This is a genomic window from Amycolatopsis sp. NPDC004747 (assembly GCF_053601335.1).
In genome coordinates this window covers 1-55,140 of record NZ_JBSGBQ010000002.1, presented here as the reverse complement: position 1 = coordinate 55,140, position 55,140 = coordinate 1, and the positions used below count along the sequence as shown (strand labels likewise).

The window sequence follows — 55,140 nt, the reverse complement described above, 5'->3', positions numbered from 1 at the left end:
CGGTTCGCCCCCCAGGCGGCCAGCGAGCCGGTCGCGAAGGTGCTTGCCAGCGCTGTGGCCAACGCCGAGAACAACCTTCAGCTGGACCCGGAGACGCTCTGGGTCAAGAACGCGTACGCCGACGAGGGCCCGACCCTCAAGCGCATCCGCCCGCGGGCCCAGGGCCGCGCGTACCGGATCCGCAAGCGGACCAGCCACATCACCGTCGAGGTGGAGTCGCGTCCCGCCGTCGCGCAGAAGGCTCAGAGCAAGAAGAAGGCAGGTGGCCGGTAGTGGGCCAGAAGATCAACCCGCACGGTTTCCGCCTGGGTATCACCACGGACTGGAAGTCGCGCTGGTACGCCGACAAGCAGTACGCCGAGTACGTGGCCGAGGACGTCAAGATCCGCAAGCTCCTCGCCACCGGCATGGAGCGCGCGGGCATCTCCAAGGTCGAGATCGAGCGCACCCGTGACCGCGTCCGCGTCGACATCCACACCGCCCGGCCGGGCATCGTCATCGGCCGCCGCGGCGCGGAGGCCGACCGGATCCGCGGCGCGCTGGAGAAGCTGACCAAGAAGCAGGTCCAGCTGAACATCCTCGAGGTCAAGAACCCCGAGGCCGACGCCCAGCTGGTCGCCCAGGCGGTCGCGGAGCAGCTCTCCAACCGCGTGGCGTTCCGCCGCGCGATGCGGAAGGCGATCCAGACCTCCATGCGCTCGCCGCAGGTCAAGGGCATCCGCGTGCAGTGCGGCGGTCGTCTCGGCGGTGCCGAGATGTCCCGCTCCGAGCACTACCGCGATGGCCGCGTCCCGCTGCACACGCTGCGCGCCGACATCGACTACGGCTTCTTCGAGGCCAAGACGACGTTCGGTCGCATCGGCGTCAAGGTGTGGATCTACAAGGGTGAGCTCGTCGGTGGCCTGAAGGCCCGCGAGGCCCGTGACGCCGCCGAGCGCGCGCCGCGTCGCGACCGTGACCGCAGCGACCGGCCGTCCCGTCCGCGTCGTTCCGGCGCCTCGGGCACGACCGCCACCTCGACCGAAGCCGGTCGGGCCGCCGCTGCCGCCACGACCGAGGCCCCGGCGGCTCCGGCCACCGAGACCGCAGAAAAGACGGAGGGCTGAGACGTGCTCATCCCGCGCAGGGTCAAGCACCGGAAGCAGCACTCCCCGAAGCGCCACGGCGCCGCCAAGGGTGGCACGAAGGTCAGCTTCGGCGAGTACGGCATCCAGGCGCTTGAGCACAGCTACGTGACGAACCGGCAGATCGAGTCCGCTCGTATCGCCATGACCCGTCACATCAAGCGTGGTGGCAAGGTGTGGACGACCATCTACCCGGACCGCCCGCTGACCAAGAAGCCGGCCGAGACCCGGATGGGTTCCGGTAAGGGTTCGCCCGAGTGGTGGATCGCCAACGTGAAGCCGGGTCGCGTGATGTTCGAGATCTCGTTCCCGAACGAGGAGACGGCTCGCGAGGCGCTGCGCCGCGCGATCCACAAGCTGCCCATGAAGTGCCGCATCGTGACCCGTGAAGGTGGTGAGTTCTGATGGCTAACGCAGGTGCCGCTCAGGCATCGGAGCTGCGTGAGCTCACCGCGGAAGAGCTCGTCCTGCGTCTGAAGGAATACAAGGAGGAGCTGTTCAACCTCCGCTTCCAGATGGCGACCGGGCAGCTCGACAACAACCGCCGTCTGCGCACCGTCCGCACGGACATCGCGCGGATCTACACGGTCATGCGCGAGCGCGAACTCGGCCTGTCCGTTGCCCCCGACGCCGAGAGTGAAGGTGCCGCATGAGCGAGCCCACCACCGAGACGCCGGCCCGGAACGACCGCAAGGTCCGCGAGGGCTACGTCGTCTCGGACAAGATGAACAAGACGATCGTGGTCGAGCTCGAGGACCGCAAGAAGCACCCCCGTTACTCGAAGGTCGTCCGCACCACCTCCAAGGTGAAGGTGCACGACGAGAACAACGAGGCGGGCGTGGGCGACCGGGTCACCCTGATGGAGACCCGCCCGCTGTCGGCATCGAAGCGGTGGCGCCTGGTGCAGATCGTGGAGAAGGCCAAGTAAGCAGGGCTCTTTAAGAGTTCTTAGTTCCGCAAGGCTCGCTCGTCCGGGCGAGAACCGGCGCGACATACAGGAGTAGACGTGATCCAGCAGGAGTCGCGGCTTCGGGTAGCCGACAACACGGGTGCGAAGGAAATCCTCTGCATCCGCGTTCTCGGTGGCTCCGGGCGGCGCTACGCCGGCATCGGCGACATCATCGTCGCCACCGTGAAGGACGCCATCCCGGCCGCCGGGGTGAAGAAGGGCGACGTCGTCAAGGCCGTCATCGTCCGCACGGTCAAGGAGCGCCGTCGTCCGGACGGTTCCTACATCCGGTTCGACGAGAACGCCGCCGTGCTCATCAAGAACGACAACGAGCCCCGCGGCACCCGCATCTTCGGCCCGGTGGGCCGCGAGCTGCGCGACCGAAAGTTCATGAAGATCATTTCGCTCGCGCCGGAGGTGCTGTGATGAAGGTGAAGAAGGGCGACACGGTCGTCGTCATCGCCGGCAAGGACAAGGGCGCCAAGGGCAAGGTCATCCAGGCTTACCCGGAGCGCGAGCGCGTGCTGGTCGAGGGCGTGAACCGGATCAAGAAGCACACGCGGATCAGCCAGACCCAGCGCGGCGCGCAGTCCGGCGGCATCGTCACGCAGGAGGCGCCCATCCACGTCTCGAACGTGATGGTCGTCGACTCGGACGGCAAGCCGGCCCGGGTGGGTTACCGCATCGGCGAGGACGGCAAGAAGGTCCGGATCTCGCGCCGGAACGGTAAGGACATCTGATGACCACCGCAGAGAAGACCTCGCCGCGCCTCAAGGTGCGCTACCGCGAGGAAATCAAGGGCCAGCTGCAGGCTGAGTTCTCCTTCGCCAACGTCCACCAGATCCCGGGCGTGACGAAGGTCGTCGTGAACATGGGCGTCGGCGACGCCGCCCGCGACAGCAAGCTGATCGAGGGCGCGGTCAAGGACCTCGCGCTGATCACCGGCCAGAAGCCGGAGGTCCGGAAGGCCCGCAAGTCCATCGCGCAGTTCAAGCTGCGTGAGGGCCAGCCGATCGGTGCGCGCGTCACGCTGCGCGGCGACCGGATGTGGGAGTTCCTCGACCGGCTGCTGACCATCGCGCTGCCGCGTATCCGCGACTTCCGCGGGCTTTCGCCGAAGCAGTTCGACGGCCACGGCAACTACACGTTCGGTCTCAACGAGCAGTCGATGTTCCACGAGATCGACCCCGACTCCATCGACCGCCCGCGCGGCATGGACGTCACCGTCGTCACGACCGCCACGAACGACGACGAGGGCCGGGCGCTGCTGCGCAAGCTCGGCTTCCCGTTCAAGGAGAACTGAGCCGATGGCCAAGAAAGCACTGGTCCACAAGGCCGCGAAGAAGCCGAAGTTCGCCGTGCGCGCCTACACCCGCTGCCAGCGGTGCGGCCGCCCGCACGCCGTGTTCCGCAAGTTCGGGCTCTGCCGGATCTGCCTTCGCGAGATGGCGCACGCGGGCGAGCTGCCCGGCGTCCGCAAGTCCAGCTGGTAAGAGCTTCTTTTTAACTCCAGATTCGCCACAGGCCCCGCTCCTTCTGGGAGCGGGGAACCAGGCGAGAAAGGTTGACAGGTCACCATGACGATGACCGACCCCATCGCAGACTTCTTGACGCGTCTGCGCAACGCGAACTCGGCGTACCACGACGAGGTCAAGCTCCCGCACTCGAAGCTCAAGGCGAACATCGCCGAGATCCTCAAGCGCGAGGGCTACATCGCGGGTTACCACGACGAGCCGGGCGAGAAGCACAAGAACCTCGTCGTCGAGCTCAAGTACGGCCCCAACCGTGAGCGGAGCATCGCCGGCCTCCGGCGCGTCTCCAAGCCCGGTCTGCGGGTCTACGCGAAGTCCACCGAACTGCCGTCGGTCCTCGGCGGCCTGGGCATCGCGATCATTTCGACGTCCGGTGGCCTGCAGACGGACCGGCAGGCCAAGCGCAACAGCGTGGGCGGCGAAGTCCTCGCCTACGTCTGGTAAGGGAAGGGGTAAAGGCATGTCACGCATCGGAAAGCTGCCGGTCGCCGTCCCTTCCGGGGTCGAGGTGACCATCGACGGTCAGCAGATCAAGGTCAAGGGGCCCAAGGGCACCCTCGAGCACACCATCGCCGAGCCGATCACCGTCGAGCGCGACGAGGACGGCACGCTGCTGGTGAAGCGCCCGGACGACGAGCGCAACTCCAAGGCGCTCCACGGGCTCACCCGCACGCTGGTGAACAACCTCGTCGTCGGCGTCACCGCCGGCTACGAGAAGAAGATGGAAATCCACGGCGTGGGTTACCGCGTGCAGGCCAAGGGCGCGGACCTCGAGTTCGCCCTCGGCTACTCGCACCCGGTCAAGATCGAGGCCCCGGAGGGCATCACCTTCAAGGTGGAGACCCCGACCCGGTTCTCGGTCTCGGGCATCGACAAGCAGAAGGTCGGCCAGATCTCGGCCGTCATCCGCAAGCTGCGGCGCCCGGACCCGTACAAGGGCAAGGGCCTGCGCTACGAGGGTGAGAAGATCCGCCGCAAGGTCGGAAAGACGGGTAAGTGATCATGAGCGACACGACTACGAAGCGCAAGCCGGTGGGCAAGGACATCTCGACCCGCCGCCGCGTCGCGAAGGCCCGTCGGCACTTCCGGCTCCGCAAGAAGGTCTCGGGCACCGAGCAGCGCCCGCGCCTGGTCGTCAAGCGGTCCTCGCGGCACATCGCCGTGCAGGTGATCGACGACCTCGCCGGCCACACGCTGGTGTCGGCGTCCACCCTCGAGGCGGACGTCCGGTCGGTCGACGGCGACAAGAAGGCCAAGGCCGCCAAGGTCGGGGCCCTCGTCGCCGAGCGCGCCAAGAACGCCGGGATCTCGGCCGTGGTGTTCGACCGTGGCGGCAACGCCTACCACGGCCGCATCGCCGCGCTCGCCGACGCCGCCCGTGAGGCGGGGTTGGAGTTCTGACGATGCAGCAGTTCGTGAATGGAAGGAAAGCCTGATGCCGGGACGTACACGGCAATTCGGCGGCGGCCAGGGTGGACCCGGCGGGCAGGGCGGCAACGACCGCGGTGACCGTCGCGACCGCCGGGACCGGCGCGACAGCGGCCGTGGCGGGGCGGCCCAGGACAAGACCCCGCACCTCGAGAAGGTCGTGACGATCAACCGCGTCGCCAAGGTCGTCAAGGGTGGTCGTCGCTTCAGCTTCACCGCCCTGGTGGTCGTCGGCGACGGCGACGGTCAGGTCGGCGTCGGCTACGGCAAGGCCAAGGAAGTTCCCGCGGCCATCGCCAAGGGCGTCGAGGAAGCGAAGAAGAACTTCTTCCGCGTTCCGCGCGTCGGCGGCACCATTCCCCACCCGATCCAGGGTGAGGAAGCCGCCGGTGTGGTCCTGCTCCGCCCGGCGTCGGCCGGTACCGGTGTCATCGCCGGTGGCCCGGTCCGCGCGGTGCTGGAGTGCGCGGGTGTCCACGACGTGCTGTCGAAGTCGCTCGGCTCCGACAACGCGATCAACATCGTGCACGCGACCGTGGCGGCCCTGAAGGGTCTGCAGCGTCCCGAAGAGGTGGCGGCCCGCCGTGGCCTGCCGCTCGAGGACGTCGCTCCGGCCCGGATGCTGCGCCAGCGTGCCGGCCAGGGGGTCTGATCTCATGGCTCAGCTCAAGGTCACCCAGGTCAAGAGCAAGATCGGCACGAAGCACGCTCACCGCGAGTCGCTGCGCACCCTCGGGCTGCGCAAGATCCGCCAGAGCGTCGTGCGTGAAGACACCCCCCAGGTGCGCGGCCTGATCCACACCGTCCGCCACCTGGTGGAGGTCGAGGAGGTCAAGGCATGACGGCCATCAAGATCCACCACCTGCGTCCGGCTCCGGGCGCCAAGCGCGACAAGATCCGCGTGGGCCGTGGTGAGGGTTCGAAGGGCAAGACGGCCGGTCGCGGTACGAAGGGCACCAAGGCCCGGAAGAACGTGCCGGCCCGGTTCGAGGGTGGGCAGATGCCCATCCAGATGCGGCTCCCGAAGCTCCGCGGCTTCAAGAACCGCTTCCGCACCGAGTACCAGCCGGTGAACGTGGGCGACATCGCCCGCGTCTTCCCGGACGGCGGCACCATCGGGGCCGACGAGCTGGTCAAGGGCGGTCTGGTCCGCAAGGGCAAGCTGGTGAAGGTCCTCGGCAACGGCGACGTGAACGGCGTCAAGCTGAACGTCACCGCCGACGCGTTCTCCGGCTCCGCCAAGGAGAAGCTCGAAGCGGCCGGTGGCTCCGCCACCACCAACTGAGTTCGATCCCGTTCGAAGGCCCGTCTGGCTCCGCCAGGCGGGCCTTTGGCGTTTCCGCGGTCCGGGTGCAGGATCGGCGGGGTGACAACCCGTGCTCGCCACTACCTGGTTCCGGCGCTCACCACGCTCGTGGCCGTGCTGACGGTCGCCGGCTCGTTCCTGCCGCTGTTCCGCCGCGAGGAGCCGTTCGGTTCCGGAACGTCCGAGACCGTCAGCTCGGTCACGGGGGCCTGGCGGTACACGTTCCGGTTCCCCGGCCAGGAGGAGCTCAGCACGCCGACGGCGCCGGTCGGCATCCCGCTGCTCCTGGCCGGCGCGCTCCTGCTGCTCGCGGCCGTCCTCGGTGTTTCGAGGCCCGGCCCGACGGCGAGCCGGACGGCGCTCGTCGCGACGGTCTTCCAGCTCGGCACGGTCTGCACGGTCGGGATGCTGGGCGCGAACGCCCTGGCCGGTTCGACCCGCGCGCAGGTCACGCTCGGGACCGGGATGTGGCTGCTGATCGCCGGAGCGCTGGTGGCCGCGGTGGCGGCGGTGCAGAGCTTCCGCGCCCCGGGCTCCCCGTCCGGCCCGGCTTGGGCGGACCCCGACGCGGCGTACGCGGACACGGAGACCCCACCATCGGGCGTCGTGATCACGGTGCTCCCACCCGACGGCGACTGAGGGGAGGGTTCCTTGCCGGGACGGGAATCCGGACGGAGGATCACAGGGTGGACAGACCGTCGCAGGAGCCCGCAGCACAGCCCGACGGCGCCGAGTCGCCGCTGAGCTTCCCGGTCGAAGCACCCCGGCCCGCCGGCCCGGAGCCGGGAGCGGGCGCGCCCCAGGCAGAGCCGCTGCAGTTCCCGGCAGAGCCGGCTCCGCCGGTCGGATTCCAGCCCGGTGCACCGCAGGCCGCACCGTTGCAGTTCCCCGCCGAGGCTCCGCGGCCGGAGGCGACCCCGCTCGGCGAAGCGCCCCCGCCCCCAGGCCCGCTGCCCACCGAACTGCCGTACCCCGTCGCGCACATCCCAGGCGCCGCGACCACCACCGAGCCGCCACCCCCGCCGGCCGTGCCGCCCGCTCAAGCGCCGGCTCCACCCCCTTCTCTCCTGCGGTTCGCCCCACCCGCTCTCGCCCTCGTCGCCGCCCTCATGACCGCGCTGGGCGCCTTCCTGCCGCTCTTCCGGATCCGGGAACACCTCGGCCAGCGGTTCCTGGACACCCAGATGCTCATCACCGAGACCGCGTGGGGCCACAGCTTCGAGCTCCCGGACCAGGAAGTCACCGACCAGCCCGGCGCTCCGGTCGGCATCCCGCTCCTCTTCGCCGTCGTCCTGCTGGTCGCCGCCGCGCTCGTCGCCTTAACGCGCCCGGACCACCGGCTCGGCCGGTGGCTGCTTGGCGCGGGGGCGTTCTTCGCCGCCGGGGTGGTCGCCACCGTCGGCACGAGCGGGATCGGGTGGTCGGTCACCTCCCGCGGGGACGACCTGACCGTCGACACCGGGCCCGGCATGTGGCTGCTGATCGGCGGCACGGTCGCGGCCGGGGCCGCCGCCGTTCTCGCCTGCCTGCCGCGGCGGCAGCCGAGCTGGGCCGATCCGGCGCTGGCCTACGCCGACACCCCGACCCCGCCCTCCGGCGTCGCCATCACCGTCCTCCCGCCTGGCGAACCGGACGACCAACAGGCCTGACCCCCGCTACCGTGGAGGCGTGTGGGTCTTCTTCGGGGCTTCGGTGCTCATCGCGCTTACGCCAGGCGCGAACAACCTGCTCGGCCTCCACCACGGCATGACGCACGGTGTTCGCCACGGCCTCGCCGGGCTCGGTGGCCGGCTGGCCGCCTTCACCCTGTTGATCGCCGCCGTCGCGGCCGGGCTCGGGCAGCTGCTGGCCGCCTCCGAGACCGCGCTGACGATCATCAAGTGGGCCGGCGCCGCCTACCTGCTCTACCTCGGCGTCCGCCTGATCCGGTCCACTTTCCGGGGCGAGCACACCCCGGCCGAGCTGCCGAAAGCGCCCACGACGGCCTGGCGCGTCACCCGCAAGGAGTTCGGCGTCGCGATCACCAACCCCAAGGCGATCCTGATCTTCACCGCCTTCGTCCCGCAGTTCATCGACCCAGGTCAGGGCGCATTTCCGGGCCAGATCGCGCTGCTGGGCGCGGTATACCTGCTGGCCGAATTCCTGGCCGGCTCGGTCTACGTCGGCGTCGGCGCCGCGGTCAAGACGATCAAGCTGTCGCGGCGGGCCCGGCGGCGGGTCGACCGGGGGACCGGCGTGGTGCTCGTCGGCCTGGCCGGCGTGCTCGCGGCGTCCAACGCCTGATCCACATCTGTCAAGGAATACGGCCAAGACGGCGATGTGGATCAACCCGCCGGAGCAACCTTGGTACGGAAAACGCACACGGACTGCGGACACGCCCTGTGAAGCTGTTAGAGTCGGCGACACGCTTCGGGACGAGTGTGCCCCGAAGCGTTCCTGGCTTGCGTGCCAGTAGTGCTGTGTGTTCCTGCCGGCCCCGTGCCGGCCAAGCCGATCGTCGGTTAGGACAGCCGACGACGCCGAGGAGGTCCCCCGCGTGCTCAGCGCCTTCCGCTCGGCTCTCGCGACGCCGGATCTACGCAAGAAGATCCTGTTCACGCTAGCCATCGTCGCGGTTTACCGAATCGGTGCGACCATTCCGGCGCCCGGCATCTCGTACGGTGCCGTACAGGCTTGTAGCTCACAGGCGCAGCAGGAGGGCGTCTACCAGCTGCTGAACCTGTTCAGCGGTGGTGCGCTGCTGCAGCTGTCGCTCTTCTCGACCGGCATCATGCCGTACATCACGGCGAGCATCATCATCCAGCTGCTCACCGTGGTCATCCCGCGGTTCGAGGAGCTGAAGAAGGAAGGGCAGTCCGGCCAGGGCAAGCTGACCCAGTACACCCGGTACCTGACGGTCGCGCTGGCGATCCTGCAGGCCACCGGCGTGGTCGCGCTCGCGGACCGCAAGCAGCTCTTCCCCGACTGCCAGTCGCCGATCATCCCGGACAACAGCGTCTACTCGCTGGCGATCATCGTCATCACCATGACCGCGGGCACCGCCGTCATGATGTGGCTGGGCGAGCTGATCACCGAGCGCGGCGTCGGCAACGGCATGTCCGTCCTGATCTTCCTGAACATCGCCGCGCGCATCCCGGTCGAGGGCGGCAACATCCTCAGCAACGCCGGTGGCCTCGGCCTGGCGATCGTGTGCGTCTTCGGCCTGGTGATCATCGCCAGCGTCATCTTCGTCGAGCAGGGGCAGCGCCGGATCCCGGTGCAGTACGCCAAGCGCATGATCGGCCGCCGGATGTACGGCGGCACGTCGACCTACCTGCCGATCAAGGTCAACCAGGCCGGTGTCATCCCGGTCATCTTCGCGTCGTCCCTGCTGTACCTGCCGGACCTGATCAGCCGCCTCGTCGGCGACCAGAACAGCAACTCCGGCTGGCAGGTGTTCATCAAGAACTACATCGTGAACCAGTCCAGCTGGGTGCACATCGCGCTGTACTTCGGCCTGATCATCTTCTTCACGTACTTCTACATCACGATCACGTTCAACGTGGACGAGCGTGCGGAAGAGATGAAGAAGTTCGGTGGCTTCATCCCGGGCATCCGCCCCGGCCGCCCGACCGCCGAGTACCTCAGCTTCGTCCTCGGCCGGATCACCCTGCCGGGCTCGCTGTACCTGGGCATCATCGCGATCCTCCCGAACTTCTTCCTGTCGGTGACCGGTAGCGGGAACAACCAGAACTTCCCGTTCGGTGGCACGGCTGTGCTGATCATGGTCGGTGTCGGCCTCGACACCGTGAAGCAGATCGAAAGCCAGCTGATGCAGCGCAACTACGAAGGGTTCTTGAAGTGACGCGCCTGGTTCTCGTCGGCCCGCCCGGTGCGGGCAAGGGCACGCAGGCGGTGGCCCTGTCCGAGCAGCTGCGCATCCCGCACATCTCGACCGGTGACCTCTTCCGCGCGCACGTCGGCCAGGAGACCCCGCTCGGCCAGGAGGCGAAGCGCTACCTGGACTCGGGCGAGCTCGTGCCCGACTCGGTGACCAACGAAATGGTCCGCGAGCGGCTCGCCGAGCCGGACGCCAAGGTCGGCTTCCTGCTCGACGGCTTCCCGCGCAACACGAAGCAGGCCGAGGTCCTCGGCGAGATCCTGGGCGACGCGGACGTCGCGCTCGACGCGGTGATCCAGCTCCAGGTCCCGGAGGACGTCGTCGTCGCGCGGCTCATGTCGCGCGGCCGTGCGGACGACACCGAAGAGGTCATCCGCCGCCGTCAGCAGATCTACGTGTCGGACACCGCGCCGCTGCTGGAGTACTACGCCGACATCCTGGTGACCGTCGACGGTGTCGGCAGCGTCGAGGAGATCTCCGGCCGGGTGCTGAAAGCGCTGCGCGACCGCACGTGAACCTCGGAGGATTGCGTGTTCTGCAAGTGCTCCGCCGTGGGCGCATGATCGAAGTCAAGACCCCGGACGAGCTGCAGGCGATGCGGGCCGCCGGCCTGGTCGTCGCCCGCACGCTCGCGGCGGTCCGCGCCGCGGCGAAACCGGGCGTCAGCACCGCCGAGCTCGACGAGCTGGCCGAGCAGACGATCCGGGACGCCGGCGCGGTGCCGTCGTTCAAGGGCTACCACGGCTTCCCGGCGTCGATCTGCGCCTCGGTCAACGAGCAGATCGTCCACGGCATCCCGGCGAAGACCCAGGTGCTGGCCGACGGCGACATCATCTCCGTCGACTGCGGCGCCATCCTCGACGGCTGGCACGGCGACTCCGCCGTCACGCTGGCCATCGGCCAGGTCTCCGACGCCGACCTCGCGCTGTCCGCGGCGACCGAGGCGGCGATGTGGGCCGGGATCGAGGCGGTCAACGCCGGCGGCCGGCTCACCGACATCTCCTACGCCGTCCAGTCGGCCGCCGAGCGCGCGGGCCGCGACGACGGCGTCGAGTACGGGATGATCGTCGAGTACGGCGGCCACGGCATCGGCCGCCAGATGCACATGGACCCGTTCCTGCCGAACGTCGGCAAGCCCGGCAAGGGCCCCCGGCTGAAGCCCGGCATGGCGCTGGCGATCGAGCCGATGCTCACCGGCGGCGGCGGCGAGACCCGCGAGCTGGACGACGGCTGGACGGTCGTCACGGCCGACGGCTCCCGCGCGGCCCACTGGGAGCACACGGTGGCGATCACCGAAGACGGCCCCTGGGTGCTGACGGCCCCGGAAGACTCCTGAGCTGGGGATTCACCCACAAGCGGTGATCGCCATCACGTCCACCTGCACACGCCTTTAGCATGGTCACCCCCGGTTTGGGGGTCGCGACACGACATGCGTACACTGTCAAGTCGGCGCACTTATCGCGCCCGGATCCTGCGCGCTCGTGAATTCACGGTCTTGGGAGCCGGGCACCAGTGTGCCACGCAACACCCCAACCCGGCACTAGTGCTCGAGTTGATCATGGTGTGGCGACAGACGCTGTTGACAAGGCAGAGTTCGACAGGAAAAGCGGAGGACATGGCGAAGAAAGACGGGGCCATCGAGGTCGAAGGCCGCGTAGTCGAGCCGCTCCCCAACGCGATGTTCCGCGTCGAGTTGGAGAACGGCCACAAGGTCCTGGCTCACATCAGCGGCAAGATGCGGCAGCACTACATCCGCATCCTGCCGGAGGACAGGGTTGTCGTGGAGCTTTCGCCCTACGACCTCTCTCGTGGTCGCATCGTCTACCGCTACAAGTGATCACGAAGAGCGGCTAACAGGAGAGCAGAAGACGTGAAGGTTCAGCCGAGCGTCAAGAAGATCTGCGACAAGTGCAAGGTGATCCGCCGCCACGGCCGGATCATGGTGATCTGCGAGAACCTGCGGCACAAGCAGCGGCAGGGCTGATCGCCAAGCACTCGAGCAGAGTGGATTGACGGCTACACAACCTCCCCGCACCTGCCGGCTCACGTGAGTGAACCGGTTCACCCCCGGGCTTCAGGCCGGGGCTGGGACACCCGAGGCGCAAGCCGAGGGCACGACAGGCGAGTCGGTCCCGGAACCGGACGGGGAGCAGACCTGAAGAAGAAACTATGAAGGAGCATCAGCGCCAATGGCACGACTCGCTGGCGTAGACCTCCCCCGCGAGAAGCGGTTGGAGATCGCGCTTACCTACATCTACGGCATCGGCCGTACCCGCTCGAAGCAGCTCATCAAGGCTGCCGAGCTCAACGCGGACACCCGCGTCAAGGACCTCAGCGATGACGACCTCGCGAAGCTGCGTACGTACATCGAAGAGAACTTCAAGGTCGAGGGTGACCTTCGCCGTGAGGTGAACGCCGACATCCGTCGGAAGATCGAGATCGGGTGCTACGAGGGCCTTCGCTGGCGCCGCGGACTTCCCGTCCGTGGTCAGCGCACCAAGACGAACGCCCGCACCCGCAAGGGTCCGAAGAAGACGGTCGCCGGCAAGAAGAAGGCTGGCAAGAAGTGAGCGTCCAGGGCAAGAAGGTCGTGCAGATGGGTGGCGTTCAGCGCCGCGGCTCGGCTTGTGTCTCGCCCAAGGCGCTCTACGCCCGCCCGATGGCGCTCCGCAACCTGTACACCGACGCCGGTTCGATCATCCGGCGCGGCCAGGCCGAAGCGGTCGCCGCTCACCAAGAGAACGCGCGCTAACAGGAGAACCCTCAGAACATGCCACCGAAGTCTCGTACTGCGGCCGGGGCCAAGAAGGTCCGCCGCAAGGAAAAGAAGAATGTCGCGCACGGTCACGCGCACATCAAGAGCACCTTCAACAACACCATCGTCTCGATCACGGACCCGACCGGTGCCGTGATCGCGTGGGCGTCGAGTGGGCACGTGGGCTTCAAGGGCTCGCGCAAGTCCACCCCGTTCGCCGCGCAGATGGCCGCCGAAAACGCTGCCCGCAAGGCCGCCGAGCACGGCATGAAGAAGGTCGACGTCTTCGTGAAGGGCCCGGGTTCGGGCCGCGAGACGGCGATCCGCTCGCTGCAGGCGGCCGGCCTCGAGGTCGGCACCATTCAGGACGTGACCCCGCAGCCTCACAACGGCTGCCGCCCGCCCAAGCGGCGCCGGGTCTGAGGAACGGGGAGGAGTAAGAAGAAATGGCTCGTTACACCGGCCCCGCGACGCGTATTTCGCGTCGCCTCAAGGTTGACCTCATCGGCGGCGACCAGGCTTTCGAGCGTCGCCCCTACCCGCCGGGCCAGCACGGCCGCGGGCGCATCAAGGAGTCCGAGTACCTCCTGCAGTCGCAGGAGAAGCAGAAGGCTCGCTACACCTACGGCGTGCTCGAGCGTCAGTTCGTCCGGTACTACAAGGAAGCCGTCCGGCGTCCCGGCAAGACCGGTGAGAACCTGCTGCAGATCCTCGAGTCCCGCCTGGACAACGTGATCTACCGCGCCGGCATCGCCCGCACGCGCCGCCAGGCGCGCCAGCTGGTGAGCCACGGCCACTTCCTGGTCAACGGCCAGAAGGTGAACGTCCCGTCGTTCCAGGTCACCAAGTGGGACATCATCGACGTGCGGCCGAAGTCCATGGGCATGCTGCCGTTCGTGGCGGCGAAGGAGTCCTTCGGCGAGCGCCCGATCCCGGCGTGGCTGCAGGTCGTCCAGTCCAACCTCCGCGTGCTGGTCCACCAGCTCCCGGAGCGTGCGCAGATCGACGTTCCGGTTCAGGAACAGCTGATCGTCGAGCTCTACTCGAAGTAGTCCGGCTTCGTCGGACGCAGGGCGGCGGCGCAACAGGTGCGCCGCCGCCGCGCCATCCCTTCGACGTCATATGGCGGGCGTCGTCTGGAAAGGAACTAGGAAGAAATGCTGATTTCCCAGCGGCCGGCTCTCGGCGAAGAGACGGTCAACGAGACCCGCTCCCGGTTCACCATCGAACCGCTGGAGCCCGGCTTCGGCTACACGCTCGGCAACTCGCTGCGTCGTACGCTGCTGTCGTCCATCCCGGGCGCGGCCGTGACGAGCATCCGCATCGACGGCGTGCTGCACGAGTTCACCACCGTTCCCGGGGTGAAGGAAGACGTCACCGACATCATCCTGAACCTCAAGGAGCTCGTGGTGTCCTCGGAAGAGGACGAGCCGGTCACCATGTACCTGCGCAAGCAGGGCCCGGGTGAGGTCACGGCGGCCGACATCGTGCCGCCGGCGGGTGTCACCGTGCACAACCCGGATCTGCACATCGCGTCGCTGAACGGCAAGGGCAAGCTCGAGATCGAGCTCGTCGTCGAGCGCGGCCGCGGTTACGTTCCGGCCCTGCAGAACAAGCAGGCGGGCGCGGAGATCGGCCGGATCCCGGTCGACTCGATCTACTCGCCGGTGCTCAAGGTGACCTACAAGGTCGAGGCCACCCGTGTCGAGCAGCGCACCGACTTCGACAAGCTGATCCTGGACGTCGAGACCAAGCCGTCGATCACGCCGCGCGACGCGGTCGCGTCGGCCGGCAAGACGCTGGTGGAGCTGTTCGGTCTCGCCCGCGAGCTGAACGTCGACGCCGAGGGCATCGAGATCGGCCCGTCGCCGCAGGAGGCGGACACCATCGCCGCCTACGCGATGCCGATCGAGGACCTGGACCTCACCGTCCGGTCGTACAACTGCCTCAAGCGCGAGGGCATCCACACGGTGGGCGAGCTCGTCTCGCGCAGCGAGGCGGACCTGCTCGACATCCGCAACTTCGGCGCCAAGTCGATCGACGAGGTCAAGCTCAAGCTCGTCGGTCTCGGCCTCGCGCTGAAGGACAGCCCGCCCGGGTTCGACCCGACCGCGGCGGCCGCCAGCTACGACGGTGAAGGCTGGTCGGAGGGTGTCGGTGGCATCGCCGACGGGATTTCGGACGGCCACGACGATGGCCAGGACTACGCAGAGACCGAGCAGCTCTGAGGCCGTGTGCCTGGACGCTGTGAGCTGAACTAGGAGAACCAATGCCCACCCCTACCAAGGGAGCCCGGCTCGGCGGGTCGTCCGCGCACGAGCGGCTGATCCTGGCCAACTTGGCCACGCAGCTGTTCGAGCACGGCAAGATCACGACCACCGAGGCGAAGGCCCGCCGGGTCCGCCCGCTGGCCGAGAAGCTGATCACGAAGGCGAAGCGGGGCGACCTGCACAACCGTCGTCAGGTGCAGAAGGTCGTCCGTGACAAGGACGTCGTGCACAAGCTGTTCGCGGAGATCGGTCCGCACTTCGCGGAGCGCGCGGGTGGCTACACCCGGATCACCAAGACGATGCCGCGCAAGGGCGACAACGCCGCCATGGCCGTCATCGAGCTGGTGGCCGAGAAGACGGTGACCTCGGAAGCCGAGCGCGCTCGCAAGACGAAGTTCGCCAAGGACGAGAAGGCCGCCGCTCCGGTCGCCGAGGAGACCACCACCGAGGCGCCCGCCGCTTCGGAGGAGGCTCCGGCTGCCGAGGAGGCCAAGGCCGAGGAGACCACCGAGGCCCCGGCCTCGGAGGAGACCGACGCCGACGCCAAGAAGGACTGACGTCCTGACGGCCGATTCGACACCGGACGAGCCCGCCACTCCCCTCGGGGAGGGCGGGCTCGTTCGTCTGCGCCTGGACGTGTCCTACGACGGCACGGACTTCTCGGGCTGGGCCCGCCAGCCGGGCCGCCGCACGGTCCAGGGGCTCCTGGAGGAGGCCCTGCAGAAGCAGCCGCCCGGCGCCGCGGTGCCGAAGTCCGTCGTCGTGGCGGGCCGCACGGACGCCGGGGTGCACGCGACCGGCCAGGTGGTGCACGTCGACGTCGTGCCGCTTTCCGGGCCCTCAGGCCGCGTTCCGGTGTCTCCCGAGGGCATCCCGGACCTGACCCGCATGGTGGGCCGCTGGAACCGCCTGCTGCCCGCTGACGTCCGGGTGCTGGGCGCCCGGATCGCGCCCGAGGGCTTCGACGCGCGGTTCTCCGCGATCCGGCGGCACTACCGCTACCGGGTCTCGGACGCGCCCTGGGGCGTGGACCCGCTGCGCCGCCACGACACCCTGGCCTGGAACCGTCCACTGTCGACGGACGCGATGAACACGGCGGCGGCCGAGCTGCTCGGCCTGCACGACTTCGCGGCGTACTGCAAGCAGCGCGACACGGGCACGACGATCCGCGAGCTGCAGCGCCTGGAGTGGGCCCGGGTGGACGACCACCTGCTGGAGGTCCGCGTCTCGGCGGACGCGTTCTGCCACTCGATGGTCCGCAGCCTGGTCGGCGTGCTGCTGCTGGTCGGCGACGGCCGCCGCACGGACGCGTGGCCGGGGAAGGTGCTGGAGAGCGGCATCCGCGACAGCGCGGTCGCCCCGGCCCACGGCCTCACGCTGCTGGGCGTCGACTACCCGCCGGACGCCGAGCTGGCCGCCCGCGCCGAGCAGACCAGGAACGTCCGCACCACTCCCTGACGACCGAAGCGGGTGGCTCCCCGAGGGGAACCACCCGCTTCAGCGTGTCCGGAGAGGACCTCAGTCGCCGCGGCGGACCGGGCCGAGGAGCTGCTGCTCCTTGCCTTGCGTCACCAGCCGCAACGGCCGCCAGAGGTTGCGGCCCAGCGCCACCACCTGGTCGTCCTTCAACGTCGTCAGCTGGCGCATCATCTGCGGCGGCAGGCGCCAGATGCGGGCCGCCAGCTCGGCCTGGCCGGCCGGGAGGCGCTGCATCAGCACCAGGTCCGCGGCGTTGGCCGTCGCGCCCGCCTGCGGGTGCAGGTACGGCAGCACGTAGACCGTCGTCTGCCACGGCGAGCGGGGCGGGAACAGGTCCTGCGGGGTCGGGCCGCCGTCGGTCACCACCAGCAGCGGCGCGTCCTCCGACGGCCGCGGCAGCTCGACCGGCGACAGCCGGCGGATCTGCACCAGCGGCGACGGCCGCCCGTCGCGGCTGCCCGCCGCCCGGGAGAGCACCTGCCACTCGGTCGGGCGCCCGGTCGCGACGACGACCCAGGCGCCGACCGCCATCGCGCGCATGGCCACCTGCCGGGCCAGGTACAACCCGCCCACCAGGACGATCCGGGTGGGGGTCGACCGCAGCGCCGAGATGGTCAGCGGCTCGCCCTTGAGGCCCGAGCCCAGCACGATGCCGCCGCGGTCGCCCGAGGGGCTGATCGCGTCGAGCAGCGCGGGGTCCACCGTGAACTCCGGTGCCACGCCACTGTTCTGCCCCGCGTCACGAACTCGCGAACTCATGCTGTGCCTCCGATCGGCAACGTCGCGGCGAACGCGGAGACCTGCAGCCCGCGCAGCGGCGTCAGGTCCACCCCGAGCCGCTCGGACAGCCCCTGCAGCCGCTGGTCGGCGGCGTCGAGCTCACGCGGGTTCCGCGCGCTCAGCCGGACCACCCCGCGCAGCCCGATCTTGCCCTCGTCGGACGCCGGGGAAATCGACATCGCGAGCGTCGCCGACAGCGCGCGGACGCTCGTCAGCGCGTTCAGGCTGCTGGTCACCTTGCCCTTCGGCCAGCCGGTGATGGCGTAGCTCGCGTGCCCGATGCCGGCCGCGGTCACACCGGACCACCGTTCCTGCAACGTCACCTTGGTCGGCGACCCGGCCACCGACGTCAGCTCCGCGGCGGAAATGCCCGCCCGCAGCAGCTCGTCGGGGTCGAGCGGCCGGGTCGGCACGCCCTGGGACTCCAGCGCGTTGCGGACCCGCGACAGCGCCCCGATCAGCGCGCGGTGGGCGCCGACGACGCCGCCGCCGCGTTCCCGGATCGCCGCCGGGCAGCGCTTCGGGTCGAGGCGGATCGCCACCCACGTCGTCCGCCGGGCGGCCGCGGGCAGCGGGCCAAGCACCTCCATGTAGGAGCTCAGCGCCGGCGAGTCCGACGGCAGCGCCGCGCTGCCCGGGTAGCAGTGCCAGATCATCTGGATCGAGTCGAGGACCACGCCGCGGTCTTCGAGGCAGGGCGCCAGCGCCGACAGCGGGAGGCTCGGCGCGCCGTCGGCCTGGGTGATCAACGCCGGCGCCGGCTCGACGAGCAGCACCGCCGTCCAGGTGCCGTCGTTCCAGGCGAGCCCGACCTGCTGGCGTTCGTGGTCGACGCCGTGCGCGACGACGAGGTCCGGCACGGCGATCCGGAGCAGGTTGACGCGGGCGTCGTCGGGGCCGGTGACCGAGGTCTCCTCGGCGGCCAGCTCCTCGACGGTGCTCGGCGGCAGCGGGTTCGCCACCCGGTCGTGCGAGCGGAAGGTGTAGCGCAGCGTCAGACCGACCCACTGGGTGAACCAGCGGCCGCGCCAGCGCAGCAGCGCGACGATGAGGGCGAAGCCGACGATGCCGATCCCGACGTACTTGAGCGACATGTCGATCGCGAGCAGGACCAGGCCGATCGCCAGGCCGACTTCGAGCACCACGAGGTTGGCCACGGGCAGCGGGCCGAGGGTGACGCCGGCGGACCGGCGCCGTGCCGGCGGGGCCACCCGGGCCGGGCCGGGCGGGGGAGTCTGGGGACCGCTGTCCTCGGGGCCGGGGGAACCGCCGGAGCCGCCACCGGGACCACCTGGGCCACCGGGTCCGCCGCCACCGGGACCGCCAGGGCCACCGGGTCCGCCGCCACCAGGACCACCGGGACCACCCGGGCCACCGGGACGTCCGCCGGGGCCACCGGGACCGGGGCCAGGACCGCCGGGACCGCGCGGGGGCATGCCGGGGCCGCCGGGACCACCGGGACCGCCACCGGGTCCACCGGGCACCCCACCGGGTCCGCCAGGGCCACCCGGAACGCCACCGGGGCCGCCGGGACCACCGGGTCTGCCCGGCCGCGGCGGCGGGCCCGGCGGACGGCCACCGGGCGGCGGGGGCCCGGGCGGGCCAGGCGGACGTGGAGGAGTGGTGACGGACATCCGCGCTTTCTCTTCCCCTCGTGCTTGCTGCGTACCCCGGAAAGCCGGGTCCCGGGGTGCCCGACCCTAGCTTGAGTTGGTAGAAACCCCACACCAGACGGTCCCCGTACGGCTATCCTGCGGAACCGTACCGCGACGGGGAGAGCTGTAGGTCGAGAATGCCATCAACACCCACGACTAAGTCTCAGGTCCAGGCGTATCAGTTCGTCCTACGGCGGATGCAGTCGGCGCTGGTCCGGCGGGATGCCGTGATGCTGCACGATCCGATGCGCACCCACACGCGCGCCACGATCGTCGGGGTGGTGCTGGGTGCGCTCGGCATGATCGTCTTCGTGGTCTGGGGCCTGCTCAGCCCGGCGCCGTCGGTGCCCGAGGCGGGGAACATCGTGATCGGCGAGCAGTCCGGCACGGTCTACGTCGTGGCGGCGGGCAACCCGAAGAAGCTGATCCCGACGTTCAACCTCGCGTCGGCGCGGCTCCTGCTGCTGGCCCAGCAGAAGACGCCCGGCGCGGGCGCCGCCGGCGCTCCCGCCGCGCCCGCCCCCGCCGCGGCGAGCCCGGCGAGTGTGAAGAATCCCACCGTCGTTTCCGACGAGCAGCTCAAGGACATTCCGCGCGACAAACTGACCGGAATTCCGGACGGTCCGCAGCTGATCCCGACCGATTCCCAGCGGATTACCCCCAATTGGGCCGTCTGCGACCAGGTTCAGCTGGACACGTCGCTGCCGAACCCGGACACCGGCCGGACCAACACCTACGTTTTCGGCGGCGTCGCGCCGAGCAGCCTGGGCACCGAACTGCGGGAGAACGAGGCGTTGCTGGCGAAGGCCGACAACGGGAAGACCTACCTCGTCTACCGGCTGCCGAGCTCCCGGAACCGGCCGAACGCGAACACCGTGCGCGCCGAGATCGACGTCGACAACCCGAACGACGCCGTCCGGGTGGCGCTGCAGCTGCCGCCGTCGCCGCGGAAGATCACGCAGGGCCTGCTCAACGCGATCCCCGAGGTCGCGAAGCTGACCCCGCCGAAGATCCAGAACGGCCAGGCCCCGGCGGACTTCGACGGCCTGACCACCGGCGATGTCTTCGCCACGCAGCAGGCCGGCGAGACGACGCTGAACTACTGGGCGATCACCCGCGGCGGCATCCAGCGGGTGTCCAACGCCGTCGCCGACATCATCCGCGTCGCGAAGAACGGCAGCTCCGGCAAGATCCAGACGCTGGGCCTCGACAAGCTCGCCGGGGTGCACACCCTGCAGCCCACCGACCCCGACTACATCCCGGTCGACGACTTCCCGCGCTCGGTGCCGACGGTCCTCGACGCGACGAAGAACTCGTCGGTCGCCTGCCTGGGCTGGTCGCTCGTGGGGTCCGGCCCCGACCAGGACGCGCACACCTCGGTCTTCGTCGACACGCAGCTGCCCGGCCAGAAGAGCACCGGCGAGAAGTTCACGCCGATGGCGGTGACCACGCCGGGCCCGAACCGGGTGCCGCTCAACGGTTTCTACCTCAAGCCCGGGTTCGCCGCGGTGGTCCAGTCCGCCACCGGCAAGGCCAGCTTCGGCAAGGGCCAGATCCAGCTGATCTCCGACCGGGGCGTCCGCTACAGCGTCCCGGACGCGCAGACCGCGGACGCGATCGGCATGAACAACCGGCAGCCCGCGCCCGAGTCGATCATCGGGCTGCTGCCGACCGGGGCGTCGCTGAACACCCAGGACGTGCTGCGGCAGTTCGACTCGGTGCCGATCGACCCGAACGCCGGCTCGTACCCGACCGTGAAACCGGGGAGCTGAGGGAACCGACGGCCCGCGGCGGGCGTCCCACGCTCGAAGGTCTTTCTCGTGAGCGGAGGTGCCGTGGCCGGCTTGAAGATGGACGGCGTCGTCGTCGCCGGGTACGCCGAGACGGCCGAGGCCGCGGCGGCCGAGCTGGACGCCGCGGCGGCCGAGGTCGGCGGGGACGCCACCGCGGAGTCCTACGGGACGCTGGGGGCCCGGCTGGGCGTCGGCGAGTCGTACGGCCGCGCGTCGGGGGCGTTGCGGCGGCAGCTGGCCGACGGCGCCGAGGCGCTGCGCTCGGCCGCGGAGGCGCTGCGGCAGGTGACGGTCCGCCACGGCGGGCAGGACGAGGAAGCCGCGGAGCTGATCAAGCGGGCCGGGAGGCTCGACGGATGACGACTTCGGTGCCGGTGCCGGCGGGCGAGGACATCACGGCGGCGGCCGAGCCGTACCTGGGGTACCTCACGGACCTTTCGCAGCAGCTGGGCGTGATCGACCCCGTCGAGACGTACTTTCGGCCGCTGGTCGGCCGCTGGGCCGAACTCGGTGCGGAGGCGGACGGCCTGCGCCGGGCGGCCTCGGTGGCGGCCGACGTCTCGGCGCGCCTGGACGACCAGCTCGGCCGGCTCGACGCGGGCTGGGAGGGCAAGGACGCGGACTCCTTCGTCGCCTACATCCGCACGATCAGCGCGGCGGGCGGCGACCTCCGCGAGGCCCTCGACGCACTGGCGGGCGCGCTGGACGAGCTGGTGACGACCCTGCGCCACGTCGTCGTCGACCTCGTCGAGGTGCTGGTGGACGCGGCGGAGCTGACGTCGGAGACGATGCTGCTCCCGTCCGGTGGCACCAAGCGGGCGCGGGCCCAGCTGCAGGAGACGCAGGACTCGGCGAAGGCGCTGCACGAGACCGCGCAGGACGTGCTGGAAGCGTTCGCCCGGCTGTGCAACGGCGTCGACGACCCCGACGCGGCGTCCCGCACCATCGAAATCCGGCACCGCTACCCGCCGGAGCGCTTCAAGCTGCACGACGACGCCCTGAACGAGGCGGGCGAGCAGGCCGACGGCCCGGCTTCGGCGGCGCCCGCGGCCGACGACGAGGTCATGACCCCGTCCGCGGCCGACGGCCCGGCGGAGGGCAAGCACACGGGCGCCGGCACCCCCGACCCCGCCCAGCCCGCCGACGCGGCCGCCCCGCAACCGGCCCCGCCCGCCCAGGACCACCAGAGTGCGTCCGGCGGAGTCCCGATGATGCCGATGATGGGCTTCGGGGCGTTCGGCGGAGGCGGTGGTGGCGGCCGCCGCCAGTCGAAGACCCGCCCGACGACGAAGCCGTCGGAATTGCTGGGCGAGCCCGGCCTGGTCGCCCCGCCGGTCATCGGCGAGGACGAAACCCCGCCGCAGAAGAAACCCCCCGCGAAGTGACGGAAGGGTCAGCTCACGTGATTTGGGGGTCAACTCGCGTGATTGCAGGGTCGACACGGCGGATGTGCCGTGTCGACCCTCTGATCACGTGAGCTGACCCTTCAATCACGGGTGATGACCTTCCCGTCACGCGTGATGCCCGTCAGCGGCGGGGGTTCGGCTCGGCCGGGCGGTTGCGGCGGATGGTGTGCATCACGAACAGCGTGATCAGCAGGGCGAGCACGCCGCCCGCGGTGCCGGCCAGTGCCACGATCACCGGCGTCGAGCTGTGGTTGTTGGCCGGGGGGAGCTGGGCCAGCTGCGGGCCCGGGGCCGGGGCCTGGTTCCCGACCTCCGAGGGCAGCACCTGCGTCAGCGCCGCCACCGGGTCGATCACGCCGTAGCCGACGAAGTTGTCGCGGCCGCCCGGGGCCGCCGGGTGCTGGGCCGTCTCCTTGATCCGGTTGACGATGCCCTTCGCGTCGAGCTCCGGGTACTTCGCCTTGACCAGCGCCGCCAGGCCGGCCACGTACGGCGCCGCGAAGCTGGTGCCCTGGATCTCGCTGGCCTTGTCGCCGTTCTCGAACGTCAGGTTCGCCAGGCTGCCGGATCCCTCGGCCGGGTCGAGCGAGACGATCTTCGTGCCCGGCGCCGCGACGCCGACCCACGGGCCGTGCACGCTGAACGGCGCCACGCCGCCGGTCTCGTCGATCGCGCCGACCGACAGCACGTCGTCGGCGAACCACGGCGGGGTCACGATCGTCTTCGGCTTGCGCGCGTCCGGCTGGTCGTTCTGCGGGCAGGTGTCCGTCGCGTTGCCGGCCGCGGCGACGATCACGATGCCGGCCTGCGCCGCGAAGCGCACGGCCGCCTGGACCTGCTGCTCGCCTTCGGTGATCGACCCGGTGGCCGGGCGGCAGTTGTCGACCGACATGTTGATGACGTCGGCCTCGCGGCGTTCGGCGATGCCGTGGATGATCTCGGCCAGCGTCCTCAGCGTGCCCGCGGTGCCGGCCTTCTCCAGCTGACGCCCGCCGTTGGACTGCCCGGGGGAGGTCCCGTCGCCTTCGGCACCGCCACCGCCGCCGCCCGGCGGCAGTTCGGTGCTGGACCCGGACGGCGGGTTCGTGCTCGACGACGACGGCGGGGCGCTCGAGCCGGCCGTCGCGTTCTGCTTCGCGGGCTCGTAGTTCTCGCTGAGCTGGCGGTACGAGACGATCGTGGCGTCCGGCGCGACGCCGACGAACCCGACTTCGGGGTTGTCCGGCTTCGCCCCGATGATCCCGGCGACCTCGGTGCCGTGGCCGTCGCAGTCCTCGAGCCCCGGCGGCTGCCCCTTGGTCGGTGTGGCCACGTAGTCGCCACCGGACTTGAGCCGGTCCTGGAACCACGGGTGCCGCGCCACGCCGGTGTCGATCACCGCGACCCGGACGCCCCCGCCGACACTGCCCTTGGCCGCCTTGACGATTTCCTGCGCCTTGGAGATCTGCAGGTACTCCTGGCCCCACGGGCGGTTCTTGAGCTGGATGTCCTGGCCGAGGGTGCTGCGCTGCACGCAGCCCTTCGTCTGCGTGTACGTCTTGTCGGGCTGGCGCTGGTCGGGGACCAGCTTGTCCATGTCGACCGGCGGCGGCGTCGCGAAGTAGCCGTCGGCCGGCGCGGCCTGCGCCCACGCGGGCACCGCGAGCGTCAGCGGCGACAGGAGGCCGATCGTGCCGGCCAGCAGGGCGGTCGTGGTCCGCCGGGTGGCGCCGGGACGTCGTGCTGCTGCCATCGGAGATTCACCCGATCCGGTCACTTGAAGTTCAGGTGCCGCAGGGTGGTGTAGAGGTCCATCACACCGAGGGCGAGGGGCAGCACGGAGGCGATGCAGATCGCTTCGATGATCTCCACCGTGCGCCGCAGCGGCGGCGAGAACCGCTGGTTCGGGAAGATCACGCCGACGACGAGCGCGCCCGCGGCCAGCAGGACCAGCGCGCCGAAGACGTAGAGCAGGCGGTTCTGGGCGCTCGACGTGATCAGCCAGCCGGCGGCGATCCCGGTCGCCGAGACCAGGCCGGTGGTGAGCAGGGCGATCGCCTGGCTGCCGTTGGCGTACGCGCGGGCGCGCAGCAGCAGGACCAGCGTGGCGACGACGCCGAGGATGATCCCGAACGCCCCGGGCGCGCTCGCGGCGATGATCGCCGAGACGGCGACCGTGGCCCCGCAGCCGACCATCAGGCCGGTCATGTAGTTGTGCGCGATCGCCGTGCGGCGCTCGATCGCCCGGTAGTCGGGGAAGCCGGAGTCTTCCTTCAGCTCTTCGGCGTTGCTCGGGACGTGCGGCAGCGGCAGCTTCGCGAGCCAGATCGTGGCGCGCGGCAGGATCGAGATGCAGGCGAGGGCGACCGCGACGGTGCCGGCCGCGATCCCGGCCGCCGGGTGCGCGACGAGCGTGCCGAACAGGAAGGCCAGCGCGCCGAAGGTGCCCGCGGTGGCCGCGGCGATGAACGTGGTGATGCCGGCGCCGATCACCATGATGCAGACCGAGGCGACGATGATCACCAGCACCGCGCCGAGCAGCAGGTTCGCCCGCAGGGACAGCCCGGGCACGATGTAGAAGCCGCTGACGAAGGCCAGCGGCAGGCCGCCCGCCGCGGCGATCAGCACGCCGGTCGGCTCGGCCTGGTAGCCCTTGGCGAGCGTGGCGCCGATCGCGACGCAGGCGATCGCGCCGATCCCGCCGGCGATGGCCGCGCCCAGCGCGCTGCCGCCGTAGAACGAACCGCTCATGAACAACGCGACGGCGGCGGCGAACAGCGCCAGCCCGCCCGCGACGTGCCCGAACCGGTTCGCGGTCTCCTTCGTCCACGGCCGGAAGCTGTCCGGCGAAGACTCGGCGATGGCGTCGACGACGTCGTCGTAGAGCGGCGGCGGCGGGTTCTCGTTGCGCTTGCGCAGCTGGAGGAGCTCGCCGTCGACGACGCCGAGCGAGGCCAGCGTCCGGCTCGGGTCGAGCGGGGCGTCGCCGAGTTTCGCCAGCGCCCAGCCGCCGTGGCGGGCGCCGCCGTCGGGCGAGGTCTCCTTGGCCATGTCCAGCAGCATCGGCAGCAGATCGGCCACCGCGACGTCGGCGGGCAGCGCCACGTCGATCCGGGTGGACGGCGCGACGACCGTCACCCTGCTGAAAACTGTCGTGCCCGTAGCCACTGCACTGCCCCCGCTCGGTCGATACTGCTCCCGGGGGAACTTATACCGAACCCGGGCGCGGGCATCATCGAACGTCCGAAATTCACCGGCTGCCGCAGCTCAGGGCGGCCAACGCGACATTACTGTCGGTGCCGGGCCGTACACTCGCCTCACGACGATCGGGCAGCGTTCCCCGGCGGTTCCGGCATCCGGCGGAATTCCACGGGGGCGTTCGATAGGTTGGTCGCGCACCAACGCGGTGGCCGCCATCGTCGAGTTTGAATGAGGGGTCCTTCGATGAGCACGCTGCAGTTCAAGAAGTCGCCGCGGCTGGCGGCACCGCGGCCGCCGGGCGGCGAGGTGCACCTCGAGCCGCCGCCCGAGGTGCCCCGGGTCATCCCCGGGAACATCGTGATGAAGGCGCTTCCGGTCGTCATGATCGTCGCGTCGCTCGGGATGATGGTCTTCATGTTCCAGGCCAGCAACCGGAACCCGATGATGATGGCCATGGGCGGCATGATGGTCGTCGGGACGCTCGGGATGATGGCCGGCGGCGGTGGCAAGGGCGGCGGCGCCAAGCGGGCCGAGATGGACGAGGACCGCAAGGACTACCTGCGCTACCTGGGCCAGATGCGCGACCGCGCCCGCGAGGCGATGGTCGACCAGCGGGCCGCGCTGGAGTGGGTGCACCCCGACCCGCAGTCGCTGTGGTCGCTGGCCGCCAGCCGCCGGATGTGGGAACGCCGCCAGAACGACCAGGACTTCCTGCACCTGCGCGTCGGGCGCAGCTCGCACCGGCTCGCCACGCGGCTGGTCCCGCCCCAGACCGGACCCGTCGACGAGCTGGAGCCGATCGCCACCCTCGCGCTGCGCCGGTTCGTGCGCGCGCACTCGATCGTGCCGGACCTGCCGACCCAGATCACGCTGCGCGGGTTCGCCGCCGTCAGCATGCAGGGCGACCGCGCGCTGACCCGCGGCCTCACCCGCGCGATGCTCGCGCAGCTGGTTTCCTTCCACAGCCCCGACGACGTGCTGATCGCGGTCGCCACCGCGGGCCGGGCGAAGGAGGAGTGGGAGTGGGCGAAGTGGCTGCCGCACGTGCAGCACCCCACGCTGTCGGACGGCATCGGCCAGCTCCGCATGATGGCCGGTTCGCTGGCCCAGATCGAAGACTGGCTCGACGAAGAGCTGCGTGACCGCCAGCGCTTCTCCCGCAACGCCACGCCGGCGCCGGACCAGCCGCACGTCGTGATCATCATCGACGACGCCGAGGTGACGCGCGAAGAGCAGATCGTGCTCGAGGAAGGCCTGGTCGGCGTCACGCTGATCGACCTGTCCGACTCGCTCGGCAACCTCGCCGCCCGCCGCGGCCTCCGGCTGGTCGTCGAGGCCGACAGGCTGGGCGCGCGCAGCGCCGGCGGTGTCGAGTGGTTCGGCCGCCCGGACACCCTCAGCCTGGTCGAGACCGAGTCGCTGGCCCGGCTGATCTCGCCGTACCGCGTCGGCGGTGCCGCGGGCCAGGACGTCGGCGACGAAGAGCCGCTGCTGTCCAACCCGTCGCTGCTGGAGCTGCTCGGCATCCCGGGTGACCCGATGACGTTCGATGTCCAGCAGGCGTGGCGGCCGCGCCCGATCCGCGACCGCTACCGGGTGCCGTTCGGTGTGGGTGAGTACGGGCAGCCGGTCGAGCTGGACATCAAGGAAGCCGCCGCCGAGGGCATGGGGCCGCACGGCCTGTGCATCGGTGCGACCGGTTCCGGTAAGTCGGAGTTCCTGCGCACGCTGGTGCTGGGCCTGCTGGCCACGCACTCCTCGTCGACGCTGAACTTCGTGCTGGTCGACTTCAAGGGTGGTGCGACGTTCCTCGGGCTGGACAAGGCCCCGCACGTGTCGGCGGTCATCACCAACCTCGCGGACGAGGTCACGCTGGTCGACCGCATGAAGGACGCGCTGGCCGGCGAGATGAACCGGCGGCAGGAGGCGCTGAAGAACGGCGGCAACTTCAAGAACGTGTGGGAGTACGAGAAGGCGCGCGAAAACGGCGCGGACCTCGACCCGCTGCCGGCGTTGTTCATCGTCTGTGACGAGTTTTCCGAGCTGTTGAGCGCGAAGCCGGACTTCATCGACCTGTTCGTCGCCATCGGCCGGCTGGGCCGGTCGCTGCAGATGCACATGCTGCTGGCCTCGCAGCGCCTGGAAGAGGGCAAGCTGCGCGGCCTGGACTCGCACCTGTCGTACCGGATCGGTCTCAAGACGTTCTCGGCGGCGGAGTCCCGCGCCGCGATCGGCGTGCCGGACGCGTTCGAGCTGCCGTCGGTCCCCGGTGGTGGCTACCTGAAGTACGACACCTCGACGCTGGTGCGGTTCAAGGCGTCCTACGTCTCGGGCCCGTACCGGCCGGCCGGGCTCAAGGCGGCGGGCCCGGCGGCGACCGTGGTGCGGGCGGACAAGCGGCCGCAGCTGTTCGTGCCGGACTTCGTGGAGCTGCCGAAGGAGCCGGAGCCGCAGCTGATCGAGGCGCCGGTGGCGCAGGCGCCGCAGTCGGAGGAGGCGGTCGAGCCCAGTGAGCTCGACGTCATCGTCTCGCGCCTGGTCGGGCAGGGCCCGCCGGCGCACGAGGTGTGGCTGCCGCCGCTGAAGGACCCGAACTCGCTCGACACGCTGCTGCCCAACCTGAACCCGACCGACGACCGCGGCCTTTCGCCGGTGGGCTACTTCGGCAACGGGCGGCTGCAGGTGCCGCTGGGCATCATCGACCGGCCGTACGAGCAGCGCCGCGACCCGCTGTGGGCGGACTTCTCCGGCGCGGCCGGGCACGGGGTGATCGTCGGCGGCCCGCAGACCGGCAAGTCGACCATGCTGCGGACGCTGATCATGTCGATGGCGCTGACCCACACCCCGGAGGAGGCGCAGTTCTACTGCCTCGACCTCGGTGGTGGCACCCTGGCCGGGCTCGCGGACCTGCCGCACGTGGGCGGGGTCGCGGTCGCCCGGCGCGAGCCGGACAAGGCGCGGCGGATCGTGGCCGAGCTGACCACCCTGCTCACCGAGCGGGAAGGCCGGTTCGGGGCGATGGGCATCGACTCGATGACCGAGTTCCGCAACCGCAAGCGCCGCGGCGAGATCCGCCCCGATCAGGACCCGTTCGGCGACGCGTTCCTGGTGGTGGACAACTGGCGGGCCCTGCGCGACGACTTCGAAGAGCTCGAGACCACGATCACCCGGCTCGCCACGCAGGGTCTGTCCTACGGCGTGCACGTGATCATCTCCGCCAACCGGTGGGCCGACATCCGCCCGGCGATCAAGGACATGCTGGGCACCCGGTTCGAGCTGCGCCTCGGTGACCCGACCGAGTCGGACATCGACCGGCGCATCGCGGTGAACATCCCGGCCGGGCGGCCGGGCCGGGGCCTGACCCGGGAGAAGCTGCACATGCTGGGCGGTCTCCCGCGGATCGACGGCTCCAGCGACGCGGAGACGATCGCCGCCGGGGTGGCGGACGCGGTGGCGAAGATCAAGGGCGCCTGGCGCGGCCGGGTCGCCCCGCAGGTCCGCCTGCTGCCGGAGATGATCACCTACGAGGACGTGCTGCAGCTCGACACCGCGCGGGACTCCAAGCTCATCCCGATCGGCGTCAACGAAGAGGACCTGCAGCCGATCTACCTGGACTTCAACGCCGAACCGCACTTCTACGCCTTCGCCGACGGCGAATCCGGGAAGACGAACCTGCTGCGGCAGATCGCCCGGGGCATCTCCGAGCGCTACACCGCCAAGGAAGCGCTCATCCTGCTGGTCGACTACCGGCGCACGATGCTCGGCTTCATCCAGGGCGATTCGCTGCTGGGGTACGCGGTGTCCTCCGCGCAGCTGGAGAGCATGGTCGGCGACGTCTTCAACTCGATGACCCGCCGCCTGCCGGGCCCGGACGTCACGCAGGAGCAGCTGAAGACGCGGTCCTGGTGGAAGGGGCCGGAGCTGTTCATCCTGGTCGACGACTACGACCTGGTCGCCACCTCGACGAACAACCCGCTGCGGAAGATCTCCGACTTCCTGCCCCAGGCCAAGGACGTCGGCCTGCACCTGGTGGTCGTGCGCCGCACCGGTGGCGCGAGCAAGGCGATGTACGACCCGATCATCGGCAAGCTCAAGGAAATCGCCGCGCCGGGCATGGTGATGAACGGCTCCCGCGACGAAGGTGCGCTGGTCGGCAACATCAAGCCGTCCGCGATGCCGCCGGGCCGGGGCAACCTGCTCACCCGCAAGTTCGGCAAGCAGCTGATCCAGGTCTCGTGGATCCAGCCCGACTGAGCACCGTGGCGGGGCGCGCCGGGGTGGGGGGTAGGTTCCTCCCCGAGGGCGCGTCCCGCGGGCGGGGCGCGGGGGATCGCGACGAAGACTGCGTCGTTCTTGGGAGCTGCTGGTGACGGTCCGGGTTGCGGTGGACTTCGGGACATCGAGCACCTGCGTCGTCGCCTCGGTGAACGGGCGCGAGCCGCAGGTCGTGGTGATCGACGGCCAGCCGCTGATGTCCTCGGCGGTGTACGCGGCGGCGGACGGCACGCTGTTCGTCGGCCAGGAGGCCGAGCGGCAGGCGGCGGTCGACCCGTCGCGGTACGAGCCGAACCCGAAGCGGCGGATCGACGAGGGCGAGCTGCTGCTCGGCGAGAACGTCCTGCGGGTGACCGACGTCGTGCACGCCGTGCTGGGGCGCGCGGTCTCCGAAGCGCGCCGCCTGGCCGGTGACGCCGAGGTCGACCTGCTCGTGCTGACCCACCCCGCGGACTGGGGCGCGATCCGCACCCGGCTGCTGCGGCAGGCCGCGGGCGGGCTGGCGCGCGAGGTCGCGCTGGTGCCGGAGCCGGTCGCGGCGGCGGTGTACCACGCGGCGACGTTCGCGCCGCAGGAAGTGACGAACGACCGCACGGTGGAGTTCAGCGGCCGCCCCGGCGACGCGCTGGCCGTGCTGGACCTCGGCGGCGGCACGGTCGACGTCAGCGTGGTGCGGCGGCTGCCGCCGGACACCGCGCGCGACCGCGCCGGCCGTCCGCAGCGCGGCGGCTTCCAGGTGCTCGCCACCCGCGGCGACCCCGGCTTCGGCGGCGCGGACATCGACCAGGCGCTGCTGGAGCACGTCGGTTCGCTGGTCTCCGCGCCCGATCCGGGCGCGTGGCGCGAGCTCGTCGAAGGCCGCGAACTGGCCGACCGGCGCCGGCGCCGCGTACTGCGCCAGGACGTGCGAGGCGCGAAGGAGACGTTGTCGCGGCACGCCTACACCGACGTGCCGATGCCGCCGCCGTTCGCCGACGCGCACGTCACCCGTGAGGACCTCGAACGGCTGATCGCGGCCCCGCTGGGCCGGGCCGTCGAGCTGACGGTCGCCGCGATCGGCGACGCCGGCCTGCGGCCGAAGCAGCTCACGGCGATCTTCCTGGTCGGCGGGTCGAGCCGGATCCCGATGATCTCGCGGCTGGTGCACGAACGCACCGGCGTCGTGCCGACGAGCCTCGACCAGCCCGAGACGGTCGTCGCGCGCGGTGCGCTGCGGGCGGTGCTGGTGGACCCGGACCGCACCGGCGCGCTGCCGGGGGAGGCAATGGCGCGGCTGGCCGCGGCACCGGGTGCCCTCGGCCCGGCGGCGCAGCGCACGGAGGTCGTCCGCCCCGGCGACGTCGCCCCGCGCCCGGCGCCGCCGCGCACCGCGCCCGGCGGGTTCCCGAACCGCCCGGCGCCCCCGCCGTCGCCACCGGCAGGCCAGCCGGTGGCCCGGCCGTGGACGCCGCCCGCCGGGCAGCCCGCGCGGCCGAACCCGCCGGGCCCGGCCGCGTCCGCCCGGCCCGCGCCCCCGGCCGCGAAGAGCCGGCGCAAGCTGTGGGGCTCGGTCGCGGGCGCGGTGGTCGTCGTGGCCGCGCTCGTCGCCGGGTTCCTCGTCTTCAGCAACTCCGGGAACCAGCCGGAGAGCGGCCGGACGCTTTCGCAGTACGACTTCAAGTTCGTCGCTCCCGAGGACTGGGTCCAGACCGACGACCGGGTGGCCGACAAGCAGGTCGTGATCCACCCGCAGGAGTCCCGGGACGGCAACGACCTCGTGGTTGCCCAGGAGTACGTCATGGACTACGACGCGACCGCGAACCCGCAGACGCTCGTCGACGAGCTCCGGCACCTCGCCGAAGGCGCGCCGGCGCGCTGGAGCGCGTACAACCCCAGCCTGTCCTACGCCGGCAAGACGGTGATCGGCTACCACGAGAGCAAGCCGGACCGGCCCGACCTCCAGGTCGACTGGTACGTCGTGGCGAAGGGCCGGATCCGGGTCCACGTCGGCTGCCAGTACGCCACGGCCGCGCTGCGGGACCGGGTCGCCGCCGCCTGCACGCAGGCCGTGCGCACGGTCGAAATCCTCAACTGAGAGCGGGGCACGCGGTGCCGTCCGAAGAATTCGCAAGCGCCGCGGCGTCCTTCCGGCGCATCGGCCAGGACGCGGTGACGCACGCGCGTCGCGTCGCCGGGAACGCGAAGGCGCGCAACCAGCGGCACCACAGCGAAAACGCCGATCTCCTGAAGCGCGGCGGGCGCGGTGCGAAGTCCGGCGATCCGACGCCGGGAACGCTGCGCGCGGCCGCCGAACGGTTCCGGCGCGCGCGGGGGCTCGTGGTTCCCGCGGTGCCCGATCCGGTTCCTTCGCGTTCGCAATCTCCCGCGCGAGCCCCTCGATCGGGTGATGACGACGAAGACTTTTCCCAGATGCGAATCATGCAGCGCGATCAGTGAAACCGCTGCGACGGTTGCTGTGCGCGTGCTAATCCCGCTGGTGGGGAACATGTTTTCGGGTGATGCGCCACCGGTTCGGGGCGTTCCCCGGATACCCGTGGCGACCGGTTCCCGCGGCGGGCGTTAACGCAAGCAACTACTTCGCGGCAAAGCACGACAAGGGGGAACCGGACGTGGCAGTGTCTGCGTCGTAGGGCCGTACGAACGAACAAGCTTGGTACGGACAACCACCACTCTTCTGAAGGGGGTACCGGTATGAGCGCCGGACAGGGATTCCAAGGAACAGTTGTTCAGTTCACCGAGGCCGAAGGGCGCGTCACCGAGGTTCGGGCCCAGATGGACCAGAACCTCTCGACGCTGCGCGACCGCATCGAGGCCACCCGCGCCGGCTGGCAGGGTGAAGCGCAGAAGGCGTTCGACCACGTGATGATGCGCTTCGACGACGACGCCCGCGGCATGGCGCAGGCCCTGCAGCGCATCGGTGAGCTGCTCAAGGAAGCCGGCTCCAAGTACGAGCGTTCCGAGCAGCAGCAGCAGGAGATCATGGGCGCCATCAACCGCGGCTTCGACGCCCTCGGCTGAGCACCTTCCGAATCCTTTCTCGACCACCCGACATCTTCAGCTCAAAAGGAGTAAGTCATGCCTGATGGCGCCGGCATTGTCGTCAATTACGCCACCATCCGCGCGGCCGCGGACGACTGCACCCAGACCGGGGGCGAGCTGCAGTCCGCGTTCGACCGCCTCAAGGACGACCTGCGTCCGCTGACCACCACGTGGACCGGTTCCGCGAAGGAGCAGTACGACGCCGCCCAGCGCACCTGGGACCAGAAGTTCGAGGACCTGAAGCAGGTTCTGGCGCAGATCGCCGCCGCCCTGCCGCAGATCGCCGACGGTTACCAGCAGACCGACAGCGCCGTCGAAGGCCTGTTCTGAGCCGGTAGCCCCGGAAACCACGGCGGGCCCGCACTCCGGTGCGGGGCCCGCCGTTTTCCTTTTGCGGGCCGGAAATTCCGTGCCCGGCCGAGGCGCCGGCAGCCGTCAGTGCGGGGCGCCGACCTCGTACTCGGGCCGGTCGTTGAGCACCCGCACGGTCACCTTCTTCTGCTGCCCGCCGATGGTCACCGTGCAGTCGAACGTCGTGCCGTTCCGCGCGGCCTCGTTCGCCGGGCACTGCGCGTTCTTGACGTCGGGCTCGCCGTAGTTCTCGTTGAGGACCTTGACCACACCGTCCTCAAGGGACTGCCGGTCCAGCACGTCCCCGCGGAACGCACCCAGCAGCCACGCCGCGCCGCCGCCGAGCGCGAGCACCAGCACCGCGCCGACGGCGATCAGCACCGGCTTCTTCGACTTCGGCTTCTTCGCCGGTTCAGCCGGGAACGCGCCGAGGCCGCCGTACTGCGACGGCTGGAACCCACCGCCGTACTGCTGCCCGTGGCCGGGCGTCGGCGGCTGCTGCTGCGGAGTCGGCTGGGACGGCGGCTGCCACGGGCCGCTCTGCTGCCCCGGCTGCTGCCACGGGCCCGAGAACGAGCCCGACGGCTGTCCCGGGTTCCACTGGCCGGTGTAGGACCCGGTGCCCGGGTCGTGCTGCTGCTGCCACTGCCCGGCGTGCGGGCCGGTCGCCTGCTGCTCGGGCTGCCACCCCGCGGGGGCGCCGGAAGCGGGCGGCTGCCACCACTGCTGCGGCTGCTGCGGGTCGGACGGCTGCGACGGTGGCTGCGGCGGCTGTGACGGTTGCGACGGTTGTGTCATCGGAGATCACCTCGGGTCCTGGTCACGCCTCAGCTGCCCTGCGCTTCGCCGAGCCGGCGGTAGAAGTCGTCCATCGCCGCCCGGTCGGGCAGCACCGTGATCTGGCTCGCGTCCGGCAGCTTCGGCATGTCCTGCTGGCTCGCCTTGCCGGTGAACCGGAACTCGTACTTGAGCTCGAGCTGGTGACCGTCGCCGGCGAACTTGGCCTCCATCACGAAGGAGACGAGGCTGCCGTCCGGGTTCAACGTGATCGTGGCCGGGACCGCGGCCTTCTTCAGCTCCGGCCCGATCTTGTCGGTGATGCTCGGCGGCAGGATCTCGACCTTGTTCTTGACGAAGATCTCGAACGGCACGTTCACCGTCAGCGCGGTCTTGCCGTCGCCGAGGCTCTTCGCGCCGCGGACCGCGCGCTTGTCGGCCTGGTACGCGTCGACGGCCGAGTCCGCCATCCGGCACGGCGTCAGCACCCCACCCCAGGCGCACGGGAGCACCAGGCCGCCCTCCGGCTTCGGCATCGAGACCCACGCCGTCGGCGAGACGCCCTTCTGGACGTACATCGGGCCGAGGTAGGTGTACTCGACCGTGCCGTCCGCGGGCGTGTACGTGTCGATGATCTCGTCCGGGTTCTTCTGCGACCGGTGCCGCACCGCCCGGCTCTCCGGGCTGCCGGTGCGCGCCGACGTCACGGTGCTGTGGATCCACTTGTCGTCGAACTTGAAGTAGGCGTCCAGCGAGTTGGTGACGTCGCGCGAGTCCGTGATGGCGTCGCCGAGCTTGCCGATCACCTGCTCGAACTTGGCGCCGACGTAGTCCGCCGCGTCGTCGCCCTTCGGCAGCGCGGTGCCCGCCTTCGCCGTCCCGCAGGCGCTCACCAGGGCCAGCAGGGCACCCAGGACGAAGATCGCCGTCGGTCGTTTGGTCATGCCGTCCCCTGCTCGCCTGGTGCCCGGATCGGCCCCATCCTCGCGTGTCACGGCGGCGCGTGCAGGCGCTTCGGGGGGAAAATCCGGTAGAGTCCCGGCTGCGCCCGGGCCGCTCGGAGCCTAGTATGGGCGCTTCCACCACCCCCGATGCGCGGGTGCGGTGACCGTGGGGGTATCTTCATATGTCGTTGTGCGCTGCGGCGCGTAAGCGCTAGGCCCGCACAGAACCCACACGCAATGTTGACGACGAGGTAGACCCTTGCCCACGTACAGCCCCAAGCCCGGCGACGTCACTCGTGCCTGGCACGTGATCGACGCCGAGGATGTCGTGCTCGGACGGCTGGCGACCGAGGTCGCCACGCTGCTGCGCGGCAAGCACAAGCCGACCTACGCCCCGCACGTGGACACCGGTGACTTCGTCATCATCGTCAACGCCGAGAAGGTCGCGCTCACCGGAAACAAGCGCGAGCAGAAGTTCGCGTACCGGCACAGCGGTTACCCGGGCGGTCTGCGGAAGCGCTCGTTCGGCGAGCTGCTGGACACCAAGCCCGAGCACCTTGTCGAGAAGGTCGTCAAGGGCATGCTGCCGAAGAACAAGCTCGGCCGCGCCCAGGCGAAGAAGCTGAAGGTGTACGCCGGCCCGCAGCACCCGCACGCCGCGCAGCAGCCGCAGGCGCGCGAGATCACCAAGATCGCGCAGGTCGCGCAGTGAGTGAGGAACAGTCTGTGACCAGCACCGAGACCGAGGCCCCCGAGGTCGTCGAGACCACCGAGGCGACCGAGACCGGCGCCGTCGCGACCAGCGAGACCCCCGCCGCGCCGCGCCCGTCGCGTGCCGCCGGCGGCAACGCCCAGACCGTCGGCCGCCGCAAGGAAGCCGTCGTCCGCGTGCGGGTCGTCCCGGGCACCGGTGAGTTCAAGCTCAACGGCCGCACCCTCGAGGAGTACTTCCCGAACAAGGTGCACCAGCAGCTCATCCGCGAGCCGCTGGTCACGGTCGAGAAGCCGGACTCCTTCGACATCTTCGCCAACCTCAAGGGCGGCGGCGTCTCCGGCCAGGCCGGTGCGCTGCGCCTGGCGATCGCCCGTGCGCTCGTCGAGGTCGACGCCGACGACCGCCCGGCCCTCAAGAAGGCCGGCTTCCTGACCCGTGACGCGCGCGCCACGGAGCGGAAGAAGTACGGCCTCAAGAAGGCCCGCAAGGCCCCGCAGTACAGCAAGCGCTGATCGCGCCTCTGGCGCAACCCACCGGAGCGCCCATCCGTCCATCGGATGGGCGCTCCGGCGTTTTCAGGACCGGCGCTTCCGGGGTATTCGTGTGTCGTTTCCGCTGATCGGAGCGACATCCAAGGGTGGGGGATCGTGGTCCGCCCACGTCGCTAGGTTGTCGTGGTGTTCCCACAAGGAGGTCGATCGATGGCACGCCTGTTCGGTACCGACGGGGTCCGTGGCCTGGCCAACGCCGAGCTGACGCCGGAGCTGGCACTGGCGCTGGCGGCCAGTGCCGCCCGCGTGCTCGCCGCGCACGACCGCTCCCACCGGCCGGTCGCGGTCGTCGGCCGCGACCCGCGTGCCAGCGGCGAGATGCTGGAAGCCGCGGTCGTGGCGGGGCTCACGTCCGCCGGGGCCGACGTCCGCCGCGTCGGGGTGCTGCCCACCCCGGCCGTCGCCTACCTGGTCGGCGCGCTCGAGGCCGACCTCGGCGTGATGATCTCCGCGTCGCACAACCCGATGCCCGACAACGGCATCAAGCTCTTCGCCGCGGGCGGGCACAAGCTCCCCGACGGCATCGAGGACGAGATCGAAGCCGGCGTGTCCGCCGAAGCCACCCGCCCGACCGGCGCCGGTGTGGGCCGTGTCACGGACGTCGAAGACGCCCTCGACCGCTACGCCGCCCACCTGCTCGGTGCCACGCCGCACCCGCTGGCCGGGCTCAAGGTGGTCGTCGACTGCGCGAACGGGGCTTCGTCGGCTGCCGCGCCCGAGGTGTACCGCCGGGCCGGTGCCGAGGTCGTGGCGCTGCACGCCGACCCGGACGGCATCAACATCAACCAGCACTGCGGCTCGAACCACCCGGAGCTGCTGCGCGAAGCGGTCGTCGCCCACGGCGCCGACCTCGGCATCGCGCACGACGGCGACGCCGACCGCTGCGTGGCCGTCGACTCCGCCGGCGAGCTGGTGGACGGCGACCAGATCATGGCCGTCCTCGCGCTCGCGCTGGCCGAGGCCGGCGAGCTGACCAAGGACACGCTGGTCGCGACCGTGATGAGCAACCTCGGCCTGCACCTGGCCATGAAGGCGCACGGCATCACCGTGGTCACGGCCGCGGTGGGCGACCGCTACGTCCTCGAGGAGCTGCGTGCCGGCGGCTTCGCGCTGGGCGGCGAGCAGTCGGGCCACGTCGTGCTCCCGGCCCACGCCACCACCGGAGACGGCCTGCTGACCGCGCTGCGCCTGATGAGCCGCATGGCCGAGACGGGCAAGTCACTGGCCGACCTGGCGGCCGTGATGAACCGGCTGCCGCAGGTGCTGGTCAACGTCCCGGTCGCGGACAAGGCCGCGGTCGCGGACTCGACCGAGGTCCGCACCGCCGTCGGCGAGGTCGAGGCCGAGCTGGGCGAGGAGGGCCGGGTGCTGCTGCGCCCGTCCGGCACCGAGCAGCTGGTCCGCGTGATGGTCGAGGCGCCCGCGCAGTCGACCGCGCAGGCCGCGGCCGACCGCCTGGCCGGCGTCGTCTCAGCGGTTTCCTGACCCGAGGGTGACCACGGCCTCCTCGAGGCCGTGGAACACCGGGTGGGTCTTCCAGCGGGCTTCGCCCACGCGGCACCCGCCGCTCAGGACCTTCGCCAGCGCACCCAGCGCGATCTCGCCCTCGGCCACCGCCACGCCGGAGCCGGGGCACGCGTGGCCGCCCAGCCCGAACGGCAGGCCGTCGGTCAGCGAGATCGCCACCGGGCCGTCCGGGCCGAAGCGCAGGACGTACCGGGCCGGGCAGACCGCCGTCACCAGCTCCCGCACGGTCCGCGGCCCCGAGGTCGCGAGCTCGAGCCCGGCGCAGGCCAGGAAGTTCAGCGAGTTCTCGTAGGCCGCGTGCGCGAGCACCACGGCGTTGATCACCAGCTCGTCCTCGTCGAGCCGGCCGGCCGCGTGCGCCTCCCGCAGCGCCGTCAGCCCACCCGGCCCGGCCGGGGTCCGGCTCAGCTGCACCGCCAGCCGGAACGCCGACGCCTGGCCGGCCCGGTCGACGCGGGCGAAGACGTCGAGGTTCGCCGTCGTCGCCTCCAGGTGGTCCAGGAAGACGTCGTCGAGGGGCACCCCCAGCACCGCCGACGTCACCAACCCGGCCACCGGCCGCGCGAAGTCGCGCACGAGGTCGAACGAGGTCCCCAGCCCGGCCACCACGCCCTCGATCGAGGCGCGCAGGGCAGCCGGGACCGGCTCCAGCCCGGCGATGATCTCCCGCAGCACCGCACGCACGCGGGTGTGGCCTTCGCCGTCCCGCAGCAGCACGCTGGGCGAGCCACCACCCGGATCCGACGTCAGCCCGGGGGACCGCAGGGCGCGGGCGCACGCGTCGCGGCCGGAGACCACCGCGATGCCGTGCCGTTCGAACTCGTCCATCGCTTCGACACGGTAGGGCAGGATGGGCCCGTGCCGCCCGCAGCAGTCCCGGAAGCCGTCCTGGCCACGCCGTTCACGGACTACCTGCTCCGCAACGCCGCCGAAGACCGGCCCGCGTTCACCTGCCGCACCTTCCCGGGGCCCGCCGACCACACGCTGACCTGGCCGCAGGTGCTCGCGCGCGTCCGCGGGGTCGCCCGCGAGCTGCGCCGCGTCACCCGGCCGGGTGATCGGGTGGCGATCGTCGCCCGGCAGGACCTCGGGTACGTCGTCGCCTTCCTCGGGACGCTCTACGCGGGGCGCATCGCGGTGCCGCTGTCCGTGCCGACCGGCCGCACGAACCGCGCCCGGATCGAGGCGGCCTTCGCGGACGCCACGCCGTCGGCCTGCCTGACCTCGAAGAACCTGGTGGACAAGGTGCCGCCGGGTCTCGTGCTCGCCATCGAGGACATCGACGCCGTCGAGCCGGGCGATGCCGAGCCGCCCGCCGCCGTGGCGATGACCGATCCCGCGTACCTGCAGTACACGTCCGGCTCGACGCGCCGCCCGGCCGGCGCGGTGATCTCGCACCGCGCGCTGGTGGCCGCCTGCTGGCAGACCACGCGGTGCTACCGGGCCGACGCGTCCACCCCGCTGGCCGGCTGGGTGCCGTTCTTCCACGACATGGGGCTGATCCTGCTGATCGGCACGCCCGTCTTCCTCGGTTCGCGCTCGGTCTTCTTCACGCCGATGGAGTTCGTGCGCGACCCGCTGCGCTGGATCCGGCTGCTGGCCGAGCACCCCGGGGTCGTCACCGGCGCGCCCGACTTCGCCTTCGCACTGGCCGCCGAAGCGGCGGGTGACCTCGAAGGCGTCGACCTCTCGCGGGTGAACTCGCTGCTCAACGGCAGTGAACCGGTCCGCGCGGACACCGTCGAAGCGTTCGCGGCGGCCTTCGCCCCGTTCGGGTTGCCGCGCGCAGCGCAGAAGCCGGCGTACGGGCTGGCCGAGGCGACGGTGTTCGTCACGAGCGCGGGCGCGGAGGGGCCGACGATCCGGGTGTTCGACGGCGAGCCGCGCGTGTCGGTGGGGCGGCCGTACGGCCAGCGGATCCGCATTGTCGACAAAGAGATCCAGGTGTCCGGGGCGAACGTCGCCGACGGCTACTGGGGCCGCGACGACGTGCTCGCCCCCGGCGGCTGGCTGCGCACCGGCGACCTCGGGTTCGTCCACGACGGCGAGCTCTACGTCACCGGCCGCCGCAAGGACCTGATCATCGTCGACGGCCGCAACCACCACCCGCAGGACATCGAGGCCACCGTGGCGGCCGCGCACCCGGGCATCCGGCGGGTCGCCGCGTTCGCCGTCCGGGACGGCCGCGGTGAAGGCGTCGCGGTGGTGGCCGGGTGCACCGCGCCGGACGCCTCGGTCGAGACGGCCGTGCGGCGGGCGGTTTCCGCGGCCCACGACCTGCCCCTGCGCGCCCTGTGGCTGGTGCGGCCAGGCGAGGTGCCGCGGACCTCCAGCGGCAAGGTGTCCCGCGCCGCGGCCCGCGAGCGCTGGTGGGGCGAGAATGAGCGGCATGGCTGACCCGGGCACCTACGTCGACGAGATCCGGCGGATCATCGCCTTCGCGCTGGAGATCCCGCCCGAGGGGCTCACCGACACGACGCCGTTCGACGACCTCGGCCTGACGTCCCGGCAGCGGATCCAGCTGCTGTCGCGGGTCGAGGTGACCTACGGCGTCTCGGTCGACATCGACGAACTCGACCGGCTGGTGGACATCCGCGGCGTCGCCGAGGTGATCTCCGAAGCGGTCGCGGCGCAGCACGCCGGCGGGTAGGTCCCGCCCGGGTGCACTTCGCGGAAGCCCAGGTGAGCCGGTCGGCGGGACGCTAGACTTCTGTGTGCATCTGCGACGGCACCGAACGGTGTCCGGGCGCGTCACAGTCCCGGAACGACTGGGGACCTGTGGGATCGAAGGGGGCAGCCACCATGCCGAACGGCTACGAAGCGAGTTCGGAGGCGATGACGCGGGCGCAGATCCGCCTGGCGGACGTCGCCGACGACCCGGCGAACGAAGCGAAGAAGGTCGCGCCGACCGAAATCATCGCGGGGGACTTCGGGCGCGTGCACCAGGAGAGCTTCGGCAAGTACAAGGCCGGGATCGACGAAATCGGTGCGGGCATGACGGGGCTGTCGAACGCCCTGCTGAACCTGGGCAGCGGAATCGGGACCGCGGGCGCCAAGTACAACGCGCAGGAAGCGAACGCCGGCGCGACGGCGAACCAGGCCGGGGGTAACCGCTGATGGCTGAATGGGCCGAAATCAAGAAGGTCCTCGACGACCCGAACGTCTCGATGGCCGCCAAGTCCAAGCTGATGGAGGAATACAGCGAGGACACGGTCAACTTCGACGAAGAAGAAGAGGCGTACGCCGCCAAGTACATCGAGAACTACACCGACAGCGTCAGCTTCAACGACGACTGGCTGCCGGGGTCGTCGTCCGACGTCGACGAAGCGCTGCAGGAAGCGCAGCAGGAAGCCGCGGCCAAGAAGCAGGAACACGAGCGCGACACCGCGGCGCGGGACCAGGCGAAGAAGAACCTCGACGGAATCGGCGCGCCGACGTTGGGGGCCGGCGCGAAGAGTTCCGACGAACAGCTCGACCAGGGCAACGTCGCGGTCGACATGCTGGCGAAGTGGACCGACGAGGTCTGGAACAAGTTCGGCCAGAAGAAGGATTCCCAGAAAGAGCTCAAGGACAAGTTCCACGAGAACCGCGGGATCCAGTACCAGAAGTTCCTGGGCGACGCCGACGACCTGGCCAAGGCGCACAAGGTCGTCGAGGACGCGCTCACCAAGAGCGACACCGAACTCCAGACCCTTTTCGACGCGTGGAAGGGCAAGGGCGCCAACGCGGCGGAGATCAAGTACGACGAGACGATCAAGCCGCACGCCAAGGAGCTGTCGCAGCAGATCGACGGCGCGGCGAAGCTGATCCCGCAGACCGTGACGCAAGTCTTCACCGCGGTCAAGAAGAAGGTCGACGAAGTCCTGCAGCTGCACCGCCCGGTGATCGCCGAGGCCGACATCCCGATGGCACTGGACGTCCTCAAGATCGCCAACAACGAGACCGAGGAATTCGACGACTTCATGAAGGTCGCCGGCTGGATCGACGCGGTGAACGCCAAGCACGGCAACAACTCCAACCTGGCCGAGCGCCTGCAGAACGACGACGGCTGCTTCAACCAGGAGAACATCGACTACGGCCGCAACGTCTGCCGCTACTGGCGCGACGGCGCCTTCTCGACCGAGTACAAGAGCCTGATCACCGCGTTCGACGGGTCCTGCAAGGCCGCCAAGGACACGATCGACCAGCAGTTCGGCGCGCTCGCGCGGTACATGGACGGCTACCGCAACCAGCTGACCGAGGCGAAGAACGAAGGCGGCGGCGACAAGACCGGGAACACGGGGAACACCGGGAATACGGGCAACACCGGGAACACCGGCACCGGCAGCACGGGGAGCACCGGCACCGGGAGTTCGGGCAGCACCGGCAGCGGCTCCACGACGCCGTCGGCGACCGAGCCTCCGAAGGCCGAGGAGCCCCCGAAGCCGGAAGAGGGCAAGAACCCGATCACCGGGAAGCCGCTGGAGGTCGACCCGGCGACCGGCGAGCCGTACCCGATCGACCCGAAGACCGGCGAAGCCATCAAGGACTCCGGCGACACCGACACGGTGTCGGTCAAGAAGGGCGACAACACGATCACGATGTCCGAGCCCGACAAGGAGGGCAAGCAGGACATCTCCGTGGACGACGGCCACGGCAACAAGAAGGACTACCACCTCGACTGGGGTGACGACGACAAGGCCGAAGCGGCCAAGGACGGTGCCGGCAAGGACGGCGACAAGGCGTCCTTCGGGCCGCAGGGCACGCAGCAGCCGGTCAAGGACGGCCAGCCCTCGGCCGACGGCTCCTACAAGCCGGGGCCGGACGGCAAGATCCACATCCAGGACGGCAACCTCAAGATCACCGCGGAGCGGCCGGAGGGCCCGGACGGCCCGACGATCGTGACGGTCGACGACGGCAAGGGCGAGCCGACCACCTACACCCTGGACGAGAAGGACGACCCGAAGGCCGCGGACCTCAAGGCGGACGGCCTCAAGGCCGACGTGAAGCCGGTGGGCGTCGGCGCGGACATCCCGCACGACGCGAACGCCGAGTCCCCGCTGACGAAGGACCCCGCGCCGCCCAACCCGGACCCGGGCTTCACGCGCAGCGAAGGGGCGTCGAGCTTCACCGCCCCCGGCGGCTTCGAAGGCGACCTCGGCGGCGGGGGCAGCGTCGGAGCCGAGCCCGCGGTGGCGACGGCCGACGCGGGCGCGGGAGCCGGCGCCGGTGCCGACTCCGGTGCCGCCGACGCGACCACGACGGCGGGCGCGAGCAACTTCGGCTCGGCCGTCACCGGCGGCGGGTCGCCGGACTTCGCCGGCGCCGTCTCGCTCGACCCGGGCGCCCAGACGGGCAGCGACGCCTCGTTGCCGATGTCCGACGGCGGCGGCGGTCTCGGCGCGACCCCGGTCGACCCGGGCGTGCACCAGGCCGCGGCGAGCTCGTCGAGCATGAGCGGCATGTCCGGGATGGGCGGCATGGGGATGATGGGCGGCATGGGCGGCGCGCCCGGTGGTGGCGGCGGCGACCAGCAGCGCGGCCCCAGCCAGTACCGCATCGAGGGTGGCGTGTTCGAAACGAGCGGCGCGAAGGGCCGCATCAGCGGCTCGCTCGACGACGAGGGCGACCGTTCGATCCGGTACGACCGGTGACGAGGGGCGAGGAGGGCCGATGAGCAGCGCCGAAGACCGGTATCGCGCGGCGATATCGACGATGGAAGCGGCGGCGCGGGAGCAGGACGAGCAGCGGGGGCTGCGCGAACGCCGGCTCGCCGAGGCCCAGCAGCAGGCCCGCGAGGGCATGCAGAAGGAGCTGGCCGCCACGCAGCGGTACGCCGAGCACATGGACGAGCTCAACAAGCGCAAGCAGAGCGCGGGCGGCTGGGCGACGGAGAAGACGCTGGCCGACAAGTCCCGCGAGTCGCTGATGGAGTTCGGCGTCCACGACGAAGAGGCGGACACGGGGTACACGAACTACCCGACGCCGAGCTACGGCACGCCGGCTGCGGCGGCGGTCCCGCCGCGTCCGGAGCCGGCCCCGGAACCGCCGCCGGCGGCCGAGCCGCCGCGACGTGGCCGGCACGCGCGTCAGCCCGACGACGAGGACGACTTCTCCAGCACCAGCTGGCTGGTCTGACCGGGGGCCCGCCGGCGTCAGCGGGCGGGCTCTTCCTCACGCTCGATGGGGGCGCGCTTGACGTCCGCCTCGAGCAGGGGCCGGTACTTGCCGGTGCCGGTCAGGTGGGTCAGGAAGAACGCGGTGAACAGCGCGCGGGTGAGCTGCTGCGTCCCGCGGTGCGGCTTGCCGTGCATGAACAGCTGCGACCAGTGCCTGCCCTCGGTGACGCCGAGGTGCGACGCCTTGCCGAGGAACCGCAGCTGGACGTCGTCGCCGCCCCAGGCACCGGCGATCGCTTCGGCGTGTGCAACGGCGGGGGCGACCAGGTCGTCTTCGGCGGCGAGGTGCAGCCCGGGGACGGTGACCGCCTTCGCCGACTCGGTGGCGGGTGGGAGCGTCTGGGCCGCGGTGATGGTGGCGACGGCCTTGATCCGCGGGTTTTCGGCCTGCGCGTCCTGAGCCGCGGCGAGGACGGCGGAGCCACCACCGCTCGAGTGGCCGGCGAGGCCGAGCTTGCCGGGGTCGACGCTGATGCCGTCCGGCCCGAGCCGCACGGTGGTGACGACGTCGAGGGTGGTCAGCAGGTCGGCGGCGAGCAGCCGATGCGACGGCAGGGGCCCTTTTTGCGTGGCCGGAGCGGCGGCGACGATGCCCCAGCTGGCGAGGTGCCGCAGCAACCCCCGGTACCGATCGGGCGGCTGCAGCCACCCGTGCCCGAACGCCACGGCGGGCAACCCGAGCCCGGCGCGCGGCGTGAAGACCACGCCGGGCAGCCCGACCAGGGCGAGGTTGCCCCGCAGGACCTCGTGCGGACCCGGGTGCGTCAACTCCGCGAGCAGCTGCTTGGGCTTGCTGGCCATGGCCGAACCCTACTGTGCGAGCTCGCCCACGGCTCGCCCGCCGCCCCGGCGCGCCGCAACAGCCGGCCCGCGCACCCCAGGCTGGTCGGCGCACCTGCGTGGTCGGCTCGCGTGCTTGGAAGGTCGGCTCGCGTGCCTGAAGGGTCGGCCCGCGTGCCTGAAAGGTCGGCCCGCGTGCCGCGACGGCCGGCCGGCATTCCTGGCGGCCCGCGGGGGCGCCCCCCGTTTTCCACGCTACCGGCAGGCACCGACAGTTTCGGTCACCCAAGCCTGTCCGGCACCTCCAGCCCGCCGCATTGGTTCGAACCATCCGGGGCGTGTCCGTGCAGGTCGTGGGTGTTCACGGACCCCGTCAGCCCGCTGAACATCCCTCGTTAGGCTGGTGACCGTGTGTGGAATCGTGGGATATGTCGGGCACCGCCCGGCTCTGGACGTCGTCCTCGGTGGGCTCCGGCGCATGGAGTACCGCGGTTACGACTCCGCCGGTGTCGCGGTCCTCGACGGTGCCGGTGCGCTGACCGTCGAGCGCAAGGCGGGCCGGCTGGCCAACCTGGAAACCCGGCTCGACGAGGTCGGCCGCGAGCACTTCGGCGGTACCGCCGGCATGGGGCACACCCGCTGGGCCACCCACGGCGCGCCCGTCGACCGCAACTCGCACCCGCACCGGGACGCCTCGCAGCGCGTCGCCGTCGTGCACAACGGCATCATCGAGAACTTCGCCGCCCTCCGCACCGAGCTGGAAGCCGACGGCGTCGAGATGGCCAGCGACACCGACACCGAGACTGCCGCCCACCTGGTGGCCCGCGCGTACACCGAGGGCGACACGAAGGGTGATCTCACCGCCAGCGTCGCCGCCGTCTGCCGCCGGCTGGAAGGGGCGTTCACCCTGGTTGTGACGCACGGCGACCACCCGGACACGATCGTGGCCGCGCGCCGGTCGTCGCCGCTGGTCGTCGGGGTCGGTGACGGTGAGCACTTCGTCGCCTCCGACGTCGCCGCCTTCATCGAGCACACCCGCGAGGCCGTCGAGCTCGGCCAGGACCAGCTCGTCGTGATCACCCGCGACGGCTACGACGTCCTCGACTTCCACGGCGACGCCGCCCAGGCCAAGCCGTTCACCGTCGACTGGGACCTGAGCGCCGCCGAGAAGGGCGGCCACGAGTACTTCATGCTCAAGGAGATCGAGGAGCAGCCCGAAGCGCTGGCCAACACGCTGCGCGGGCACTTCGAGTCCGGCCGGATCATCCTCGACGAGCAGCGCATCTCCGACCAGGACCTCCGCGACGTCGACAAGGTCTTCGTCGTCGCCTGCGGCTCGGCCTACCACTCCGGCCTGGTCGCCAAGTACGCCATCGAGCACTGGACGCGGCTGCCGGTCGAGGTCGAGCTGGCGAGCGAGTTCCGCTACCGCGACCCGGTCCTCGACCGGGACACGCTGGTCGTCGCGGTGAGCCAGTCCGGCGAGACGGCGGACACGCTCGAAGCCGTCCGGCACGCCCGTGAGCAGAAGGCCCGCGTCCTCGCCGTCTGCAACACCAATGGCGCGCAGATCCCGCGCGAGTCCGACGCCGTCCTCTACACCCACGCCGGTCCCGAGATCGGCGTCGCCTCGACCAAGGCGTTCCTCGCCCAGATCGCGGCGAACTACCTGGTCGGCCTGGCGCTGGCGCAGGCCCGCGGCACGAAGTACCCGGACGAGGTCGCCCGCGAGTTCGCCGAGCTGGAGGCCATGCCCGCGGCCGTCCAAAAGGTACTGTCCACTGTGGAGCAGGTGCGGGAGCTCGGCCGCCGGATCGCCGACTCGAAGGCGATCCTGTTCCTCGGCCGTCACGTCGGCTTCCCGGTCGCCCTCGAAGGCGCGCTGAAGCTGAAGGAACTCGCGTACATGCACGCCGAGGGCTTCGCGGCCGGCGAGCTCAAGCACGGCCCGATCGCGCTGATCGAGGACGGCCTGCCGGTCGTCGTCGTGATGCCCTCGCCCAAGGGCCGCGCGGTGCTGCACTCGAAGCTCGTGTCGAACATCAGCGAGATCCAGGCGCGCGGCGCCCGGACGATCGTGATCGCCGAAGAGGGCGACGAGACGGTCCGGCCATTCGCCGACGAGCTCATCGAGGTCCCCGCGGTGCCGACGCTGCTGCAGCCGCTGGTCTCCACGGTGCCGCTGCAGGTGCTGGCCGCGGAGATCGCCCGCGCCCGCGGGTACGACGTCGACAAGCCGCGTAACCTGGCGAAGTCCGTCACAGTCGAGTAAGCGGAGGCCCCGCCGTGCAGGGAATCTGGACCACGGAACGGATTCGCGAGGCGGAGGGGCGGGCGTTCGCCGTCACGCCCGAGGGCGAGCTGATGCGCCGGGCGTCGTTCGGGCTCTCGGTGCACATCGCGGACTTCCTCGAGGACCACACCGGCGGTGTCTCGGGCCGCCGGGTCGTCCTCCTGGTCGGCTCGGGTGACAACGGCGGCGACGCGCTCTGGGCCGGCGCGTTCCTGCGCCGGCGCGGGGTGGCTGTCACGGCGATCCTGCTCAACCCCGCGAAGGCACACGCAAAAGGCCTCGGTGCGCTGAAGCGGGCAGGCGGCCGCGCGGTGCCCGCCGCGGACGGTCCACAGTGGATCGCCAAGGCGGACGTCGTGGTCGACGGGATCGTCGGCATCTCTGGCCGCGGCTCGCTGCGGCCCGACGCGGCCCGGCTGGTCGAACTCGTCGAGGCCCCGATCGTCGCGGTCGACCTGCCCAGCGGCGTCGACCCGGACACTGGCGCGGTCGACGGCCCGGCCGTGCAGGCCGCCAGGACCGTCACGTTCGGCGCGCTCAAGCCGGTCCACGCGCTCGCGCCCGCCCGCTGCGGCGAGGTCGTTCTCGTCGACATCGGCCTCGAGCTGGCGGACCCCGACCTCCGGCGGCTCGACGTCGTGGACGTCGCCGCGGCCTGGCCGGTGCCCGGACCGGAGGACGACAAGTACAGCCAGGGTGTCGTCGGCATCGCGGCGGGCTCGGCGACGTACCCGGGCGCGGCGGTGCTGGCGTCCGGTTCGGCGGTCCGCGCGACCTCGGGTCTCGTGCGGTACGCCGGTCACGCGGCCGACGTCGTCCGCGCGCAGTGGCCGGAGATCATCGCGACCGGCACGGTCGCGGACGCCGGGCGCGTCCAGGCATGGGTCGTCGGCCCGGGCATCGGCACCGGCTCCGACGGGCGGGACGTGCTGCGGTACGTGCTCGGCCAGGGCGTCCCGGTCTGCGCGGACGCCGACGCGACCACGATCATCGCGAAGTCCCCGGACGTCCTCGACGCCCGCGACCCGGACACCCCGCTGGTCCTGACCCCGCACGCGGGCGAGTACGAGCGCCTGATGGGCCGCAAGCCGGGCCCGGACCGCGTGACAGCGGCGCGCGAAGCGGCGAAGAAGTACGACGCCGTGGTGCTGCTGAAGGGCCACTGCACGGTGGTCGCGGCCCCGGACGGCCGGGTCGCGATCAACACGCCCCGGGGCGCCTGGCTGGCCACGGCCGGCTCGGGTGACGTCCTGTCCGGCCTGGTCGGCGCCCTCCTGGCGGCCGGGTTGGACCCCTGGCTGGCCGCGGCCGCCGCCGCGGACGTGCACTCGCTGGCGGGCGCGATCGCGGCCCAGAACGCCCCGACCTCGGCATCGGGCCTGGTCCACGCCATCCCGGAGGCCATCCGCGCGGTCCGCTCGCTCATGTCCTGACCGGACGACACGCGTACCCACACGGACGACACGCGTACCCACACGGACGACACGGCGGCGGCCTGCCGGGCCGGCGTGTCGTCCGGCTGGGTGCGCGTGTCGTCCGTCGGCGTACGCGTGTCGTCCGGGCAAGCACGCGGGCCGAGCCAACTTACCGAGAAGACTTATCGAGTTCTCTGTTAACTTCACGCGCCAAATCTGGTAAGAATTCCGTGTGAGCGGCGGCACAGCAGCACCCGGAGACCGGAAGACCCGGCCGTCCGATGCCGTCGTCGAGCAGCGGCGGCAGGACATCCTCGACCACGTCATCGAGCAGGGCGAGGCGCGGATCGACGACCTGACCAGCCGCTTCAAGGTCAGCCTGATGACCATGCACCGCGACCTCGACGACCTGGCCGAACGCCGGCTGCTGCGCAAGCTGCGCGGCAAGGTCGAGGCGTACCCGGCGCTCACCATCGAGAGCGCCGCCCGCTTCCGCGACACGCTCCACCACGGCGAAAAAGAGGCGCTCGGCCAGGCCGCCGCGAACCACGTGCAGCCCGGCCAGACCGTCTTCGTCGACGACTCCACCACGCTGCTCCCGCTGGTCAAGCGGCTCGCCGAGATCGACGCGCTGACCGTCGTCACCAACTCGCTGCACGCGGCCCGCCTGCTCGGTCCCCGGGTCGAGGTCGTCCTCGCCGGCGGCCGCTACAGCCACGAGTACGACTCCTGCGCCGGTCCCGAGGTGCTCAACCTGTTGGACTCGATCCGCGCCGACGTCTCGTTCGTCTCGGTCACCGCCGTCGCCGTCGGGCGCCTGTTCCACCCCGACCGCGACTACGCCGAGCTCAAGAAGGCCGCGCTGAAGGTCGCGAACCACACCGTCCTCGTCGCCGACCACTCGAAGTTCGGCCGCACCGCCACCTACGCGCACGGCGACGTCGGCGACTACGACCTGCTGATCACGGGCCAAGCCACGCCCACCGAGGAGATCGAGGCCGCGCTGAACGCCGGCACCTCGATCGAGATCGTCGAACACGTCGCAGAGGGGCAGCCCTATGACAGCTGAACTGGTCGCCGGCATCGACTCGTCCACCCAGTCGACCAAGGTCGTCGTGTGCGACGCCGAAACCGGCGAGATCGTCCGCACCGGCCGCGCGCCGCACCCCGACGGCACCGAGGTCGACCCCAACGCCTGGTGGGACGCCTTCCAGGAAGCCACCAACGGCGTGCTGGACGGCGTCCGGGCCATCGGCGTCGGCGGCCAGCAGCACGGCATGGTCACCCTCGACGAAGACGGCGAGGTCGTCCGGCCGGCGCTGCTCTGGAACGACACGCGCTCCGCGCAGGCGGCGCTCGACCTCATCGACGAGCTCGGCGGGCCGTCGGCCTGGGCGAAGTCGGTCGGCTCGGTGCCGGTCGCCAGCTTCACCGTGACGAAGCTGCGCTGGCTGGCCGAGCACGAGCCGAAGCTCGCCGACCGCGTCGCGCGGGTGCTGCTCCCGCACGACTGGCTGACCTGGAAGCTCACCGGCGGCGACCCGGTCACCGACCGCGGTGACGCGTCCGGCACCGGCTACTTCTCGCCGACCGACAACGCCTACCGCCTCGACGTCCTCAGCCACGCCTTCGGCGGCCGGACGCCGGAGCTGCCCACCGTGCTCGGCCCGGCCGACACCGCCGGCCACACCCCGGACGGCGTGCTCGTCTCGGCCGGCACCGGCGACAACATGGCGGCCGCGCTCGGCCTCGAACTCAAGCCCGGTGACGCGGTCGTCTCGCTCGGCACCAGCGGCACCGTGTTCGGCGTCGCGGAGACCGGCGCCGCCGACATCAGCGGCGAGGTCGCCGGGTTCGCCGACGCGACCGGCCGCTTCCTCCCGCTCGCCTGCACGCTCAACGCCGCCCGCGTCCTCACCGCGACGGCCGCGATGCTCGGCGCGACGCTCAGCGAGTTCGACCGGCTCGCCCTGACCGCCGAGCCCGGCGCCGGCGGGCTGACGTTCCTGCCCTACCTGGACGGCGAGCGCACCCCGAACCTGCCCGGCGCGACCGGCTCGCTGTCCGGGCTGACCAGGGACAACATGACCCCGGAGAACCTCGCCCGCAGCGCCGTCGAAGGCATGCTCTGCGGCCTGGCCGCGGGCCTCGACGCGGTGCGCACGCACGGCCTCGACGTCCAGCGCGTGCTGCTGATCGGCGGGGGCGCGCAGTCGCGGGCCGTCCGCGCGGTCGCGCCGCTGGTCTTCGGCGTGCCCGTGCAGCTGCCCGAAGTCGCCGAGTACGTCGCGCTGGGCGCGGCGCGGCAGGCGGCGTGGGCCCTGGCTTCCAGTGCGGAACCCCCGTCCTGGCAGGAGAACCAGAAGCTCCGGCTCGAGCTGGACGAGCCGACCGAGGCGCAGCGCGCCGAGGGCCACCGGATCCAGCAGCGCCACCTCGAAGCCCGCGAAGCGGCGTACGGGGTCCGGCGGAATCTCGGAGAGGACTGACCGATGGCTTCCATCACCTACGACAAGGCGACCCGCCGCTACCCCGGTGCCGAGCGCCCCGCGGTCGACGCGCTGGACCTGGAGATCGCCGACGGCGAGTTCCTCGTGCTGGTCGGCCCGTCCGGCTGCGGCAAGTCGACCAGCCTGCGCATGCTGGCCGGCCTCGAGGACATCGACGACGGCGCCGTCTGGATCGGCGACCGCGACGTCACCCAGCTGCCGCCGCGCTCGCGCGACATCGCGATGGTGTTCCAGAACTACGCGCTGTACCCGCACATGACGGTCGCGCAGAACATGGGCTTCGCGCTGAAGATCGCCGGCCGCCCCGCGTCCGAGATCAAGCAGAAGGTCCTCGAGGCCGCGAAGCTGCTCGACATCGAGCAGTACCTCGACCGCAAGCCGAAGGCGCTCTCCGGTGGTCAGCGCCAGCGCGTCGCGATGGGCCGCGCGATCGTCCGCGAGCCGCAGGTCTTCCTCATGGACGAGCCGCTGTCGAACCTCGACGCGAAGCTGCGCGTGTCGACGCGTACGCAGATCGCCGCGCTCCAGCGCCGCCTCGGCGTCACCACCGTGTACGTCACGCACGACCAGGTCGAGGCCATGACGATGGGTGACCGCGTCGCGGTGCTTTCGGACGGCCTGCTCCAGCAGTGCGACACCCCGCGCGCGCTGTACGACAAGCCCGCAAACGCTTTCGTCGCGGGCTTCATCGGCTCGCCGGCGATGAACCTGGTGACCGCGAAGCTGACCGCGGACGGCGCCGAGCTGGGCGGCGGCAGCGTGCCGCTGACCCGCGAGGTCATCGCGGCCGCCGACGGCGACAAGGTGACCCTCGGCTTTCGGCCGGAGTCCCTGGAAGTGACCACCGAGGGCGACAGCTCGGTGCCGATCAAGGTCGACCTGGTCGAGGAGCTCGGCTCGGACGCGTACGTCTACGGCAAGCTGGCCGAGACCGACGCCGAGGGCACGAAGTCCAACATCGTCGCCCGCGTCGACCCGCGCACGCCGCCGGCCATGGGCGACACCGTCCACCTGCGGATCCGCCCCGACGAGCTGCACGTGTTCTCCGCCACGTCCGGGCTGCGCCTGCCCTGACCGCGGGTCGTGGGAAACTGGAGGGTGCCATGACCTCCAGTTTCCCGCGGGCGCAGGTCGACATTGACCTCGACGCGATCCGCCACAACCTCACCCTGCTGGGCGCCCGCGCGCCCGGCTCCCAGGTGATGGCCGTGGTGAAGGCCGACGCCTACGGCCACGGCGCGCTGCCGGTGGCGCGCGCCGCGGTCGAGGCCGGCGCGTCCTGGCTGGGCACCTGCTCGCTCGGCGAGGCCCTCGCCCTCCGCGAAGCCGGCCTCAAGACCCGGCTGTTCAGCTGGCTGGACACCCCCGACGTCGACTTCGCGGCGGGCGTCGAAAACGATGTCGACCTCGCCGCCAGCTCGCTGGGTGAGCTTCGCCGCATCGCCGCCGCCGCGAAACCGGGTACCCCCGCTCGTGTGCACCTCAAAATCGACACCGGGCTCTCCCGGAATGGCTGCCCGCCCGCCGCGTGGGCCGAGCTGGTCGAAGCGGCGGCCGCCGAACCGCGGGTCGAGGTGGTCGCGATCTGGTCCCACCTCGCGTGCGCCGACGAGCCGAAGCACCCCTCGATCGACCTGCAGGCCAAACGCTTCGCCGAGGCCTACGACACCGCCCGCGCCGCCGGGCTCGACCCGATGCGGCACCTGGCGAACTCCGCGGCCCTGCTCACCCGGCCGGACCTGCACTTCGACGTCGTCCGGCCCGGCATCGCCATGTACGGGCTGAACCCGGTGCCGCAGGCCGAAGACCTGCGCCCGGCCATGACGTTCCGGTCGGCGGTCGCGCTGGTCAAGCGCATCGAGGCCGGGGAATCCGTGTCGTACGGGCACACCTGGACCGCACAGCGCGACACGACCCTGGCGCTCGTGCCCGCCGGGTACGCCGACGGCGTGCCCCGCAGCCTGTCCGGCCGGATGGACGTCTGGCTCGGCGGGCGGCGGCGGCCGGTCGCCGGGCGGGTCTGCATGGACCAGCTGGTGGTCGACTGCGGTGACGACGAACCGGCCGCCGGCGACGAGGTCGTCCTGTTCGGCGCCGGGGCGCACGGCGAGCCCACCGCCCGGGAATGGGCCGACAAGCTGGGCACCATCGACTACGAGATCGTGACGTCGATGTACCGGCCGCGGGTCCGGCGCCGGTATCTGGGGGAACACTCGTGACACCTTCACGACGACTGCTGGCCATCGCCGGCGGGGTCGGGGCCGTGGCCACCGGGACCGCCGCCGCCATCGCCGTCGCCGCGCAGCAGCGGCGGCACAGTGAGGATCCGTACGTGGACGAGCCGCTGGGGGAGCTGAAGCCCGACCGCACTTCGACGGTCGCGGCCGAGGACGGCACGCCGCTTTCGGTCGAGGAGATCGACCCGGAAGACGGCGGCGAACCGGAACTGACCGTCGTGGGCGTGCACGGCTTCGCGCTTTCGCGGCGTTGCTGGCACTTCCAGCGGCGCGACCTCGCGTCGCTGCGGCTGCCGCGCGTGCGCCAGGTGTACTACGACCACCGCGGCCACGGCCTGTCCGGCGCGGCTTCGGCCGAGACGTCGACCATCGAACAGCTGGCCCGCGACCTGGACTGCGTGCTGCGGTCCGTGGTGCCGGACGGGCCGATCGTGCTGATGGGGCACTCGATGGGCGGCATGGTCATCATGGAGCTGGCCGCCGAGTTCCCCTCGCTCTTCGAGGACCGGGTATGCGGGGTTGCCTTCATCGCGACCGCGGCGGGCGAAGTGGGCGCACGCGGGTTGCCGCGTTCGCTGCTCTCGAAGTACAACCCGCTGACGCGCGCGGCGGGCGGCCTCGCCGGGTGGCAGCCCGGGCTGGTGGAGTTCGTCCGCGCGGCGGGCGGCCAGCTGACGCGGCAGGCCGTGCGCCGGCTGGCGTTCGGCAGCCGTGACGTCGCGCCGCGGCTCGTCGACTTCATGCTCGAGATGCTCGAAGTGACGCCGGTGCGCGGGCTCGTCAACTTCGTCGACACGCTCGGCAGCCACAACCGGTACGCGGCGCTGGCCGGCCTGAAGCACGCGGCAGTGCTGGTCATCGGCGGCGATTCGGACCGGTTCACGCCGTTCTCGCACGCCGAGCGGATCGCGGCCGAGCTGCCCGACGCGGAGCTGGTCCGCGTCCGCGGCGCCGGGCACATGGTCCTGCTCGAGCAGCCCGAGCTGGTGAACAGCCATCTGATCGATCTCCTGCAACGCTGTTCCGGTGTGGACGGCGAATCCTCGTCCCGGCGAACCTGGTGGTGGCAGCGTTGAGTTTCGTGTTCCCGACCCCCGAAGAGACCATGGACTTCGGACGGGCCCTCGGCCGCGTGTTGCGCGCGGGCGACCTGGTGCTCCTGGCCGGCCCGCTCGGCGCGGGCAAGACGACGCTGACCCGCGGCATCGCGGACGGCCTCGGCGTCGGCGGCCGGGTGAGTTCGCCGACGTTCGTCCTGGCCCGGGTGCACCCGGCGGGTGCCGCGGGCGTGCCGCTGGTGCACGTGGACGCGTACCGGCTCGGCGGTGATCTGTCGCAGCTGGACGACCTCGACCTGGACACGGATCTTGAGCGCTCGGCCATCGTGGTCGAGTGGGGTGAGGGTTCGGCGGAGCGGTTGTCTTCGGACTACCTCGTCGTGCGGCTGGACCGTCGCGAGGACGATGTCCGCGAGGTCACGCTGGAGCCGCACGGTGCGTGGGGTGACCGGGTTCCGGAGCTCACGACGGCTTGATCGCCGGCCGCGCTCAGGTTCCCCCCGACGGGGGAAATCCGCCGGAATCTCGGTCAAACACCGCGCGGTTCCCGATATCAGGGGTGCCGGCTCGCAACAGGCGGGCCCTCCGAATGGAAAACCTGATGGTCGCCGCAAACAAGGCCACCGCGCGCCAGCACGCGGAAATCGCCACCAAGGCAGCCCATACACGGGCCCTCGAGCACATCAAGCAAGGTAGGCCGGAGGAGGCGGAGGCGACACTCCATCGCAACGCCAAAACCGTACTCAAGTGGCTCACAGGTACTCACGAGAAGTACGGCGAGGCGATGCCGGAGGGCCTCTGAACCGGTCGTCGAGTGGGGTGAGGGTTCGGCCGAGCGGTTGTCTTCGGACTACCTCGTCGTGCGGCTGGATCGCCGTGAGGACGATGTCCGCGAGGTCACGCTGGAGCCGCACGGTGCGTGGGGTGACCGGGTTCCGGAGCTCACGACGGCTTGATCGCCGGCCGCGCTCAG

At 71.0% G+C, this 55,140-nt stretch carries 63 protein-coding genes and 1 pseudogene (1 of these 64 only partly in view); 56 read left to right on the top strand and 8 right to left on the bottom strand.

The window, feature by feature from the left end; translation table 11 throughout:
- The 30 genes from rplV to truA all read left to right on the top strand — a co-directional run.
- A protein-coding gene (gene rplV, locus ACWEGE_RS02795; RefSeq protein WP_003102079.1) for a 50S ribosomal protein L22 crosses the window boundary here: on the top strand, positions 1–273 show its 3' portion. 144 nt of this gene lie to the left of the window's left edge; 273 of the gene's 417 nt are visible here — the last part of the coding sequence; its start codon lies beyond the left edge, outside the window; the stop codon is at positions 271–273.
- Positions 273–1,106: a 30S ribosomal protein S3 gene (gene rpsC, locus ACWEGE_RS02790; RefSeq protein ID WP_072474761.1), complete on the top strand. Its 834-nt coding sequence runs from the start codon at positions 273–275 to the stop codon at positions 1,104–1,106. Before rplV ends, rpsC begins: the two co-directional genes overlap by 1 nt.
- Positions 1,107–1,109: 3 nt before the next feature.
- A complete protein-coding gene (gene rplP, locus ACWEGE_RS02785; protein ID WP_004558864.1) occupies positions 1,110–1,529 on the top strand; it encodes a 50S ribosomal protein L16 in 420 nt (139 codons plus the stop codon).
- The gene (gene rpmC / locus ACWEGE_RS02780) at positions 1,529–1,777 is read left to right on the top strand and encodes a 50S ribosomal protein L29 (protein WP_013222608.1); all 249 of its coding nucleotides are present in this window, start codon (positions 1,529–1,531) and stop codon (positions 1,775–1,777) included. The genes rplP and rpmC overlap by 1 nt, the downstream gene beginning before the upstream one ends.
- Positions 1,774–2,052, top strand: a complete 279-nt coding sequence (gene rpsQ / locus ACWEGE_RS02775; RefSeq protein WP_004558866.1) for a 30S ribosomal protein S17 — start codon at positions 1,774–1,776, stop codon at positions 2,050–2,052. Before rpmC ends, rpsQ begins: the two co-directional genes overlap by 4 nt.
- Before the next feature lie 78 nt (positions 2,053–2,130).
- Entirely contained in the window at positions 2,131–2,499 is a 369-nt protein-coding gene (rplN, locus tag ACWEGE_RS02770; protein ID WP_004558867.1) for a 50S ribosomal protein L14, read from the top strand.
- Positions 2,499–2,813, top strand: a complete 315-nt coding sequence (gene rplX, locus ACWEGE_RS02765; RefSeq protein ID WP_013222610.1) for a 50S ribosomal protein L24 — start codon at positions 2,499–2,501, stop codon at positions 2,811–2,813. Before rplN ends, rplX begins: the two co-directional genes overlap by 1 nt.
- A complete protein-coding gene (gene rplE / locus ACWEGE_RS02760; RefSeq protein ID WP_013222611.1) occupies positions 2,813–3,376 on the top strand; it encodes a 50S ribosomal protein L5 in 564 nt (187 codons plus the stop codon). Before rplX ends, rplE begins: the two co-directional genes overlap by 1 nt.
- 4 nt (positions 3,377–3,380) lie before the next feature.
- On the top strand, positions 3,381–3,566 hold the full coding sequence (locus ACWEGE_RS02755; protein ID WP_004558870.1) for a type Z 30S ribosomal protein S14: 186 nt from the start codon (positions 3,381–3,383) through the stop codon (positions 3,564–3,566).
- Positions 3,567–3,650: 84 nt separating this feature from the next.
- Positions 3,651–4,049 (top strand): 30S ribosomal protein S8, encoded by a 399-nt coding sequence (rpsH, locus tag ACWEGE_RS02750; RefSeq protein WP_004558871.1) that lies wholly within the window; start codon positions 3,651–3,653, stop codon positions 4,047–4,049.
- 16 nt (positions 4,050–4,065) lie between these two features.
- Positions 4,066–4,605 carry a 50S ribosomal protein L6 gene (gene rplF, locus ACWEGE_RS02745; protein ID WP_176173270.1) on the top strand — a complete coding sequence of 180 codons (540 nt, stop codon included), beginning with the start codon at positions 4,066–4,068 and terminating at the stop codon, positions 4,603–4,605.
- A gap of 2 nt (positions 4,606–4,607) precedes the next feature.
- Positions 4,608–5,006, top strand: a complete 399-nt coding sequence (gene rplR / locus ACWEGE_RS02740; RefSeq protein ID WP_449658726.1) for a 50S ribosomal protein L18 — start codon at positions 4,608–4,610, stop codon at positions 5,004–5,006.
- 34 nt (positions 5,007–5,040) lie between these two features.
- Complete coding sequence (gene rpsE / locus ACWEGE_RS02735; protein ID WP_004558874.1) at positions 5,041–5,685, top strand: 30S ribosomal protein S5; 645 nt, start codon at positions 5,041–5,043, stop codon at positions 5,683–5,685.
- Positions 5,686–5,689: 4 nt separating this feature from the next.
- Entirely contained in the window at positions 5,690–5,875 is a 186-nt protein-coding gene (gene rpmD / locus ACWEGE_RS02730; protein WP_033291195.1) for a 50S ribosomal protein L30, read from the top strand.
- Positions 5,872–6,318 carry a 50S ribosomal protein L15 gene (gene rplO, locus ACWEGE_RS02725; protein ID WP_086842934.1) on the top strand — a complete coding sequence of 149 codons (447 nt, stop codon included), beginning with the start codon at positions 5,872–5,874 and terminating at the stop codon, positions 6,316–6,318. Before rpmD ends, rplO begins: the two co-directional genes overlap by 4 nt.
- Before the next feature lie 81 nt (positions 6,319–6,399).
- The gene (locus ACWEGE_RS02720; RefSeq protein ID WP_449658725.1) at positions 6,400–6,978 is read left to right on the top strand and encodes a hypothetical protein; all 579 of its coding nucleotides are present in this window, start codon (positions 6,400–6,402) and stop codon (positions 6,976–6,978) included.
- A 47-nt stretch (positions 6,979–7,025) separates the two neighbouring features.
- Positions 7,026–7,988: a hypothetical protein gene (locus tag ACWEGE_RS02715; RefSeq protein ID WP_449658724.1), complete on the top strand. Its 963-nt coding sequence runs from the start codon at positions 7,026–7,028 to the stop codon at positions 7,986–7,988.
- 19 nt (positions 7,989–8,007) lie between these two features.
- Complete coding sequence (locus tag ACWEGE_RS02710; protein ID WP_449658723.1) at positions 8,008–8,622, top strand: LysE family translocator; 615 nt, start codon at positions 8,008–8,010, stop codon at positions 8,620–8,622.
- Positions 8,623–8,875: 253 nt separating this feature from the next.
- Complete coding sequence (gene secY / locus ACWEGE_RS02705) at positions 8,876–10,183, top strand: preprotein translocase subunit SecY (RefSeq protein ID WP_004558878.1); 1,308 nt, start codon at positions 8,876–8,878, stop codon at positions 10,181–10,183.
- Positions 10,180–10,734, top strand: a complete 555-nt coding sequence (locus ACWEGE_RS02700; RefSeq protein WP_449658722.1) for an adenylate kinase — start codon at positions 10,180–10,182, stop codon at positions 10,732–10,734. Before secY ends, ACWEGE_RS02700 begins: the two co-directional genes overlap by 4 nt.
- Positions 10,735–10,778: 44 nt before the next feature.
- Positions 10,779–11,555: a type I methionyl aminopeptidase gene (gene map, locus ACWEGE_RS02695; RefSeq protein WP_449658721.1), complete on the top strand. Its 777-nt coding sequence runs from the start codon at positions 10,779–10,781 to the stop codon at positions 11,553–11,555.
- Between the two features lie 279 nt (positions 11,556–11,834).
- A complete protein-coding gene (gene infA, locus ACWEGE_RS02690; RefSeq protein ID WP_004558881.1) occupies positions 11,835–12,056 on the top strand; it encodes a translation initiation factor IF-1 in 222 nt (73 codons plus the stop codon).
- A 33-nt stretch (positions 12,057–12,089) separates the two neighbouring features.
- Complete coding sequence (gene rpmJ / locus ACWEGE_RS02685) at positions 12,090–12,203, top strand: 50S ribosomal protein L36 (protein WP_004558882.1); 114 nt, start codon at positions 12,090–12,092, stop codon at positions 12,201–12,203.
- Between the two features lie 205 nt (positions 12,204–12,408).
- Positions 12,409–12,789, top strand: a complete 381-nt coding sequence (gene rpsM / locus ACWEGE_RS02680) for a 30S ribosomal protein S13 (RefSeq protein ID WP_004558883.1) — start codon at positions 12,409–12,411, stop codon at positions 12,787–12,789.
- Positions 12,786–12,971 (top strand): hypothetical protein, encoded by a 186-nt coding sequence (locus ACWEGE_RS02675; protein WP_013222623.1) that lies wholly within the window; start codon positions 12,786–12,788, stop codon positions 12,969–12,971. Before rpsM ends, ACWEGE_RS02675 begins: the two co-directional genes overlap by 4 nt.
- Before the next feature lie 18 nt (positions 12,972–12,989).
- Positions 12,990–13,397, top strand: a complete 408-nt coding sequence (gene rpsK, locus ACWEGE_RS02670) for a 30S ribosomal protein S11 (protein WP_004558885.1) — start codon at positions 12,990–12,992, stop codon at positions 13,395–13,397.
- A gap of 23 nt (positions 13,398–13,420) precedes the next feature.
- Positions 13,421–14,026 (top strand): 30S ribosomal protein S4, encoded by a 606-nt coding sequence (rpsD, locus tag ACWEGE_RS02665; protein ID WP_125306120.1) that lies wholly within the window; start codon positions 13,421–13,423, stop codon positions 14,024–14,026.
- Between the two features lie 105 nt (positions 14,027–14,131).
- A complete protein-coding gene (locus ACWEGE_RS02660) occupies positions 14,132–15,202 on the top strand; it encodes a DNA-directed RNA polymerase subunit alpha (protein WP_004558887.1) in 1,071 nt (356 codons plus the stop codon).
- 41 nt (positions 15,203–15,243) lie between these two features.
- A complete protein-coding gene (gene rplQ / locus ACWEGE_RS02655; RefSeq protein WP_449658720.1) occupies positions 15,244–15,801 on the top strand; it encodes a 50S ribosomal protein L17 in 558 nt (185 codons plus the stop codon).
- Positions 15,802–15,874: 73 nt separating this feature from the next.
- On the top strand, positions 15,875–16,702 hold the full coding sequence (gene truA, locus ACWEGE_RS02650; RefSeq protein WP_449659070.1) for a tRNA pseudouridine(38-40) synthase TruA: 828 nt from the start codon (positions 15,875–15,877) through the stop codon (positions 16,700–16,702).
- Between the two features lie 60 nt (positions 16,703–16,762).
- Here the strand turns inward: truA and ACWEGE_RS02645 are convergent, their stop codons facing one another.
- Together ACWEGE_RS02645 and eccE are read right to left on the bottom strand one after the other, a co-directional pair.
- Positions 16,763–17,482, bottom strand: coding sequence for a hypothetical protein (locus ACWEGE_RS02645; protein ID WP_449658719.1), 720 nt, complete (start codon positions 17,480–17,482; stop codon positions 16,763–16,765).
- Positions 17,479–18,660 (bottom strand): type VII secretion protein EccE, encoded by a 1,182-nt coding sequence (gene eccE, locus ACWEGE_RS02640; RefSeq protein ID WP_449658718.1) that lies wholly within the window; start codon positions 18,658–18,660, stop codon positions 17,479–17,481. The genes ACWEGE_RS02645 and eccE overlap by 4 nt, the downstream gene beginning before the upstream one ends.
- A 635-nt stretch (positions 18,661–19,295) precedes the next feature.
- Between eccE and eccB the strand changes: the two genes are divergently transcribed.
- From eccB to ACWEGE_RS02625, 3 genes are read left to right on the top strand one after another with little or no spacing between them, the layout of a single operon-like run.
- Positions 19,296–20,930, top strand: coding sequence for a type VII secretion protein EccB (gene eccB / locus ACWEGE_RS02635; RefSeq protein WP_449658717.1), 1,635 nt, complete (start codon positions 19,296–19,298; stop codon positions 20,928–20,930).
- 48 nt (positions 20,931–20,978) lie between these two features.
- Positions 20,979–21,311 (top strand): hypothetical protein, encoded by a 333-nt coding sequence (locus ACWEGE_RS02630; RefSeq protein WP_449658716.1) that lies wholly within the window; start codon positions 20,979–20,981, stop codon positions 21,309–21,311.
- On the top strand, positions 21,308–22,336 hold the full coding sequence (locus tag ACWEGE_RS02625; protein ID WP_449658715.1) for a WXG100 family type VII secretion target: 1,029 nt from the start codon (positions 21,308–21,310) through the stop codon (positions 22,334–22,336). Before ACWEGE_RS02630 ends, ACWEGE_RS02625 begins: the two co-directional genes overlap by 4 nt.
- Before the next feature lie 142 nt (positions 22,337–22,478).
- Here ACWEGE_RS02625 and ACWEGE_RS02620 read toward each other — a convergent pair whose 3' ends face one another.
- Both ACWEGE_RS02620 and eccD read right to left on the bottom strand, forming a co-directional pair.
- The gene (locus ACWEGE_RS02620; protein WP_449658714.1) at positions 22,479–24,089 is read right to left on the bottom strand and encodes a S8 family serine peptidase; all 1,611 of its coding nucleotides are present in this window, start codon (positions 24,087–24,089) and stop codon (positions 22,479–22,481) included.
- Between the two features lie 20 nt (positions 24,090–24,109).
- The gene (gene eccD / locus ACWEGE_RS02615) at positions 24,110–25,474 is read right to left on the bottom strand and encodes a type VII secretion integral membrane protein EccD (protein ID WP_449658713.1); all 1,365 of its coding nucleotides are present in this window, start codon (positions 25,472–25,474) and stop codon (positions 24,110–24,112) included.
- Positions 25,475–25,780: 306 nt separating this feature from the next.
- Between eccD and eccCa the strand changes: the two genes are divergently transcribed.
- The 5 genes from eccCa to ACWEGE_RS02590 all read left to right on the top strand — a co-directional run bounded on the left by eccCa (position 25,781) and on the right by ACWEGE_RS02590 (position 33,181).
- Positions 25,781–29,791: a type VII secretion protein EccCa gene (gene eccCa / locus ACWEGE_RS02610; protein ID WP_449658712.1), complete on the top strand. Its 4,011-nt coding sequence runs from the start codon at positions 25,781–25,783 to the stop codon at positions 29,789–29,791.
- A gap of 112 nt (positions 29,792–29,903) precedes the next feature.
- Positions 29,904–31,886, top strand: a complete 1,983-nt coding sequence (locus tag ACWEGE_RS02605) for a type VII secretion-associated protein (protein ID WP_449658711.1) — start codon at positions 29,904–29,906, stop codon at positions 31,884–31,886.
- Between the two features lie 14 nt (positions 31,887–31,900).
- Complete coding sequence (locus ACWEGE_RS02600; RefSeq protein ID WP_449658710.1) at positions 31,901–32,248, top strand: hypothetical protein; 348 nt, start codon at positions 31,901–31,903, stop codon at positions 32,246–32,248.
- Positions 32,249–32,503: 255 nt separating this feature from the next.
- Positions 32,504–32,830 carry a WXG100 family type VII secretion target gene (locus ACWEGE_RS02595; RefSeq protein WP_449658709.1) on the top strand — a complete coding sequence of 109 codons (327 nt, stop codon included), beginning with the start codon at positions 32,504–32,506 and terminating at the stop codon, positions 32,828–32,830.
- Between the two features lie 57 nt (positions 32,831–32,887).
- Entirely contained in the window at positions 32,888–33,181 is a 294-nt protein-coding gene (locus ACWEGE_RS02590; protein ID WP_449658708.1) for a WXG100 family type VII secretion target, read from the top strand.
- A 105-nt stretch (positions 33,182–33,286) separates the two neighbouring features.
- Here ACWEGE_RS02590 and ACWEGE_RS02585 read toward each other — a convergent pair whose 3' ends face one another.
- Positions 33,287–34,000, bottom strand: coding sequence for a DUF4333 domain-containing protein (locus tag ACWEGE_RS02585; RefSeq protein ID WP_449658707.1), 714 nt, complete (start codon positions 33,998–34,000; stop codon positions 33,287–33,289).
- 29 nt (positions 34,001–34,029) lie between these two features.
- Positions 34,030–34,923, bottom strand: coding sequence for a hypothetical protein (locus ACWEGE_RS02580; protein ID WP_449658706.1), 894 nt, complete (start codon positions 34,921–34,923; stop codon positions 34,030–34,032).
- A gap of 259 nt (positions 34,924–35,182) precedes the next feature.
- On the opposite strand from ACWEGE_RS02580, the gene rplM reads away from it, so the two are divergent.
- From rplM to glmM, 3 genes are all read left to right on the top strand, one after another.
- Complete coding sequence (gene rplM / locus ACWEGE_RS02575; protein WP_004560141.1) at positions 35,183–35,635, top strand: 50S ribosomal protein L13; 453 nt, start codon at positions 35,183–35,185, stop codon at positions 35,633–35,635.
- A 14-nt stretch (positions 35,636–35,649) separates the two neighbouring features.
- Entirely contained in the window at positions 35,650–36,150 is a 501-nt protein-coding gene (rpsI, locus tag ACWEGE_RS02570) for a 30S ribosomal protein S9 (RefSeq protein ID WP_091304664.1), read from the top strand.
- Between the two features lie 189 nt (positions 36,151–36,339).
- On the top strand, positions 36,340–37,674 hold the full coding sequence (gene glmM / locus ACWEGE_RS02565; RefSeq protein WP_449658705.1) for a phosphoglucosamine mutase: 1,335 nt from the start codon (positions 36,340–36,342) through the stop codon (positions 37,672–37,674).
- On the opposite strand, the gene ACWEGE_RS02560 is transcribed toward glmM, so the two are convergent.
- On the bottom strand, positions 37,660–38,544 hold the full coding sequence (locus tag ACWEGE_RS02560) for a cytochrome P450 (protein WP_449658704.1): 885 nt from the start codon (positions 38,542–38,544) through the stop codon (positions 37,660–37,662). The genes glmM and ACWEGE_RS02560 overlap by 15 nt on opposite strands.
- A 30-nt stretch (positions 38,545–38,574) precedes the next feature.
- On the opposite strand from ACWEGE_RS02560, the gene ACWEGE_RS02555 reads away from it, so the two are divergent.
- The 5 genes from ACWEGE_RS02555 (at position 38,575) to ACWEGE_RS02535 (ending at position 43,833) form a co-directional block, all read left to right on the top strand.
- Positions 38,575–40,113, top strand: coding sequence for a fatty acyl-AMP ligase (locus ACWEGE_RS02555; protein WP_449658703.1), 1,539 nt, complete (start codon positions 38,575–38,577; stop codon positions 40,111–40,113).
- The gene (locus ACWEGE_RS02550; RefSeq protein WP_449658702.1) at positions 40,106–40,366 is read left to right on the top strand and encodes an acyl carrier protein; all 261 of its coding nucleotides are present in this window, start codon (positions 40,106–40,108) and stop codon (positions 40,364–40,366) included. Before ACWEGE_RS02555 ends, ACWEGE_RS02550 begins: the two co-directional genes overlap by 8 nt.
- Positions 40,367–40,518: 152 nt before the next feature.
- Positions 40,519–40,833, top strand: a complete 315-nt coding sequence (locus ACWEGE_RS02545; RefSeq protein WP_449658701.1) for a hypothetical protein — start codon at positions 40,519–40,521, stop codon at positions 40,831–40,833.
- Entirely contained in the window at positions 40,833–43,349 is a 2,517-nt protein-coding gene (locus tag ACWEGE_RS02540; protein ID WP_449658700.1) for a WXG100 family type VII secretion target, read from the top strand. Before ACWEGE_RS02545 ends, ACWEGE_RS02540 begins: the two co-directional genes overlap by 1 nt.
- Before the next feature lie 19 nt (positions 43,350–43,368).
- Complete coding sequence (locus ACWEGE_RS02535; RefSeq protein WP_449658699.1) at positions 43,369–43,833, top strand: hypothetical protein; 465 nt, start codon at positions 43,369–43,371, stop codon at positions 43,831–43,833.
- A 17-nt stretch (positions 43,834–43,850) separates the two neighbouring features.
- Here ACWEGE_RS02535 and ACWEGE_RS02530 read toward each other — a convergent pair whose 3' ends face one another.
- Positions 43,851–44,675 (bottom strand): dienelactone hydrolase family protein, encoded by an 825-nt coding sequence (locus ACWEGE_RS02530; protein ID WP_449658698.1) that lies wholly within the window; start codon positions 44,673–44,675, stop codon positions 43,851–43,853.
- 388 nt (positions 44,676–45,063) lie between these two features.
- On the opposite strand from ACWEGE_RS02530, the gene glmS reads away from it, so the two are divergent.
- From glmS to ACWEGE_RS02480, 10 genes and pseudogenes are all read left to right on the top strand, one after another.
- The gene (gene glmS, locus ACWEGE_RS02525) at positions 45,064–46,926 is read left to right on the top strand and encodes a glutamine--fructose-6-phosphate transaminase (isomerizing) (protein ID WP_449658697.1); all 1,863 of its coding nucleotides are present in this window, start codon (positions 45,064–45,066) and stop codon (positions 46,924–46,926) included.
- Positions 46,927–46,940: 14 nt separating this feature from the next.
- Complete coding sequence (locus tag ACWEGE_RS02520; RefSeq protein ID WP_449658696.1) at positions 46,941–48,380, top strand: NAD(P)H-hydrate dehydratase; 1,440 nt, start codon at positions 46,941–46,943, stop codon at positions 48,378–48,380.
- 214 nt (positions 48,381–48,594) lie between these two features.
- Positions 48,595–49,431, top strand: a complete 837-nt coding sequence (locus tag ACWEGE_RS02515; RefSeq protein WP_449658695.1) for a DeoR/GlpR family DNA-binding transcription regulator — start codon at positions 48,595–48,597, stop codon at positions 49,429–49,431.
- Positions 49,421–50,851 carry a xylulokinase gene (gene xylB, locus ACWEGE_RS02510; protein WP_449658694.1) on the top strand — a complete coding sequence of 477 codons (1,431 nt, stop codon included), beginning with the start codon at positions 49,421–49,423 and terminating at the stop codon, positions 50,849–50,851. Before ACWEGE_RS02515 ends, xylB begins: the two co-directional genes overlap by 11 nt.
- A gap of 3 nt (positions 50,852–50,854) precedes the next feature.
- Positions 50,855–51,946: an ABC transporter ATP-binding protein gene (locus ACWEGE_RS02505; protein ID WP_449658693.1), complete on the top strand. Its 1,092-nt coding sequence runs from the start codon at positions 50,855–50,857 to the stop codon at positions 51,944–51,946.
- Between the two features lie 29 nt (positions 51,947–51,975).
- Positions 51,976–53,091, top strand: a complete 1,116-nt coding sequence (gene alr, locus ACWEGE_RS02500; RefSeq protein WP_449658692.1) for an alanine racemase — start codon at positions 51,976–51,978, stop codon at positions 53,089–53,091.
- Positions 53,088–54,185: an alpha/beta fold hydrolase gene (locus ACWEGE_RS02495; RefSeq protein ID WP_449658691.1), complete on the top strand. Its 1,098-nt coding sequence runs from the start codon at positions 53,088–53,090 to the stop codon at positions 54,183–54,185. The genes alr and ACWEGE_RS02495 overlap by 4 nt, the downstream gene beginning before the upstream one ends.
- Entirely contained in the window at positions 54,182–54,643 is a 462-nt protein-coding gene (gene tsaE / locus ACWEGE_RS02490; protein WP_449658690.1) for a tRNA (adenosine(37)-N6)-threonylcarbamoyltransferase complex ATPase subunit type 1 TsaE, read from the top strand. Before ACWEGE_RS02495 ends, tsaE begins: the two co-directional genes overlap by 4 nt.
- Before the next feature lie 113 nt (positions 54,644–54,756).
- Positions 54,757–54,969, top strand: coding sequence for a hypothetical protein (locus tag ACWEGE_RS02485; RefSeq protein WP_449658689.1), 213 nt, complete (start codon positions 54,757–54,759; stop codon positions 54,967–54,969).
- A gap of 4 nt (positions 54,970–54,973) precedes the next feature.
- Positions 54,974–55,123: pseudogene (locus ACWEGE_RS02480) on the top strand (tRNA (adenosine(37)-N6)-threonylcarbamoyltransferase complex ATPase subunit type 1 TsaE); the annotation flags it as partial.
- Positions 55,124–55,140: the final 17 nt, after the last annotated feature.

What these genes read in the sequence shown, in the direction of transcription:
- rpmC (WP_013222608.1), top strand. Translation starts at nt 1,529, where the DNA reads ATGGCTAACGCAGGTGCCGCTCAGGCATCGGAGCTGCGTGAGCTCACC.
- rpsQ (WP_004558866.1), top strand. Translation starts at nt 1,774, where the DNA reads ATGAGCGAGCCCACCACCGAGACGCCGGCCCGGAACGACCGCAAGGTC.
- rplX (WP_013222610.1), top strand. Translation starts at nt 2,499, where the DNA reads ATGAAGGTGAAGAAGGGCGACACGGTCGTCGTCATCGCCGGCAAGGAC.
- rplE (WP_013222611.1), top strand. Translation starts at nt 2,813, where the DNA reads ATGACCACCGCAGAGAAGACCTCGCCGCGCCTCAAGGTGCGCTACCGC.
- ACWEGE_RS02755 (WP_004558870.1), top strand. Translation starts at nt 3,381, where the DNA reads ATGGCCAAGAAAGCACTGGTCCACAAGGCCGCGAAGAAGCCGAAGTTC.
- rpsH (WP_004558871.1), top strand. Translation starts at nt 3,651, where the DNA reads ATGACGATGACCGACCCCATCGCAGACTTCTTGACGCGTCTGCGCAAC.
- rplF (WP_176173270.1), top strand. Translation starts at nt 4,066, where the DNA reads ATGTCACGCATCGGAAAGCTGCCGGTCGCCGTCCCTTCCGGGGTCGAG.
- rplR (WP_449658726.1), top strand. Translation starts at nt 4,608, where the DNA reads ATGAGCGACACGACTACGAAGCGCAAGCCGGTGGGCAAGGACATCTCG.
- rpsE (WP_004558874.1), top strand. Translation starts at nt 5,041, where the DNA reads ATGCCGGGACGTACACGGCAATTCGGCGGCGGCCAGGGTGGACCCGGC.
- rpmD (WP_033291195.1), top strand. Translation starts at nt 5,690, where the DNA reads ATGGCTCAGCTCAAGGTCACCCAGGTCAAGAGCAAGATCGGCACGAAG.
- rplO (WP_086842934.1), top strand. Translation starts at nt 5,872, where the DNA reads ATGACGGCCATCAAGATCCACCACCTGCGTCCGGCTCCGGGCGCCAAG.
- map (WP_449658721.1), top strand. Translation starts at nt 10,779, where the DNA reads ATGATCGAAGTCAAGACCCCGGACGAGCTGCAGGCGATGCGGGCCGCC.
- infA (WP_004558881.1), top strand. Translation starts at nt 11,835, where the DNA reads ATGGCGAAGAAAGACGGGGCCATCGAGGTCGAAGGCCGCGTAGTCGAG.
- rpsM (WP_004558883.1), top strand. Translation starts at nt 12,409, where the DNA reads ATGGCACGACTCGCTGGCGTAGACCTCCCCCGCGAGAAGCGGTTGGAG.
- rpsK (WP_004558885.1), top strand. Translation starts at nt 12,990, where the DNA reads ATGCCACCGAAGTCTCGTACTGCGGCCGGGGCCAAGAAGGTCCGCCGC.
- rpsD (WP_125306120.1), top strand. Translation starts at nt 13,421, where the DNA reads ATGGCTCGTTACACCGGCCCCGCGACGCGTATTTCGCGTCGCCTCAAG.
- ACWEGE_RS02660 (WP_004558887.1), top strand. Translation starts at nt 14,132, where the DNA reads ATGCTGATTTCCCAGCGGCCGGCTCTCGGCGAAGAGACGGTCAACGAG.
- rplQ (WP_449658720.1), top strand. Translation starts at nt 15,244, where the DNA reads ATGCCCACCCCTACCAAGGGAGCCCGGCTCGGCGGGTCGTCCGCGCAC.
- ACWEGE_RS02645 (WP_449658719.1), bottom strand. Translation starts at nt 17,482, where the DNA reads ATGAGTTCGCGAGTTCGTGACGCGGGGCAGAACAGTGGCGTGGCACCG.
- eccB (WP_449658717.1), top strand. Translation starts at nt 19,296, where the DNA reads ATGCCATCAACACCCACGACTAAGTCTCAGGTCCAGGCGTATCAGTTC.
- ACWEGE_RS02625 (WP_449658715.1), top strand. Translation starts at nt 21,308, where the DNA reads ATGACGACTTCGGTGCCGGTGCCGGCGGGCGAGGACATCACGGCGGCG.
- ACWEGE_RS02620 (WP_449658714.1), bottom strand. Translation starts at nt 24,089, where the DNA reads ATGGCAGCAGCACGACGTCCCGGCGCCACCCGGCGGACCACGACCGCC.
- eccCa (WP_449658712.1), top strand. Translation starts at nt 25,781, where the DNA reads ATGAGCACGCTGCAGTTCAAGAAGTCGCCGCGGCTGGCGGCACCGCGG.
- ACWEGE_RS02595 (WP_449658709.1), top strand. Translation starts at nt 32,504, where the DNA reads ATGAGCGCCGGACAGGGATTCCAAGGAACAGTTGTTCAGTTCACCGAG.
- ACWEGE_RS02590 (WP_449658708.1), top strand. Translation starts at nt 32,888, where the DNA reads ATGCCTGATGGCGCCGGCATTGTCGTCAATTACGCCACCATCCGCGCG.
- ACWEGE_RS02585 (WP_449658707.1), bottom strand. Translation starts at nt 34,000, where the DNA reads ATGACACAACCGTCGCAACCGTCACAGCCGCCGCAGCCACCGTCGCAG.
- ACWEGE_RS02580 (WP_449658706.1), bottom strand. Translation starts at nt 34,923, where the DNA reads ATGACCAAACGACCGACGGCGATCTTCGTCCTGGGTGCCCTGCTGGCC.
- glmM (WP_449658705.1), top strand. Translation starts at nt 36,340, where the DNA reads ATGGCACGCCTGTTCGGTACCGACGGGGTCCGTGGCCTGGCCAACGCC.
- ACWEGE_RS02560 (WP_449658704.1), bottom strand. Translation starts at nt 38,544, where the DNA reads ATGGACGAGTTCGAACGGCACGGCATCGCGGTGGTCTCCGGCCGCGAC.
- ACWEGE_RS02550 (WP_449658702.1), top strand. Translation starts at nt 40,106, where the DNA reads ATGGCTGACCCGGGCACCTACGTCGACGAGATCCGGCGGATCATCGCC.
- ACWEGE_RS02545 (WP_449658701.1), top strand. Translation starts at nt 40,519, where the DNA reads ATGCCGAACGGCTACGAAGCGAGTTCGGAGGCGATGACGCGGGCGCAG.
- ACWEGE_RS02540 (WP_449658700.1), top strand. Translation starts at nt 40,833, where the DNA reads ATGGCTGAATGGGCCGAAATCAAGAAGGTCCTCGACGACCCGAACGTC.
- ACWEGE_RS02535 (WP_449658699.1), top strand. Translation starts at nt 43,369, where the DNA reads ATGAGCAGCGCCGAAGACCGGTATCGCGCGGCGATATCGACGATGGAA.
- ACWEGE_RS02530 (WP_449658698.1), bottom strand. Translation starts at nt 44,675, where the DNA reads ATGGCCAGCAAGCCCAAGCAGCTGCTCGCGGAGTTGACGCACCCGGGT.
- xylB (WP_449658694.1), top strand. Translation starts at nt 49,421, where the DNA reads ATGACAGCTGAACTGGTCGCCGGCATCGACTCGTCCACCCAGTCGACC.
- ACWEGE_RS02505 (WP_449658693.1), top strand. Translation starts at nt 50,855, where the DNA reads ATGGCTTCCATCACCTACGACAAGGCGACCCGCCGCTACCCCGGTGCC.
- alr (WP_449658692.1), top strand. Translation starts at nt 51,976, where the DNA reads ATGACCTCCAGTTTCCCGCGGGCGCAGGTCGACATTGACCTCGACGCG.
- ACWEGE_RS02485 (WP_449658689.1), top strand. Translation starts at nt 54,757, where the DNA reads ATGGAAAACCTGATGGTCGCCGCAAACAAGGCCACCGCGCGCCAGCAC.